Origin of the sequence: Salinimicrobium aquimaris (assembly GCF_035607535.1) — a bacterium.
In the GTDB taxonomy this organism is placed as follows: domain Bacteria; phylum Bacteroidota; class Bacteroidia; order Flavobacteriales; family Flavobacteriaceae; genus Salinimicrobium.
On record NZ_JAYDZX010000001.1, the window covers coordinates 403,700 to 461,370 of the forward strand.

Sequence of the window (57,671 nt, forward strand, 5' to 3'; positions counted from 1 at the left end):
TAAGAAAATCATAATTGGGGAAATCTACAATCCTCTCTACAATTATTGTAGAAAATTGCCACACAATTCTTAAATAATTCCTAACACGAAGAATCCTGGTCTGTTTAAAAAGCATAAAAAAACCCGGCGGGGCAGCCGGGTTTATCTTTAGTAGAATATGGTTACTTATAGAACCAGTAACCTCCTCGGTTGAAGACTTCCAACCAACCATAATTACGGTTATAATAATACCAGGTATCATTATTTCTGAGAAGATAAACTCCATATACAACATACATTTCTCCATTTACATAAGTTTCTTCCGGAGTAGTTGTGGTAGTATTTCCTCCAGATGTATAAGGATACATGTTATTAATACCTGTTTTGTCTCCCGTAGAAAGTGCAGAGCGTTGAACAGAGAAAGTACTTCCATCCTTTTTCACAATGGTAGGTTTACCGTTACTTGAAAAAGAATAGGGTCCGTACATCATTATAGAGCCAAAGTCTAAAGAACTTGTATATTCATCACCATCCATTCCCTGCTGAGTGTAGGTGTGGAAGTTATGTTCTCTTCCGCTTTGAATATTTCCATAATTAATGGTAATATAGTTCTCTCTATCTATTCTACTTTGCTCATGCCATAAACCTATAGCGTGACCTATCTCGTGGATGGTATTACCTGTTGAACATGATGAAGACAGGGTAATATTCTGTCTACCGCCTACCATTCCAACATAAGAAGAACATCCGGAACCGGTAACAAAGTAAATGTAATTGGATTCATTAGTTCGTTCTACGAAGTCCAGATTCGTATTGGCTTCCCAGTGTTTTATAGCATCATATACACGGGTTTTATTGTCAAGGGAACTTTCAATAGAATAATACACCGTGTTATTTGTCCATCTCCCGGAGGTACGGCCTACACTTTTATTAGCAGGTATTTCTTCATCTTTATCAAATACCACCTCTACTTCCTCATGGCTAACCATGTCCGGTGGCAAGAGGATATCTCCCTGATAAATATAGTCTCCATTTATCTGCTCAACAGGCAGTTGTTGACCTGCAAAATAAACTTCGGTAACTGAACCGGGATTAGGATAAGCTACTTCCGTAGCATCTTCAAGTGATACAGTCTCAACAGTAGGATCTGTTCCTTCAGTGACTTCCATATCTTCAGGCACATCCTTTGAACAAGAGGCCAATAAAGCTAAGGCCGGTAGTAAAATTTGAAATCTTAATCTTCTCATAAGTAGGTTTTTATGGGTTTTAATTTTAGTAGCCTTGGGGTCTACAGTATAAAATGTATTTTTAGTAGTTTCGATGGCGTTAAAATTTTTGAGTTGATATAGGTTTTAAAACTAAAAAAATTCTTAAAAAATTTTTCTGTTGTTACTCATGTAATAACTATGCCAAAGTTGTTTTCCAGTTGATAATCTTGATTGGGTTTGGGTAATGTACGGTGCTTTCTGGTTCGTTTATGTTATTTTTGAGATTAAACAATTCAGTTCTCGTTCTCTAAAATAGAAGACGACGTAAAAATATAAATTAATAATATTTTAATAGGATTTAATTAAACTTTAACATTCTGATTGTCAGAACCTGTAGGAAATTTCATCAGCAGGTATTACAAGACATATTTGACTGAAATTTTAAACGGACAAGTATCATGAAAAAATCAAAGAGAGAGAAAAAGATGTAGAAAAAGGAAGATAGATTCTGAAGGTGTTATACCAGGTAATTAGGAGATAAACGAATAAGATCTTTATCTTTCTCTCGCTAAATATCTTATCTACATTTGGGAGTAGAATGAAACAGCAATATTTTACTGAACAGACCAGATGGTAAAGAAAGAGACGTCATGGCTTTTGTAAAGATGATCATTAACTCCAGTCCAAAGATTACTTTTTTCGTGCAAGGCAAGTAGGACTATTTATTTTCTTTGAGTAAATAATCCTCGGGGCAAACCCCGAGACATTTGTTAGAATAAGTTCAGTTGTAAATCTTTTTTTAATCCTTCTCACTTCCTTGGTTTTTGACGTAGGCGGCGATTATTTTTTCATTGCTATGTCTTCCCACGGTATTGATGTAAAAGCCACTGCCCCCAAATGCACCTCCCCATAATGCTCGCTTGACTCCAGGTGCCTGAGCAAAGATTTCTCTTGCTGGTATACTTTTTACTTTTCGAGCAATTTTCCTAGGGCTGTAGGTTGGAACACTTTGCAAAAGGAAATGAAAAATGTTCTTTATCAGAACCTATTTCAAGAAAACTAATTTCATATCTATCTTCTATTGCCAAAAAGTTTGCTTTAAAATTATATCTACTTTGGGATTTAATACAAATCGACGATACTTTGTTGAGCAATCAAATGGTAAATGAATAACGAAACATAATGGCTTTTATAAAGATGCTTACTTGGGCTCACGCTCAAATATTACTATTTTTTGCATGCGAGGCAAGCCTTGGGTTATTTACCCCCTTAGAATAAAAAACCGCCTCATTTTTGTAAATGAGACGGCTTCTAGTTTTAAATTGTAGTTTTTAACTACACTTTAATTATTTAAAGCGGATTGAAACAATTCACAGTTCTTACCTTCACAAAAACTGGGTATTCATATGTAAACCCGTTAAATGCTTCTGGTGTAATTTCTTCGAAGATACCATTTGCATCACTTCCACATCTACTTTCCTCACATTCAGATTTGACACCATCAACACTTGGACTAACTAGTATTTCCCAAGCTGTAATATTATCTGTGTCAGTTATTACATCTACTGATTCTTCAGGAGTATCTAATGTAACAGAAATCTCATTGCTCATATTAATTGAAACACTTGCAGTACCAACCCTGAATTCGTCGGTTCCAACATCTGCAGGATAAACTAGGAAAAATTCTTCCGCGCTATTGACCTGAACCCAACCGTTGTTAGATCCCTCTATATAAGTTTGTTCACAGAAATCATCTTCAAGATCACCGCTTATGTCAAGAGAACAATCAACTACAGTAGGACAGTCTTCACCTCCACCAGTATCTTCACCACACTCAAATCGTACGTGCTCATATCTTGGAGTCATGTTCAATTGAGCATCAATATCAGCCTGACTGATTTCAAACTCCATGTAATCCATTTCATCTGCAGTGTAATCTAGGTCGTCATGATTCATTACGGTAACTGTCACATAATAAGTATCGTCACCCATGAGTTCTGGCAATGGCATACAAAGAACAGAAGCTGCCGGCCAATCCCCTGAATCATCTATAGAATTAGTGGCTCCATCAATAATCTGCAGTCCTTGTCCATATCCTTCTGTCCAAACATCTACGCTAAAGTAAGCAGGATAATCACGTCCGTCACCAGCACAGTAGTTAACAAATAAGCAGTAGTTGTTAGTAATTGTATATGTGTTAATATCAAAGAAAAGATATCCATATGCTTCTTCATTTCTAGGAACATAGCATAATACGTCAACTGTAATATAAGGTTTTGTTCCTGGATCCAAAGTAAAGTCATTTGGAAGAGGATTACCTACATTACTACCGTAAGCACCATCTAAGCGTGGAGCTACCCAAATTGGATTATCATCGGCGTCAAATACAACAAAGTACTCTAATGTATAGTCACCTGCTTCAAGTGCAAGAGCATCTGTATACTCGGTTTCCCAAACGTTCATAGCCGAATTCCACTTTAGGTTCACCGGAATAAAATTGACATTAGGAACATCAATTCCATCATCGTCTCCTATATAATCCCCGTTACTATCTGTAATGGCTACATGAACATAGGCAGGATCTGCAGTGCTACACTCCCCAGGTTCAGCTTGTTTGTTTTGGGAATTAAAGTCGTTCATAAGGGATCCGAAAGTAACTTGGATTAATTCCTGATCATCAGTTACTGCTCCAGATTCTTCTTTACTACAAGAAGTAAAAATAAGCGCCAGAACTGCAAGCCAGGCAATGGAAATTTTAAAATTTTTCATAATAAATTGATTTGATTAATAATTAATTAGAATGGTTAATAAAAATTATTTAAGACCTCTCATCCAGAATAGGATGAGAGGTTTAGATTTAATTATTCATTATCATAGTTGTAGCAAGTGTCTCCAGCATGAACTATGATGGCGTAAGGACCGGATGCGTCAATATCTTCTACTGTAAACGTTAGACTACCATTGCCCATATCAAAAGATCCTGGTGCCCGGTTTGCAGGCCACAGCATATCTTGCTCATCATTGTCACTAAACCAGAAATGAGTGTCACCGATAGTTACGTTTTCATCAGCAGGTTCAATTGTTATGGTTATATCGCCATCAACTACTTTAATTCTCACATCTCCGGCTCTCCAGCCTTTGCTTGTATCATTTTGACCGGCACCGGCATAGAAAGGAATTAACCATTCACCTGCCCCCACGATATAATCATCATCGATATCTACACCTTGTCCGTCAACAAGTAATCCCCAACCCCAGTTATTTCCGGGATAATTATCCATTAGAATATAATCACCAAACATATAGGCGGTATCACATCTTTCTTCCGGACAAGAATTATCATCTGCACATGTGACTACACAATCACCGTTAGTGTCTCCAGGTACATCACAAGGTTCTTCACAGCTATCGTCATCTGCACAAGTAACCTCGCAGTCTCCATTAGTATCACCTGGTACAGGGCCATTTGGACATGTTGGATCATCTGGACAGGTATTTGTATCTCTACAATCTACCACACAGTCATTATTCCAGTCACCGGGCTTGTTACTTGCACCAGGAACACAAGGATCATCAGAAGGTGGTTGGCAATTATATCTTATATGCTCATATCGAGGAGTCATCTGAAGTTGTGCATCAATATCAGCCTGACTAATAGTAAAGTCCACGATATAATCTTGTTCTGGATCCAATTCGTAAGCCCCATCATAATCTTCTAATGTTACTCTTATGTAATAAAGTTCATCTGCGGCTATTTCCGGTAGAGCAAAACATAATACGCTAGCTGAAGGCCAGGTTCCAGTGGTAACCGTATTTCCGCTGTTATTAAGGGCTACAGGAGTACCGTCAAAGTCATCTGACCACACCTCAACAGAAAATTCTGCAGGATAGTCACGTCCGGTCTCATCCCAGCAAAAATCGACGAAAATACAGTAGTTATTTTCTATTCTTACCTGATTTAGATCAAAGAACAAATAACCATAGGCCTCCTCAGATCTTGGAATATAACAGAGCACATCAACATTGATATAGGGTTTGGTACCGGCTGCTAGAGTTATGAGCTGAGGCAGTGGATTATCTACATTGGTAGCATATGCACCTCCTGTACGGGGGGCAACCCAAAGAACGTTACCTCCTTCGTCGTAAACAACAAAATGTTGTAATTGATAAGGTCCTGCTGGTAAGGCAAGAAGATCAGTGTACTCGGTTTCCCAGACATTCATGCTGGCGTTCCACTTAAGATCCACCTCCAAATAGTCATCTGCATCAGGATCTCCATCATCTACATAATTTGTACTGTTAGGATCTGCACCTTCTGTAATTCCAATAAGGACATAGGAAGGGGCAGCATCACTACACTCCCCAGGGTCTGCCTGCTTATTTTGGCTATTAAAATCATTCATTAATGAGCCGAAAGTAATTTGCACTAATTCCTGATCTCCTGCTACCGAGTCAGATTCTTCTTTACTACACGAAGTAAAGATTAAGGCCAGCATTGCAAGCCAGGCCATCGAAAATTTAAAGTGTTTCATAATTAATAGGTTTTTGATTAATAAAATTTAGAATGGTTAATAAATATATAATGGTTAATAAACTTCAGTTTATAGTCTGCGCCATGCGCAAGTCTTTGGGGGAGCTAAGAGAATTCCTGTTAAATGTAGGATTTATCTTAATCTATATCAATGGGGGAAAACCCTCCTTTTCCTCCTTTTCCTCATATTTCAATAAGGTTGTGATTCAAAGCATACACAATACTTTCGAGAATTGTCCCTGAATGGGTTCTCCTTATAATATTAGCTCTGTGTTTCTCAATTGTTTTTGCCGAGATACACAGAGCTTCAGAAATTTCTTTGGTTTTGTAACCTTTACACAACAAGGCAATAATTTCTTTTTCCCTTTTGGTAAAACACTGCTCTTCTTCATTACAATTGGCCGAGAAATATTTTTCCGTTTCAATAGAACTGGTACCTACTTCTTCTTTTAAAGGAAATTCATTACCTGTAAAGTTTATCATCATGATCATTTGACCACACAGGTTCATATCGAGTTTAGAAAAAGTGATCCTCGCCTCCCTTATCTTTTCATTCATTACGAGGTTAGTCTTAGTGACAGCCTTCATATGTTTTCCGCGAACAAATTTCCTGAGAGTTTCCCTGACCTTTAACCGGTTCTTTTCGACAACAAGATCTGTGAGATCCAGTTCCTGTTTTCCGGTTATAAAGAAATCCTTTTTAAACGCGTCGTTCATTGCTACAACCTTTTCGTCCTGCAACAAAATCACCGGATATTCCAGCAGATTAAATAATCCCATAAAGGAATCCTTCCAATAGTTGGTGATACACTTTTTCACCCTGGTCTTTTCTACCAGATCTTGTACAATAACATAATAACAACCTTTATCGTAAATGATCCCATCCACTATATCTGAAAAGTTATTATTCAGAAATTTTTTATTTTCCTGGTCCCCAAGAAGGAAAAGGAAAGATTTGTTTAAAAAATGTGTGGATTTGAAGCGGGACAGATTTTTAAGACTTTCAAGACCAAGAGAAGAATAATCGATAAGGATCACATCGGGTAAAATGGTAAGAGCTAAAGGGTAGCCGGCGTGAACACCATTAACATGAGTAGTAAGGAAGTCAAAATTAGCTTCTTTTTCGACATTTTCCGCCAGGTCCTGATTTTTGGTAATTAGTAGTAGTTGTTTCTTTTCCATATTCTTTCAGAACAAAATATTTTTCCTTACACCTAGCAGCGTATAAACTGCCTAACTTTCAGAAGTAAAGATATAGAAGCATCTTTAAAAGTAATCCTAAACTTGTGTGCTAATTATCTGACTTATAATTACTTAAAATTCGTTTTTTCCTACAAAAAGATGTCGGTTTAACTTAAAATTAATCTACAAGAAGCTCATCTTAAGAAATTTTTTGACAGAAAAAATTTGGCTTTTGCTATTTTCAGGAGGTCATACCTCTAAGGTTTGTTTCCTTTCTTAATAACTGCAGTTTCAGTACCTTTGCCCCCTTGCAAAAAATTTTATGGCAGTTACAGAAGAATTTATTGAAATACTGGGGGCCCGGGTCCATAATCTTAAGAATATTGACGTAAAAATACCGCGCGAAAAGCTTGTAGTCATTACGGGATTATCGGGTTCAGGTAAGTCCTCCTTGGCCTTCGATACTATCTATGCTGAAGGTCAACGTAGGTACATCGAGACCTTTTCCGCTTACGCCCGCCAGTTTCTTGGAGGGTTGGAAAGACCCGACGTCGATAAAATTGATGGTCTCTCTCCTGTCATTGCTATAGAACAGAAGACAACCAGTAAGAGCCCCAGAAGTACTGTAGGAACCATCACCGAGATCTATGATTTTTTAAGACTCCTGTTTGCCCGTGCTAGTGACGCTTACAGCTTCAACACTGGAGAAAAGATGGTAAGCTATAGCGATGAACAAATCCAGGAATTGATTCTAAAGAATTTCCAGGGTAAAAGGATAAATGTTCTTGCTCCGGTAATTAGGTCCCGAAAAGGGCATTATAGAGAGCTATTTGAGCAAATAGCCAAACAGGGCTTTCTAAAGGTGCGGGTTGATGGAGAGGTAAGGGATATCGTGAAAGGGATGAAGTTGGATCGATACAAGATCCACGAGATTGAAATAGTTGTAGACAGAATTAAAATTTCAGAGGGTGAAGAGTCCGGAAAGCGTCTTTCAGAAAGCATCAAAACGGCCATGCACCATGGAGATGATGTACTCATGATCATGGACCAGGATAGTGGGGAGATCAAATACTTCAGCCGGAATCTCATGTGCCCTACTTCAGGTATTTCCTATCCTAATCCTGAACCGAATAACTTTTCATTCAACTCTCCAAAGGGTGCATGTCCTGTATGTAATGGTATTGGTTCCCTGCATAAGGTCAATGAAAAGAAAATCATTCCTGATCCCTCAAAAAGTATAAAAAATGGCGCTCTTGCCCCACATGGTCCGCAAAAAAAGAACTGGATCTTTAGTCAGCTGCAGTTGATCGCAGAACGTTTTGACTTCAGTCTTACAGATCCTGTAACCAAAATTCCGCAGGAGGCTTTGAACATGATCCTGTATGGCGGCAAGGAAAAATTCAGTAAAGAATCGAAAACCCTGGGTATCACAAGAGAATATAAAATTGATTTTGAAGGGGTCGCTACCTTTATAGAGGAGACCTATGAAAAAAATGAATCTGCCTCTCTACGTCGGTGGGCCAAAGATTACATGGACAAAATTAAATGTCCGGAATGTGAAGGCAGCCGGTTGAAAAAAGAATCTCTCTATTTTAAAGTCAACGGAAAAAATATTGCCGAACTTGCTCAAAAAGATATTGTTGACCTTGCTGCCTGGTTTAAAGATCTGAATTCCCAGCTTTCAGAAAAACAACAGAAAATTGCAGCTGAGGTCATAAAGGAGATCTCTGTACGCCTGCAATTTCTTGTTGATGTAGGGCTGAATTACCTCTCGTTAAACAGAGGCTCAAAATCTCTTTCTGGAGGAGAAGCGCAACGAATCAGGCTGGCCACCCAGATAGGTTCTCAACTTGTAGGTGTGCTTTACATCCTGGATGAGCCCAGTATCGGACTACACCAACGTGATAATGAGAAATTGATCAACTCCCTGGTAGCCCTTAGAGACCTGGGGAATTCAGTAATTGTTGTAGAGCATGATAAGGATATGATCGAAAGGGCAGATCATGTCATTGATATTGGTCCCGAAGCCGGTAGACACGGAGGTGAGATCATAAGTGAAGGAAGTCCTGAAGAAATCCGGAAACACAATACCATTACTGCCAATTATCTCAACGGCAGTATGAAAATAGAGGTTCCAAAAAAGAGGCGGAAAGGGAATGGCAAAAAAATCGAACTCACAGGTGCAACGGGTAATAATCTAAAGAATGTTTCAGTCTCCTTCCCTTTGGGAAAAATGATTGCAGTGACTGGAGTTTCGGGAAGTGGGAAATCTACTTTAGTAAATGAGACCCTCTACCCCATTATGAATGCTCATTACTTTAACGGTGTCAAAAAACCCAAGCCCTACAAGAAAATAAAAGGCCTTGATCATATAGACAAGGTAATAGATATAAACCAAACTCCTATTGGTCGAACACCACGCTCTAATCCCGCTACCTACACAGGTGTTTTTTCTGAAATAAGAAATCTTTTTGCAAAAACTCCTGAAGCAATGATACGGGGTTATAAGCCAGGACGCTTCAGCTTTAATGTCAAAGGCGGAAGATGCGAAACATGTAAAGGTGGAGGTCTGCGCGTGATCGAGATGAATTTTCTTCCAGATGTTTATGTGGAATGTGAAACCTGCCAGGGCAAACGTTTTAATCGTGAAACCTTGGAGATAAGGTACAAAGGCAAATCAATAGCCGATGTGCTGGACATGACAATAAATGAATCGGTGATCTTCTTTGAGAACATACCAAAGATCTACAGAAAGCTTAAGACAATTCAGGATGTTGGATTAGGATATATTACTCTTGGACAGCAGAGTACTACCTTATCGGGAGGGGAAGCTCAACGGATTAAACTCGCAACAGAACTTTCTAAAAGGGATACGGGAAACACCTTTTACATTCTTGATGAACCTACAACGGGTCTACATTTTGAGGATATCCGTGTGCTCATGGAGGTTTTAAATAAGCTCGCGAACAAAGGAAATACAGTACTCATTATTGAGCACAACCTGGATGTGATCAAAATGGCCGATCATATCATTGATATTGGATACGAAGGAGGTAAGAACGGAGGTGAGGTAGTAGCTCAGGGGACACCAGAGGAAGTAGCGAAGGATCCTAAAAGTTACACCGCCCGTTTTCTTCAAAAAGAACTAAATTAGCCGCAATTTGAAATTTTATGAGAACAGAAACAAGAAATAAGAGCTGGAATGAAATAAAAACAAATGACTCCTGGGCCATTTTTAAGATCATGGGAGAATTTGTGAATGGATATGAAAAGTTAAGTCAGATTGGTCCTTGTGTATCAATTTTTGGTTCGGCCAGAACAAAACCCGATCATAAATTCTACAAGTTGACCGAGGAGGTTGCAAAGAAGATTGTAGAACATGGTTATGGGATCATTACCGGAGGAGGTCCCGGGGTAATGGAAGCCGGAAATAAAGGTGCCCACCTTGCCGGAGGTACATCTGTTGGTTTAAATATACATTTGCCTTTTGAACAACACGACAATCCTTATATAGATAGTGACAAGAACATAAACTTTGATTACTTTTTTGTTAGAAAAGTAATGTTCGTAAAATATTCACAGGGTTTTGTTGTAATGCCGGGAGGATTTGGAACTTTGGATGAACTCTTTGAAGCAATCACTCTTATACAAACCAACAAGATCGATAAATTCCCCATCATCCTGGTTGGAAGGGACTTTTGGAGTGGCTTGATAGATTGGGTGCGAACCACTCTACTCGACAGTTTTCAAAATATAAGTGCCGGTGATATCGATATTATTCAGGTCGTTGATACAGCAGACGAGGTGATTGAAATTTTGGACAAATTCTATGAGGAATATAATTTAAGTCCGAACTTCTAATATTCATTGCCGAAGAACACCTTAAAAAAACAGCCTTTTTGACAGGGCTGTTTTTTTATTTTTATTCGGCAGGTACTTTCTTACCGCTCCATCGGGAAGATTTGCCATCTGTCGGTACTAAAATATTACTAATAAGCTGAATTTTATCCAGTGAAATAATATCTTGCATGGCTAATTGGTAATCCCTATCTACTCTATTTAATTTGAACATAAGATTCTTAATCTTTTCAATCCTTGCATTCACCTGCTTACCGATCTTTGGACAACATAACGTCTATTTGAAAGCGGAGCTCAATGATTCCATAAAATCACTTTACATTCAGCAAACGCTGGAATACAGGAACATGAGCAATGATACGCTGCATGAGATATATTTGAGCGATTGGATGAATGCTTTTTCTGATAGTCGCACTCCTCTTGCCCGTCGATTTTACGAAGATTACGATCGCAGTTTCCATTTTGCGAGACAGGAAAAAAGAGGAGGAACTACTATGAACTCTATAATGGGAGATTCCTTTGATCTTCTGGAGTGGGAACGACCCAAAGGACAACCCGATTTGATAAAAATAATTCCGAAGCAGCCTGTAGCGCCTCGTGAGAAATATGTGATCAACCTAAATTACTCGGTCAAGATCCCCAGTGATGAATTTACCCGTTACGGATATCAAAATAACGGGAACTATGGGATGAGATACTGGTTCATTGTTCCAGGAGTTTATAATGATGGCTGGCAGGTATATAGCCATAAAAACCTTAATGATCTTTATCTTCCTAAACTTGCTCTGGACATTCAGCTAACCATTCCTTCAAAACTTGCAGCTATTTCGGCTCTTAAAATGGAAAAAATTGAACCTGAAGGAGGCAAGAAGACGGTTTTCCTGACCGGAGATGAACGATTGGACACTGAACTCTTTCTCACTACAGATGTTGTTTTCGACGACTTAAAAGTTGACAGTCTCCATGTGATAAGCAATATTACAGACAGCGGTGTAAATGCGGGTATGAAATCTTTCTTTGTGAGGAGGATTGTCAATTTCCTCAACAATAATTTGGGCTCCTATCCTCATCCATTTATCTTATCAACTCAACAGGATTATGCTTCAAATCCTGTGTATGGACTAAACCAGCTACCCAAATTTTTGAGACCTTTCCCCGATGGGTTTGGTTATGAGCTTAAACAACTAAAAACCCTTACCGAAAATTACCTTGAAAATACACTCCTGCTGAATCCAAGGGAGGATAAATGGATCTTTGATGCCATACAGATCTACCTGATGATGGAGTATATTGAGGAGCATTACCCCGACTTAAAATTACTGGGGAGTTTAAGTGAAGTCATAGGAGTGAGATGGTTCCATGCCTCCAATCTTTCCTTTAACGATCAATACCCACTCATGTATCTTTTTGTGGCACGTAAGCACCTGGATCAACCGCTCACTACTCCACAGGATTCTTTGATTAAATTCAATAAAAACATTGCCAATCCTTTTAAGGCGGGAGTAGGTATGAATTACTTGGACCATTTTCTCCAGGACAACACCATTTCCTATTCTATCAAAGAGTTTTATGAAAAATACCAGCTTAAACATGTTGATTCACAAGATTTTGAAAACCTGCTTAAATCCAATGCAGGAAAAGATATCAATTGGTTCTTTGATGAATATCTGGATACAAAGGATGAAATCGACTTCAAGATTCGTAGCCTCAACAGAGAGGGGGATTCGCTAAGAGTAACTCTTAGAAACAAAACAGGAACTACTGCACCAATACCGGTCTACGGTCTTCATGATGATGAAATTGTGTTCAAAAAGTGGGTCGAACATTCTCCAGACTACCGTACCGTCTATATTCCCGCCAAACGTGTTAAACAGGTGGCAATAAATCATGAGGGACTGGTTCCTGAGATCAACAGGAGGAATAATTACCGAACTGTAGGTGGTATTATGAACCGTCCTCTACAATTCAGGCTTTTTAAAGATGTCGAAGATCCAAGGTATCAACAGGTTTTCTTTATGCCCGAGTTCCAATATAATTTATATGACGGCCTGGCCCTCGGTGTAAAATTGTACAACAAGACTGTTCTGGATCGCAATTTCGAATATAACTTTTCCCCCTTTTATGCGACAAGGAGTAAAACCATTGTGGGAAATGCAGGGCTGTCCCATCAAATATTTTTTGACGATGGTCTATACTTGATCAAATATGGAATAGGTGGTAGCAGGTATCATTTTGGTTATGACCTCATGTATCAACGTCTCACCCCGTACCTTGCACTTTTCTTCCGGGATTCCTATATGAGAAACGGCAAAAAGGAAAGGATAATGGTACGAAATGTCAATGTATATCGTGACGAGAACGAATTCACAGATCTTGAAATACCAGATTACAGTATTTTTAATATTAACTACTCCTTTAATAATCCAGGGATGGTGACCCGGCTTTCGGGGGCAGTTGATTTCCAGCTCGCACAGCAATTCAGCAAGTCATCCCTAACTCTGGAATACAGTCAATTGCTGAAGAATGACCGGCAGATAAATCTACGCTTCTTTGGTGGCGCCTTTTTGTATAACGATATGCCCCAGTCTGACTACTTTAGTTTTGCCCTGGATCGTCCTACAGATTATCTCTTTGACTATAATTACTACGGAAGAAGTGAAACCAGCGGAGTTTTCAGTCAGCAGATCATTCTTGCTGAAGGTGGGTTCAAATCCATGCTGGAGCCGGAATTTGCCAACCAATGGATCACTACGGTTAACGGAAGCATTACCCTTTGGAAATGGATCTTTGCCTACAGCGATGTGGGACTGGTAAAGAACCGAAATGATGATGCCAAATTGTTATATGATTCCGGAATACGTCTAAGTCTGGTACAGAACTACTTCGAAATTTTCTTTCCGGTCCATTCCAGTGAAGGTTGGGAATTTGAAGGAGGGAATTATGATCAAAAAATCAGGTTCATAGCTACCTTGGACCTACAAACCCTCGCCGGACTCTTTACCCGAAGCTGGTTTTAAGCAATTTTCATTTTCTTAATGAAAATCGACCATTTGAAGATACTTTATATTATTCTCATTATTAAGTAATATTTCTTGATGAAAAACGATTTTTAGCTACTTCTGTTGAATTGTAATTAATCATTGTTTTCTGTACATTTGCTGTAATCTTAAACATGTATTATGCAGAGTGAAACCTCCTCAAAAAGTGCAATTTCTTTTGAAGATTTTAAGGCGCAGGTGCTGAGTGATTATAAGCTGGCGGTAACGAGCCGTGAGTGTAGTCTTTTAGGAAGACGGGAAGTACTCACAGGTAAGGCCAAATTCGGAATTTTTGGTGATGGAAAGGAAGTGCCACAATTGGCATGGGCAAAGGTTTTCGAAAATGGTGATTTCCGGTCGGGCTATTACAGGGATCAGACCTTTATGATGGCTATAGGTGCCATGAATATTCAGCAATTCTTTGCAGGCTTGTATGCCACTACAGATATTGAACAGGAACCCAGTTCTGCCGGCCGACAAATGGGTGGTCATTTTGCCACTCACAGTTTGAATGAGGACGGTACGTGGAAAAATCTCACTCAACAAAAGAACTCCAGTGCAGATATCTCTCCTACCGCGGGTCAAATGCCCCGACTCCTTGGTCTTGCGCAGGCGTCAAAAATCTACAGAAATGTAGAAGGCCTCGATTCCGAAAAATTTTCGAAGAATGGAAATGAAATTGCCTGGGGAACTATAGGTAATGCCAGTACCAGTGAAGGCCTTTTTTGGGAAACCATAAATGCTGCAGGGGTACTTCAGGTCCCCATGGTCATGAACGTTTGGGATGATGAGTATGGAATTTCTGTACATGCGAGACATCAAACCACCAAACAGAATATTTCTGAAGTTCTAAAAGGATTCCAAAGAGACAAGGGAGAAAATAACGGTTACGAAATCTTTACCGTAAATGGTTGGGATTATCCTGCATTAATAGAAACATACGAGAAAGCGAGTAAGCTAGCCAGGGAGGAGCATACTCCTGTTTTGATCCATGTTCAGCAACTCACCCAGCCCCAAGGTCATTCAACATCGGGCTCTCACGAGCGCTACAAGAGTGAAGACAGACTGCAATGGGAACGTGAATACGACTGTAATGTAAAGATGAGAGAGTGGATGATCGCCACAAACATCGCTACAGAGGAAGAGTTACAGGAAATAGAAAAAGACATTAAAAAACAGGTTAGGGATGGCAAGAAGGCCGCCTGGGAAGCCCACATGGCACCTGTTAAGAATAAAGTCCAGGATGTTTTACCGGTGCTCGAGAGAGCGGCAGAAAGTAGCCAGAACAAAAATTTCATTCTTCAGTTAAAGAATGAACTTCAGGGGAACAAAGAACCTCTTAAACGGGATATTCTCGTGGCAGCCCGTAAGACCTTGAGGTACATGAGAGGAGAGGACTCTTCAGCAAAAACAGAACTGATAGATTTCATCGACAAGTTTACTGAAGAAACCCGTCCCCAGTACAGTAGTCATTTATATAGTTCTTCAGAATACAAGGCATTAAACATTGAGCCGGTAGAGCCAACTTATGATGAATCTTCAGAAGATGTTGACGGGCGTCTCATTCTTAGGAATAACTTTGACAAGATCTTTGAAAAACATCCTGAATCACTCATTTTTGGAGAGGATACCGGAGAAATTGGTGACGTAAACCAGGGGCTTGAAGGACTTCAGGAAAAATACGGAGAACTGAGAATTGCCGATACAGGAATACGGGAGGCAACAATTCTGGGACAGGGAATTGGAATGGCCATGAGAGGTCTTCGGCCAATAGCAGAGATCCAGTATCTGGATTATCTACTGTATTCATTACAGATCATGAGTGATGATCTCGCAACCCTCCAGTACAGAACACGCGGAAAACAAAAAGCACCACTTATTATTAGAACCCGTGGACACAGGCTGGAAGGGATCTGGCATAGCGGCTCCCCAATGGGAGGAATCCTTCACTTGATCCGAGGAATTCACGTGCTGGTGCCACGTAACATGACAAAGGCAGCAGGATTCTACAATACCCTGCTGGAGAGTGATGAACCGGCACTGATCGTGGAATCTCTGAATGGTTACCGCCTGAAGGAGAAAATGCCGACTAACCTTGGAGAATTTAAAACTCCTATCGGGGTGGTTGAAACAGTTAAACAAGGTGAAGATATTACCCTTGTCTCCTATGGATCCACTTTACGATTGGTGGAACAGGCAGCTAAAGAGTTACAGGAAGTAGGAATTGATGCCGAAGTAATCGACGTGCAGTCTCTCCTGCCTTTCGATCTTAACAAGGACATAGCAAAGAGCGTTGGAAAGACCAACAGGTTGCTTGTTATTGATGAAGACGTTCCGGGAGGAGCCTCAGCCTATATTCTGCAAAAGATCCTGGAAGAACAGGATGCGTGGAAACAACTCGATAGTAAACCTCAAACTTTAACAGCAAAAGAGCATCGTCCGGCCTACGGAACAGACGGAGATTACTTTTCAAAACCATCTGTAGAAGATATTTTTGAGAAAGTATATGAGATCATGCATGAATCCAATCCTGCAGAATTTCCGGAGTTGAAATAGTACTGTAATTTTTATAATAAAAAGCCACAAGAGCATCTGCCCTTGTGGCTTTTTTTACATCCAGGAGAATTGAGATATTGTTATTCCTCTGTAACAATCGTCCTGGCAACCAAAGGGTACAAAGCCGCACAAGACCATGACCCCTTCTTCATTTGTTTCGAAATAAATTCTGTTTGCATCGGAATCTGCAATAAGGTATTGTGCCAGGCAACTCCTGTAAAGCTCATCCATAGTTACCGGTGCTGCCCCTTCGGAATGCTTCCCAAGATCCTTTTTAGATTCTTCTGCGTAAGAAAAGGTAGTTTTCTTCTTCCCATCTTCTTCTGAGATCACATAAGCTTCGTAATGTCGTGAGATTACTTTTCCTCTCTCTACAGTTATTTTGGTCTCACTGCCGATTCCGGTAAACGACTGCTCAAGAAAAATATAGAAATAGGAATTTTCGTTTTTAGTTTTCAGTTCATCCCATTCCTGTTTACTTTCCATAAAGTTGAACCCATGTTCTCCTTCAATGTTCACATTTTCACGAACAGTTTCAATACTGCAGGATATCAACAGCAAACAAAAAAGAAGAAAAATTAAGTGAGTGTAGTTTTTTTTCATAGCTCCATGTTTTCCTGAAATTTAAAGGAATTTCGAGATATTATTCATAGTTTTAACTCATTTATTTTCAGTTACTTGTAATTATTGTAAATCCTGAAGATTTTTTACATTTACGGAAGAAGACCAGTAAAAAAAGGCATTTTTGAGGGGTGAATGTTCAAAGAAATTACATCCAGGGCCTATTTGTACTTTCAATTTTGAAGAGCAGGTAGTTGATCAAAGGCTGCACCCGGGATTTATACACCATGGGAAAGTGCACATCCCCTCCGGCTGAGTGAAAAGTAAGGTTAATAAGTCCCCTTCTCCTGTACCACAATGGCTGACTCATAGAAACCGACTGCAACCTGAACATCTCCAGATACTCCTCCTTCTGTAGCCAAACACCGGAGTGTTTAATGAGAAAATCCCTGGAAATCCCCAATTTTAATTTTCTAAAGTAGAAGTAATTATATGTTGCAACCAAAAGAATATATACAAATGCAATGGCTGCAAACCAGGCGACTGTGATGAGTTGAGCATAAAAAAATAAAAGGCCTGAAATAATTACCAGAGGAATCATTCCTCTGGAGATCTTACGCCACAATAAGAATTTGCTTGGCAGAATGAAAAAATCCTCCTCTATACTGCTTTTGTAGAAATACTTTTTGACTTGGGACACAACATCTGGAGGTAAGCCAACTACTTTAATCTGATTCTTTTCCAGGTCATTTTCACTGCTGGCCAATGAAATTTTAACCTGATAAAGGTCCATTTTTTGCTGAATAGGATTTGTGAGTACCTGTAAAAGCTGAATTCTACTGGCACGAAGATTTACTCTTGTATTATTTCTAAGTCCCATTTCTACCTGCAAAGTATCCCTGAACTTTTTTAAATGCAGATCAAAATATTTAATGACCGTTTCCCCAACAGTAATAATCATTCCTACTAAAAGAAGAAAGATGATAAGCATGAATTTCCCCTGAGCCCAAAACATTTCTGGCTCCCCGAGTTGAGAGGATAGTTCCTCATTGAACATAAACTGCTCTCTAAGTGTAAAATAAAAAGCTATTATGATCCCAACTCCCCGTAAATAATTGGAGGTTAAACCCAGTTTAAAAAGGGTGAAGAGGCTAACCTTATGCTCCCATTCTGGAACAGCTTTAGAAGTAATATAGTCTTCAGATTCCACAACGCATTCTTCTTCCTCCTGTGGCTGTTTTCTTTCTTCTTCGGCATGTGCCATTAATTTTTCAGCAAGGGAATTCGCCTTCTCCTGACTAAGGGCTCTAATCTCCACTTCTTTTTCCTGACTTCCGGCAGTTTCCACAACTACGCTATAGACCCCAATAACCCTCTGTAGAATATTTCTTTTAAAGTTTACCTGCTGGATCTTCCTGAAAGGAAGGTTGATAGTATCAGTTGAAAAAACGCCTTTTTGGAGCACAAACTCCTCCTTCTTTTCATCGATGTGGAATTTGAAATTCAGAAAATAAAGAATGCTATAGGCGAGACTCAGTAAAAGGATAAGGATGAGCGCAGCACCCGCCAAAAAAAGGGTTCGGGGACTAAATTCTCCAATAGCAAAGTAGATCACCATAACCCAAAGGTTTCGGGCTATGTGGTAAAGAGAGGTAGCAAATATTAGGACGAGACCTACTACAGATTGCCGTTGAGGCTGTGCAAAACTGAAATCAGGCATGTTTATAGATTCGGGAAGAAATTTCCTCTTTTACAGAGGTAGCTGTTGCAGGATCAAGACCGGGAACGCTGATATCACTTCCAGATCCCCCCGCTGTAAATACTTTTACAGTGGCAATATTCAGCATTTTATCCAAAAAGGAACGTTCAACCGAAACATGCTGAATCCTGTTGAAAGGAACAACAGTAGTGCGTTCAAATAAAAAGCCTCTCTTGAAAATAATATCCTGCTCCCTTAAACCATAACCACTTCTCCTAATATACATGACATTGTTAAAAAATGTCCATGCAAGGATAACTGCCAGGAAAGCCACTCCCCACCAAAGCCACTTGTGGACCTGTGGAGGTGAAAAATAAAATGCCACTACAAGCCCAATTGTGAAGAACAGGAAAGAAGTAACTGTTCCCACCTGCAATTTCACCAGGTACTTCCTGGAGATCGGTTGCAGTTTTACCTCCTCAAGCTTTGGAAGGGATTCTACCTCCAGCTGAAAGTTAGAGAATCGCTCTGCTTCTAAGGAATCCATTTCTTATCGAAGTTTGGTTTTCTCTTTTCTAAAAAGGCATTACGCCCTTCTTTTGCTTCATCGGTCATATAGGCCAACCGGGTTGCTTCTCCGGCAAAGACTTGTTGCCCTACCATACCATCGTCTGTTAGGTTCATCGCGAATTTCAACATCTTGATAGAAGTTGGAGACTTTGCAAGGATCTCCTGCGCCCATTCGTAAGCTGTATTTTCCAATTCATCGTGCGGTACAACGGCATTGACCATCCCCATTTCAAAAGCTTCCTGAGCCGAATAATTCCTTCCTAAAAAGAAGATCTCCCGGGCTTTTTTTTGCCCCACCATTTTCGCGAGGTAAGCTGAACCGTACCCGCCATCGAAGCTGGTTACATCGGCATCGGTCTGCTTAAAGATAGCATGTTCTTTACTGGCCAATGTAAGGTCACAAACCACATGAAGACTGTGGCCGCCACCTACAGCCCAACCCGGAACAACGGCAATAACTGCTTTAGGCATGAACCTTATTAATCGCTGCACTTCCAGGATGTTTAACCGATGCATACCGTCCTCGCCTACATATCCCTGATGCCCCCGGGCTCTTTGATCTCCCCCGCTGCAAAAGCTGTAAACCCCGTCCTTAGGAGAAGGTCCTTCAGCAGAAAGAAGCACTACTCCAATAGATGTATCTTCCTGAGCATCGTAAAAAGCATCATACAGCTCACTGGTAGTTTTTGGCCTAAAGGCATTACGCACTTCAGGTCGGTTAAAAGCTATTCGCGCAACTCCATTGCTCTTTTTATAGGTAATATCTTCGTATTCTTTAGCCGTTTGCCAATTAATAGTAGTCATAGTAAGTTAATTTCAGTAAAAATATGGTTTTCCCACAAGAAAGGCCAATAAAAAAGTCCGTCGTTAGAGGACGGACTTTTCTAAAAATATGGCAAACATTTACTGCTGCATGTATTTCATCATTATAGGCTGCAGCTCCTGCCCCCACTGCTGACCTATTTCCATACCTTTTCTGGTAAGCTCTGGAGTAATGGCCCTCATCTTTTCCCCTACCGGAGTTTGATAAAAAGCAAGAATCTCATCAATTTCAGCTTCTGTGAATTCTTCAATATATACCTGAGCCAATTTGGTGTAAATATCTTCCAGGCTTGTCATCATTTCCTTTTTAAATGCCTCTCTATTTTCTTCGGGCATCATTTTGACGATAGGTTCCAGTATAATATCGAATTGTTGGCCCGAAGTCATTTTAATTAGTTCAACGGCTTTTTTCTGAACGTCATTTTTTACCTGAGCCTGAGACTGAAATCCCATAAACATCAGAAATACCACGCATAATACTTTTTTCATAAAGAAGGTTTTATTGTTAGCAGCAAAAATAATAGTTTAATTTAGTCTTCAAAGATTTAACCTGGCCATAGCTTAAAACGCATTTACAATAGAAAAAATCAAGAGCAGGCATCGCCTTTATTAAATTTGTACGGTTTTTGATTCTTAGCCACAAACACTAAATATGAAAAAACTCTTCCTTCTTTCTTTGATCCTTTTTGGTGTAAGCGGGTATGCTCAGGAATTTTCTGCCGATGCTGGGTACAGTGAAGTCTTTAAGCAACTGGAATTTTCGCCATTTGAGGAGATCACAATAGGTTTGAAGGAGGTAAGACCGAGTCTTGCTTTGCCTTTGCCCCAGCTTCCGGAAAGAGAATTTACTATTAGAGAAGTAGATTTTACCAGGAAAGAGGTTAAAAGACAGGTGAACCTTATTGCGATGATGGAAAGAAAACGCTACGAAAAGGAGAAGGGCTCAGTTGATCTCGATTCCCCAATGCCAGATGTGAGCACCGGGGAAAAGGCCCTCATTGAGATCACCAACGACATTAGGATGCGCGACCGCAGTTCAAACTTCGATATTTATACCGGACAAAAGAAAATTCCTGCTTATGAAGAAATGCAGACCCCGCTGTTCCGGCGCAATTATTCACCTTATTCCGGAAGAGGATATATTTCCCCTAACGTCTATTACAGCCCTTAATTGAGATAAATTCCGTTTTCCTTTATCTCGACCTTCCGTTGTTTGTAAAGGTTTCCTAATGCACGCTTAAAGCTCTTTTTGCTCATTTGCACCTCTTTTTGAACTTCTTGTGGAGAAGATTTATCTGTGAGCGGTAAAAAACCTCCTTTTATTTCAAGCAGCGTTAGAAGTTCCTGAGCATTAGGTTCAATACTACGATATCCGGGACGTTGCAATGTGATATCAATTTTCCCGTCGGGGCGGGTTTTCTTTACAAATCCTTTAAGTCTGTCACCTACGTGCAATTTTTGAAATACATCATCCTTGTACAGCAGTCCTTTATGGATCTCATTGACAATCACATTCCAGCCAAGTTCAGTTGGATTGGCAATGATCAAATCCACCTCTTCGTATGCTTCCACCGTTAACTGGGAGTTATCAAGGAAGGCATCTACTTTACTTGATCCAACCAACCTGTCTGTAAGTTCGTCGAGATAGCAGAAAATGAGATAGCGCTCTCCCTGGCGCATCTTTACTGCCTGTTCCTTAAAGGGCACAAAAAGATGTTTTTCAAGTCCCCAATCCATAAAAGCACCAATTTCACTCACCTCTACACATTTCAAAAAGCCAAATTCATCCAGCTTTACAAAAGGTCTCAAGGTTGTTGCCACCGGTCGCTCCTCGTGATCCAGATAAACGAAAACTTTTATTTCATCCCCAATTTCAAAAGTCGCTGGTTTGTATTTATTCGGTAACAATACCTCATTCCCGTCATCATCTTTAAGAAAAAGTCCGGGTTCTGTATCGCGATCGATCTTGAGGGTGTGATATTCTCCAATGGCAAGCATAAAATCAAATTTTTGGCAAAGTTACTTATAATAAATGGCTATTTCACGAAGCTGAAATATTCCAGCAACACCTCATCATTTACTTTTCGCGGAGTGAAGATCTCCAGAACCTTCGGCTTTTCTGAAGTGTCAAAAAAGCTGTTTAATTGTTGTTCTATTTCTTCGGAAGTTTTAGCTGAAGTATATTCAAAACCGTACAGGTCACAAACCGGTTTAGCATTGAGATCATGTACTGTCTCAAAATACTTGTCAAAAGTTTCAGTGTTCTTTTCCCCCGGGAGTATCCTGAAAATTCCGCCACCCTGGTTATTGAGTATAATGATCCTGAAATTATTCGGAATATTTTTGTTCCACAATGCATTGCTGTCGTAGAAAAAGCTGAGATCTCCTGTGACCATCAACACCGGCTCTTTTGAGATCATCGCAGCCCCTACCGAAGTCGAAATACTGCCGTCAATCCCGCTGGTCCCGCGGTTACAGTAGATCTTCAGGCTTTCTTTCCATCTAAAGAGCTGGGCATATCTTATAACAGAACTATTGCCGAGGTGAAGAATGTAATTTTCGGGCACTGCCGGACAAATAAGCTGCATAGCCTTAAGATCTGAATAAGGAATCCTTCCCATGTAATCCTCATGCTTCACTTTCCTCCTGCTCCTTACCTCCTGCCAGTACTCGGCATAATTACTTTCTGAAATCCCGGTAAGCGGCAAGAACTGACCGAAAAACGAATTGACCGAAGTTTCGAAATGCTTATTCAGACAAAAGAAGGTATTATATGCCTTTTTTGGATCCACATGCCAATGCTGTTTCGGTTGATAATTCCGAAGAAAGGCCTTGATCTTTTTGGAAACGATCATTCCTCCGAAGGTGAGGAGAATTTCCGGCTGCAGATTGTCAAAGAGCTGCTCCCGGTTCTCATCTTTTTCAATGGGACCTACAATGGTATCAATTCGAGTGAAGAAGTTTTCCTGGTGCACATTGGAGGTAGTTTCAGTAAAAACAATGACAGAAGGATCATTAGCCAAACGATCTAAAAACTCCTGCTCCACTGCATTTGGCGGAGAAACCCCAATGATCACCATTTTTCTCGCAGCCTTGTTCCAAAGATCGGCATAAGCTTTCAACTGCTTTTTTGAGTAGGTTCTTTCAATGATCTCCGGAAGTATCTGGATAGGATTCACCTCCACATCCTCAACAGTTCCATAGAGCGGCTCGTAGAACGGCACGTTTATATGCACCGGCCCCTTCTCCTCTACCGCTTTGTTTAGGGCCAGATTGATCTCCCGCTCGTTATGCTTCTGAGATTCAAACTGCTTCTGCTGAAGTTTTTTATCAGTGGCCTCATTCTCCAAAACCAATTCAGAATGCAGATTAGCCGAGTACAAAATATGGTTCTCAAAAATGTTCTTTTGACGAATAGTTTGTCCGTCGCCAATATCTATGCGCTCGATTGGCCTATCAGCAGAGATCACAACGAGCGGAATGTCGCTGTAAAAAGCCTCCGCCACTGCCGGATAATAGTTGAGCAATGCCGATCCGGAAGTGCAGACCACCGCTACCGGTTTCTGCAGTTGCTGCGCCATACCAATAGCCACAAAAGCAGCACAGCGTTCGTCGACTACGCTGTAGGTTTTAATATTTGGATGATGTACGAATCCGTTGGTCAATGGCGCATTTCTGGAGCCGGGAGAGATCACCACATGATGAATTCCCTTGGCTTCACATAGTGCGACTATAGATCTTGCGACCGGTATATTTGGGTGTTTCAAATTTCAAAGGTTTTTCCTCCGCAACAAGACCTCACAGGTTTTGGAAACCTGTGAGGTCTAATCTTAAACGGAAAATATATTTTTATCCAAATTTAAGAATTTACTTAAACAGCACTCTTTTCATCGTCTCCGCCTTATTCACCGTCTCCTGCCACTCATCTTCGGCCACGGAATCTTTGGTGATCCCTCCGCCAACAAACAGCACCGCCTTTTCTTCTTCAATCTTCATACAGCGGAGATTTACGTAAAGATCGGTTTCTATTTTTACCGCTCTATAAGCGAGGTTTTCTACATTTCTTCTTGTTCGACTTCGCTGTACATTTTTCTGAACATTAATTTCTCCAAGAAATCCCGTGTAGAATTCCCTCTTATAATTTTCTTCTGAAAGAATGAATTCTTTTGCTTTTTCCTTCGGAAGTCCGCATACCGCCGGAGTTGGATGAAGGGCAGATACTATATTTTTAATACTAAAATTTGGAATTTCGTTCCTGGAATTTGAAATTTTCCCTATAATGTCCGTCCTCAGGTGCAAAAGATTTCCTGCCCTGGCGGTATGAGGATCTGATATTACCAGATCTTCCACACTCGAAGATTTTAGGCTCTCCACAATGGAGTCAGTCACAAATTGCTGCTCCTGCTGCTCCTTTTCGCCCCAGTTTACGTCGATGGTTCCAGAATATTTCTGCGTACCGGCCAGGGCCATGGTTTTAAAGCGACTGCCTTCAATTTTCAGCAGCGTTTCCGGCGTTGCGCCAAGCCAGCAGCCGACCTTCGGGTGAAACCAGCAATAGACAAAAGCTGCGGAATAAGTTTTAAGCAATTCATTGAACAGCTTCAGCGGATTAGGATCATCCAGTTTCACCATTTCCTTCCGGGAGAGCACCACCTTCTCCATTTCTCCGGCTTTTAAAGCCTCAACTGCTTTCTTCACCAGCTCAACATGAACCGACCTTTTTTCTTCCGGATTTTGCCTTTTTTGAAAGGTAACGGGAGTCGGAAATCCTTCAGAAACTACCTGCTCAAAAATGAAATTTTCCGAAGCATTTTCAGGAAAAAGAATAGCTTTTATTTCTGAGGTGTCAAAAGGGGCAAAAACAAACCCGCTTTCGCTGAAGTCTTCAGTATAAATTAACTGGTCGTCCTGTTGTAAAAAAGCTGTTACTTCTCCTGAACTTCTCCCTATGACAGGCTTACGATAAGCCACAAAAGGCAGGTTTTGCAAATACTGAGCCTCCAGTTTTTGAAAAAAATCGGCTTCAGGCATTGGTTTTCTTTTTCGGAAGTGTAATGGTCGTAAGCTTCACTACAGAAATCAGGTTTTCAGCTTCATCGGTGATCCTGATGTTCCAGAGTTGTGTGGTGCGGCCTTTATGAAGATATGTAGCTTTTGCATAAACAAAACCTTCAGAAATACTTTTTAAATGATTGGCAGAGATCTCGATCCCGCGGACGAAAAACTCATCTGTGTTCAAAAAGACATAACTGGCAAGACTGCCCACGCTTTCGGCCAGCGCAACGGTAGCACCGCCGTGTAATACTCCGTCTGGTTGATGAACTTTAGAGGTCACAGGCATTTTGGCCACCAGGTAATCCTCCCCCACTTCAGTAAATTCAATATCAAGAGTTTCCATGAGCGTGTTCTTCGATACTTTCTTCGACAGCTCAAGAATTTCCTCTTTGGTCATAGCAAATAGATTGGTTTCTTTGTAAAAGTACAAAACCACCCGATAATATGGATGAAAAGCAGGTTTCTTATCGCACCACAAATACCTATAGCACATTAAATGCTTTCACTGACAAAACTGAAAACGTCTGGGTGGTTTTCCACGGAATTGGTTACCTAAGTCGCTATTTTCTAAAATACTTTCGCCACCTTACCCAGGAGAAGAATTATATAATCGCGCCACAGGCGCCTTCAAAATACTATCTCAACGAAAAATATGAGCACGTTGGCGCCTCCTGGGCAACCCGTGAAAATACTGAACTGGAGATACAGAACGTGCTGGCATACCTGGATGAACTATACGAACAGGAAGGTCTCAAAAATGCCAAAAACCTAATCCTTTTCGGCTACTCCCAGGGCGTCTCCATCGTCACCCGCTGGATCGCCCGGCGCCAGATCAATTGCTCCAAGCTCATCCTGAATTCCGGTCGCTTACCCAAAGAACTTAAGCCGGAAGATTTTATCTTTTTAAAAGAAACACAGATCTCCTTCGTCTATGGAACTGAAGATCCCTTTGTCAACAAAGAATTTCTGGAGTCGGAGGAAAAAAGGATCAGGGAATTATTTCCGAAGAATTTGAATTTTATTCCTTTTGATGGAGGGCATGAGGTGAATAAGGATGTGATTGGTAGACTTGTGGAGGAATAGTGTTTTGCTGACCGCTCCGGCTGTTAGAAACAAAAGGCAAAAGGCAAAAGGCAAGAACCAAGAGCCAGGAATCAAGAGACAAGAGACAAGAATCAAGAGCCAAGAGCCAAGATTAAAGACTTTCTAAGTGCCGTCATCCTGAACCGGTTTCAGGATCTATTCATTACAAAAGAAAATTTCCTCTGCCTCACTTCCCCGGTTATTTATAAATTCCCTGCTCTCTTCGGGATCGAATTCTTCAATTATTTCCCCTTTACAATTATACAGGTCTATTTCATTTACAGCATTGCAAAGTGGATCTGTCACCTGTTTATAAAAAACTGTCTCTCCCTCGTAAGTTGTTTTTAGAATAGAAACTCTACAGGAGTATTCTCCGCACCCCAGCTCTGCTATTAAATTTTGAAACCACTCAAGTTCTACAGGATTTTCTCCCGTACATGCATTTTGCAATATTAATGCTGAGCTGTCTATTACTTCATCATCACTACCACTGCAGGAGACCAAAATTGTATATAGAAACAACGTAAAGGTTATTTTTTTCATGTCGGCTTTTACTAAGATGACTCAAAATCCATAAAAGGTTGCGTATTGCATCAAATAAGGTGACAATTTATTCAAAACATAGAGTACTTCTTCCTTAGTCAGTCATAAAAGAGACACTAGCTCTTCTCCATTTTAAAAAGGTGCTGCTCTAAATTATCCTAAAACAAAAAAGCGCTGCCAAATTTGACAGCGCTTTTATATTCTCTCCAAAATCCTCCCTCACTAAGGGGAGGTTAGAAACCTGCCTGCCGGCAGGCAGGGGTTTATTTTACTTCTTCGAAGTCAACGTCTTCTACATCGTCACCTTGCTTGGCGTCACCTCCGGCTTGTCCTCCGGTTGAACCCTGAGCTCCCGCTCCAGGTCCACCTTCAGGGCCACCAGGTTGTCCGCCGGCTTCGGCTTGTGCTTTGTACATTTCTTCAGAAGCGACTTTCCATGCCTCATTGATTTTATCCAATGCCGGCTGAATAGTTTCTACTTCTTTAGTTTCATAAGCTTTCTTCAGCTCTTCCAAAGCATCTTCGATTGGCTTCTTCTTATCATCAGAAAGTTTATCTCCAAATTCTTTCAGCTGCTTTTCAGTCTGGAAGATCATAGCATCAGCTTCATTCAGCTTATCTACTTTTTCTTTGGCTTTTTTATCGCTTTCAGCATTCGCTTCAGCTTCCTGCTTCATCTTTTGGATCTCTTCTTCGGTAAGACCGGAAGAGGCCTCGATTCTAATATCCTGAGATTTACCGGTAGCTTTATCTGTAGCGCTTACTTTGATAATACCGTTAGCATCAATGTCAAAGGTCACTTCAATTTGAGGTGTTCCTCTTGGTGCCGGTGGAATTCCGTCAAGGTGGAATCTACCAATAGTTTTGTTATCGGCAGCCATTGGGCGCTCACCCTGTAACACGTGGATCTCAACAGATGGCTGATTGTCGGCCGCAGTAGAGAATACCTGTGATTTCTTAGTTGGGATAGTTGTGTTAGACTCGATAAGTTTAGTCATTACACCTCCCATAGTTTCAATACCAAGAGACAGCGGAGTTACATCTAGAAGCAATACGTCTTTCACATCTCCTGTCAATACACCACCCTGGATCGCAGCACCAATGGCCACAACCTCATCAGGGTTTACACCTTTAGATGGTTTCTTACCAAAGAACTTCTCAACTTCTTCCTGGATCTTAGGAATACGGGTTGATCCACCAACAAGAATTACCTCGTCGATATCACTTTTTGAAAGACCTGCATCGCTAAGTGCTTTTTGAACCGGATCCATAGAACGCTTCACAAGGTTATCGGCAAGTTGCTCGAATTTAGATCTTGTAAGAGTTTCTACAAGGTGCTTAGGTCCGCTAGCCGTAGCAGTTACGTATGGCAGGTTAATTTCAGTTTGAGAAGAAGAGGAAAGCTCAATTTTAGCTTTTTCTGCAGCTTCTTTCAAACGCTGAAGTGCCATAGGATCTTTTCTCAAGTCGATATCCTCAGCTTTCTGGAAAGTATCGGCAAGATAGTCGATGATCACCTCATCAAAATCATCACCTCCAAGGTGAGTATCACCATTTGTAGAAAGTACTTCAAATACTCCGTCTCCTAATTCAAGGATAGAGATATCGAAGGTACCACCACCAAGGTCATAAACAGCAATCTTTTGATCCTGAGATTTTTTGTCAAGTCCGTAAGCCAGTGCAGCTGCAGTTGGCTCGTTAATAATACGTCTTACTTTAAGACCAGCAATCTCCCCGGCTTCTTTTGTAGCCTGACGCTGAGAGTCATTAAAGTAAGCCGGTACGGTAATTACGGCTTCATTAACATCCTGTCCAAGATAATCTTCGGCAGTTTTCTTCATTTTCTGAAGCACCATCGCAGAAAGTTCCTGCGGAGTATACTTACGTCCGTCGATCTCCACACGCGGAGTATCATTATCACCTTTTACTACTTTATAAGGAACCCTTCCGGCTTCTTTAGAAACTTCGGAATATTTGTTACCCATGAACCTCTTGATAGAGGAAATAGTTTTTTGCGGGTTGGTCACAGCCTGGCGCTTTGCAGGATCCCCTACTTTTATTTCGCCTCCTTCTACAAAAGCAATTACAGAAGGAGTAGTTCTTTTTCCTTCGGCGTTAGGTATTACCGTTGGCTCGTTACCTTCCATTACGGCAACACAGGAGTTGGTAGTACCTAAGTCGATTCCAATTATTTTACTCATAATTCTATAGGTTGTTATTTATTATTTCTGATTTTTTTTTGAACAACCACTTAAAGTCAATCATTATGCCAGCAGAAATTATATGACAGGATGTCATTTTTGACACCTGAAGGTCGGCAAATGCTACAAATTTTGGCAAGGATTTTTATTCTGAAAATGCTGAATGGATTATTACCTTTGCGCGCTAAAGATTGAGAATGGAGAGTATCAGCGTTTTTGACATGCTTAAAATAGGAGTTGGTCCTTCCAGCTCACATACCCTGGGTCCATGGCGGGCTGCCGAAAGATGGGTCGGGGAATTAAAGCAATCGGGGAAATTTGACCAGGTCGAAAAGGTAACCGTAAATCTTTACGGGTCTCTTTCCCTTACCGGAAAAGGCCACGCTACAGATCTGGCTTCGGTGCTGGGTCTATTGGGTTATGATCCTGTCACTGTTCCCGTAGAAAATATTGATCCTGAAATCAATAACATCCGGACTTTTCACCGCCTTAACCTGAATGGCGAACGCAGTATTGACTTCGACCTCGAAAACGATATCGTCTTTAATAGGAAATTCCTGCCGTTCCATCCCAACGGAATGAAATTCACCGCCCTCCTTTCCTCAGGAAAAACCACCTCCTCCACTTTCTACTCCATCGGCGGCGGATTCGTAGTAAAGGAAGAACGCAAAAACGCCAAGAAGCAGCTAAAGAAGTTCAAAGAATTTCCGTTCCCTATTGTAAAGGGAACAGATCTGGCAGCATTTTGTAAGCAGGAGAACAAGAAGATCTCTGAAATAGTTTACGAAAATGAAAAATCCCTTCGTACCGAAGAAGAAATAGACGCCGGATTAAAGGCTGTGTGGGACGTGATGCTGGAATCCATGTATTTGGGCTGCCACACCGAAGGAACTCTTCCCGGCGGATTGAACGTGCGCCGCCGTGCTCCCGATTCTCATAAGAAACTTATAGGGGATTCAAAATATGACACTAAGGAAGAATGGATTGAAGCCATAAGAAATACCGAAGTGAAATTCCGTTCTATCCTGAAGTGGGTTAGTTGCTTTGCCCTGGGGGTAAATGAAGTTAATGCCTCTTTAGGCCGCGTAGTAACAGCACCTACAAATGGAAGTGCCGGAGTAATTCCAGCGGTATTGATGTACTATCTCACCATTGAAAATCACGATGCCGGATTCGAAAAGATCAAGCAGTTCCTTTTAGTGGCCGGAGAAATTGGCAGTTTATTCAAGAAAGGAGCAACTATATCTGCCGCAATGGGAGGTTGCCAGGCAGAAATTGGTGTTTCTTCCTCTATGGCCGCCGGAGCTTTAACCGAAGTTATGGGAGGTACTCCCGAACAAGTCATGATGGCCAGCGAGATTGCCATGGAACACCACCTTGGCCTCACCTGCGACCCCATCGCCGGACTCGTTCAGATTCCCTGTATCGAAAGAAATTCCATGGGTGCCATCAAAGCCATTAACGCCGCTGAAATGGCATTGGATGCAGATCTTATCCACGCCAAAGTTCCACTTGACAAGGTCATCGAAACTATGTGGGAAACAGCAAAAGACATGAATTCGAAGTATAAAGAAACTTCGGAAGGCGGATTGGCGGTGAGAGTGAGTTTGAGTGACTGCTAGGACCACCCCGCCCTCCGGGCACCCCTCCTTGAAAAAAGGAGGGGAACACCTTGAAGTCACAGGTGACTTCCTGCCTTCGGCAGGAGCTGTGACCCAAAAATCCATTCTTCTGGATATTACCTGCAAAAGCTAATATAGGTCTTACATCTCCTTCTGTCAAAGGTTGAAGGAATGCAAAGCAGAATTCAAATTTGAAACCTCTTTCCTCTCGAAGAGAGTGAACGCGCAGCGGAATTATAAACTTGAACTCCCTCCACTTGTGGAGGGTTTCGCGCAGCGAATGTCTCGAATAGCTCCCCTCCTTTTTTCAAGGAGGGGTGGCAGGCGATAGCCTGACGGGGTGGTCAGGCGCTACACCCGCGAAGCGGAACTAAATTATCCCTAACCTAATATTCCAGTTTCGACAACAGCACGATCTGCCCCAAATGATAAGCATCATGTTGGATTATCCCCTGAATCAAATAATAATACCGCTGATCATTCCCCGGATAAGTTTTTTCGAGGTCTTCATCTTTTAAGTTATCAAAGAATTCCAGCCACTCCTGTTGTGATTGCTCCAGTTCTTGCAGGGTCTTTTTCCAGGCTTCCTCAGATGTATCTAAAGTTTCACGAATAAAATTATCTTCAGGCACCGAAATAATATTTCCGTTCAGGCGCTTCAGGATCATACGTCGCCACTCGATGATATGAACGACAATTTGCCAGATCGAATTCCGGCCTTCAGCAATTTTTTTACGCGCTTTTTCCGCAGAAATCCCTTTAAGCGTTTGCTTCAGGTTTTCATCAATCCATGGGTCCCCATCATAGAGCTGGGAAAACTCTTGTTTTAACCTCTGTGTTTCCATGCTATTTAAGTTTCTTCTCATCACATCCCTCTCTCCTTCTGGTGTCTATGAGGTAAATGATCTTCCATTCTCCTTTTTGCTTCAGAAGTTGAAAGTTGTTTACGCCACAGTGGCTAAAAGCGTCATTAAGAAAAAATGAGTAAGGCGTCCAGGCATTAGCCATGTCTCCGTCTATTTTGATCACGTAATCATGCAGCACTTCTTTAAAAGAAGTCTCCAGCGGGATAGAAACTATACCTTTTAAGACTTTCGCCAATTCCTCATGGACCAGCTTGGTATCACCTTCCTTAGTTTTAGCTATGGTCTGCACCACAGGCTCTTTATGAAATACAGATTTCATAATAAGGGAATCCCTGGCGTGGAAGCCCTCAAAAAAGGTATTTACAACCTTCTTTATTTTTTCTTCCTCAGAAGAATTCTGTGCACTTGCAAAGATTCCAAAAAGGAGAAAAACAGCACTTGTGATAAGTGTTTTCATATCATCATGGTTTTGCAGGTAATTTAGTACTTTTACCTGAATTTAATTTTTACCCTATGTCAGTCGCTAAGAAAGAATACAAGCGTATTACCACAAAATCTCTTGTTGAAATGAAATCAAATGGAGAAAAGATCTCCATGCTTACTTCCTATGATTTTTCAATGGCCAAAATCGTGGATGGGGCCGGCATAGATGTGATCCTGGTAGGTGATTCGGCAAGTAATGTAATGGCAGGACATGAAACCACGCTTCCAATTACCCTTGACCAGATGATCTACCACGCTGCAAGTGTGGTTCGGGCTGTAGATCGGGCGCTTGTGGTGGTCGATCTTCCCTTCGGAAGTTATCAAAGTGATCCCAAAGAAGCTTTGCGTTCTGCGATAAGGATCATGAAAGAAAGCGGCGGACACGCAGTAAAGCTGGAAGGCGGAAAAGAAATAAAGGATTCAGTTAAACGAATTCTTAATGCCGGAATTCCGGTGATGGGACACCTTGGCTTGACTCCGCAGTCGATTTACAAATTTGGAACATACACAGTAAGAGCTAAAGAAGAAGCCGAAGCGGAAAAACTGAAGAACGATGCTTTAATGCTTGAAAAAGCGGGATGTTTTGCTTTGGTTCTTGAAAAAGTTCCGGCAAAACTGGCAAAAGAAGTAGCTGAAAGTCTAACAATCCCTGTCATTGGAATTGGTGCAGGAAACGGCGTTGACGGACAGGTTTTAGTAGTTCACGATATGATTGGGATGACCCATGAATTTAATCCGCGGTTCTTGAGAAGATACCTGGATCTTTATTCAGAAATGACAAAGGCTTTCGAGCAGTACAGGGATGATGTGAAGAGCAGGAATTTCCCCTCGGATGAGGAACAATATTAGAAGTTGAATTTTAGAAATTAGAAGTACGAAGTTATCTTGGATGAAGATAAGGTATTCAAAAAGTAGAGTTTTTTTAAATGGAACTTTGGGAGCGACATGTGCCATTTTTGGAGCCTTAAAAGCTTTTGAAGGAACAGCAGATTTTGTCCATTACGTCCAGCTGATTTTAGGCGTATTACTGGTTTTTAGTTTCTTTGTTGAAGTCAAATTTGGATATCTAACTATTGTAGATGGAAAACTTAGTAAATATGCGTTTAGTTGGACAACCCTGGACCTCGATAAGGTTACCAGTATAAAATCTCAGCCGGGCCGGATCAAATTAGCTACTCCCGAAAAGAATCTCAGCATCAACACCTCGGTGATCGATAAAGAATCGATAAGAGATCTCTACCGGGAATTAGGTTCCCTGCAGCTCGATCGCCGGGAGAACCCTTTTACCGGTTGGTCCAATACAGTAACTATTAAACAATGATAGTAAGATATACGAGAAGGCATCTTTTAGCAGATTTTATAGTTGGTTCATTGTACCTGCTTACCGGAATCTTAGGGATGATCTTCAACTCTGATATCTTTAAATATCTTTTTACAGCTTTAGGAATTCTCTACCTGGGGTCAGGCTTTTATAAATGGAGATTTCAGTATTTAAGAATAGAAGGTAAAATTCTTACTTGTTTTGTGCCTGGAGGAAAAAAAAAGCTTGATCTCAGCCAGGTTTCTCGAATCAAAAGTTTTACAGACGAAATCACCTTTTTGACACCTCATAAAGAGCTAACAGTCAGCACGAAGCTAATCAACAAAGAAGACTTTCCTGCATTTAAAGAGTTTTTGGCTTCATTAGATATGGAACCGGATAAAAATTCTTTTTCTGTGACTGCTGAAAAACCTACAATATGACTGTCAAGTACCGAAAAACGTTAATTTGGAAGGAGTTGATCCTGGGTTCGCTTTTTTTCATTTCAGGTATCTACTTCGCCCTTAGTGGGCCCTATAATTTTCTCCGCTATGGCTTTATAGTTGTTGGCCTGCTCCACTTGATTACCGGAATATATCAATTGAAAGTGCCTTATTTGAAGTTCAATAACGGTAGCCTTATAAGAGGCGGATTGATATCAAAATCTATTTCTCTATCTGAAGTAGAAAGGATCAGGAAGTTCGCCGGGGACTATACATTATATGCATCAGACAAGAAGCTAAAGATCAATTCAGAATTAGTGTGTAAGACTCAAAGAAAAGAACTTAATGAATTCCTGAGTTCACTGGATATTACCTTTGAAGAGACTCCTTCCCAAAAGTATAAATACAGCTAAAATTACCTTTTTTGACAGATAAGATAATTTCCACTCCGCATAACCTGCAAATCCTATACGAGGACAATCACCTGATCATCGTGAACAAACGTCCCGGAGACATTGTACAGGGCGATAAAACGGGAGATGTACCGCTAAGTGAGGTGGTGAAGGAATACATCAAGATCAAGTACGAAAAACCGGGAAACGTTTACCTCGGAGTGGTCCACCGTCTTGATCGTCCAACCAGCGGCATTGTACTTTTCGCTAAAACCTCAAAAGCACTACCCCGCCTCAATAAGCTTTTCAAAGAAAAAGGCGCCAAAAAAACTTATTGGGCAATAGTGAAAAGTGCACCGCCAAAACAGCAGGATACGCTCGTGCATTTCATGAAACGCAATCCAAAGCAGAACAAATCTTACGCCCACGTTAAGGAAATACCGGATTCCAAAAAAGCCATTTTAGAGTACCGTCTTTTAAAGCAACTTAATAATTATTTCCTCCTGGAAATCGATCTGCAAACCGGAAGACATCACCAAATTAGAAGTCAGCTGTCAGCCATCGGCTGCCCGATCAAAGGAGATCTCAAGTACGGTTTCGACCGGAGCAATAAAGACGGCAGTATTCACCTGCATGCGAGAAAGCTGGTTTTTGAGCATCCGGTAAAGAAAGAAAAACTGGAGATCATTGCGCCCCTACCAATAGATCCAATATGGAAAGCTTGTCAATGAACAATATCTCTTTACGGTTTTCCGTAATAACCTTATTACCAAAAACAGTTATATTTCAGCCTTGAAAAGTTCAATCAAAAATGGCTCGATTTTTACCCCCCTTTGTCCTCCTCCTTTTTAGTTTAAGTTCGATTTCACAGACCAGGACCTATACAGATAAAAATTACCACGAGACTATCAATCTTTTAGAAGCTGTATATTACGTGGAAAGGGAAACAGAGGCGGCCAATCCAGATGCAGGATACGAGAGATTTTATTATTTATCGGGAGAAAAACGGCTGGAACAATACTACAGCAGTTTTGAAGAAAGAACTCTTGAAGGTACTAAAAAAGTGTGGAGGCAGGATGGCAGCCTTATCCGGGAAAGCAACTACCTGAAAGGAAAACTTCATGGGCCCTGGATCTCCTACTGGGAAGACGGTAAGATGAAGAGAAAGGAGGTCTATAAAAAAGGTAAATTAAAAGAAAAAAATCTCTGGGATATGAACAGCAATCCGGTAGAATGGTATCCCCGAATGCAAAGACCCCAGTTTCCGGGTGGGGAAAAAGCAAGAATTAAATACATTGTAGCTAACACCACAAAACCTGAAGGCGTAGCCGGGGGACGTGTAGTAGTAGGTTTTGTAATTGAAACAGATGGATCTGTTACCGATGTCGAAATAGAAGAAAGCACCTCACCCGCTCTTAATCTCGCCGCTTATAACACCGTCAAAAATATGCCTTCCTGGCAGCCGGGTAAAATTGATGGTGATCCGGTAAGGGTAAAGCTTTCAATACCCCTGGTCTTCCGTGATTAAATAAAATAGATTCATCAAGCTTATGAAAAGCATCTTTACCCTTCTGCTTATTTTTTCTTGCAGCATTTTCTATGCACAGGAAAAGATTTATCTGGACGGCAGTTATAACGAAACAACAGACCCATTAAACGCAGTTTTTTACAAGGTCGAAAAAGAAGTCAGCTTTGGAGAAATAGATCTTCATAGAAAAACCTATAGAATGAATGACAGTATCATGGCTGAACAATTTTATTCTATTAAGGATGGAAAAGAAATAAAGTGGGGAAAACACAAATTCTGGTATACCACAGGAGAGCCCTGGTATGAGATTGAGTATAGAAACAATGAGCGACACGGGGAATTAATTGCCTGGTGGAAAAACGGATCCAAAAGAAGGCATGATTTCTACAAAAAAGACAAATTAAAATCGGGAACTGTATGGAACGAACAAGGGCAGGAGCTGGAACATTTCCCTTACTGGATCCCTGCCTCATTTCCCGGAGGAAAAGAAGCTATGCAGGCGTATCTTAAGGAAAACCTGCCTATTCCCGAAAAACAAAAAGTTGGTACCACAGTAAAAGTTGCACTTCTTTTCAACATTAATGAGGAGGGAACCATTAACGAGATCACGATCATTGATGGTGCTCCCCGGTGGTACAATGCTGTAGCCGTTCAGGTTTTGAGCAACATGCCGCGATGGAATCCTGCAAGATATTTTGGAGAACCCCGCCCTTCGAGCTATAGTCTGCCTATCAGCTTTATAAAATAACCTTTATTTCGGCTTTCGTAAGAGAAGTTGTAATTTACAGGAAAAAGAAATGGCCGAGGAAATAAAGAACGAAGCGACAGTTAATATTCCGGAATTACTAGCTTCTCAAAAAGAATTTTTTGAGGCCGGTAATACCTTGGATGTTTCTGAAAGAATTGCCAGGCTTAAGAAGCTCAAAAATGTCATTGAATCAAAGGAGCAGGAAATCTCTGCTGCACTTTTTGCTGATTTTCGGAAGCCGGAATTCGAAACCTACGCCACCGAGACAGCACTGATCCTTAGCGAACTCAAGTATACGATCAAAAAATTAAGGAAGTGGGCGAAGCCAAAAAAGGTAAAAAGCACGCTTCTTAATTTTCCTTCCAAAGATTTTATTTATCCTCAGCCCTACGGAAACGTTCTAATCCTGGCGCCCTGGAATTATCCTTTTCAGCTGAGTGTTTCTCCGGCTATCGGCGCTTTGGCAGCGGGAAACACAGTGATGATCAAACCCAGTGAGTATGCTCCGGCAACTTCCAGCCTTACAAAAGAGATCTTTGCTGAAGTTTTTCCTGAAGAACATGCTGCAGTGTTGTTAGGAGGCGTGGAAGTTTCACAGGAACTCCTGGAGCAAAAATGGGATTACGTCTTCTTCACCGGAAGTGTGCCGGTAGGACGGATCGTAGCCAAAGCAATAGCTCCTAATCTCACGCCCTCTACTTTAGAACTTGGTGGGAAGAATCCTTGTATCATCCACAGATCGGCAAAAATAGATCTCGCAGCCAAAAGAATTGTTTGGGGAAAATTCATCAACGCCGGACAAACCTGCATCTCCCCCGATTATGTCCTGATCGACAAAAAGAAAAAGACTGAATTTACGGAGGCTGTAAAAAGTGAAATTAAGGCAGCTTTTGGAGAAGAAATAAAGAAGTCACCAGATTACGCCAGGATCATCAATAGGAAGAACTTTGAAAGGCTTCAGGCTATGCTGGAAGGACAAACAATCATCACAGGTGGTGAGACTTCCCCGGGCGATAATTACATCGCTCCTACGCTTATCAATGAGCCTTCCTTTGACTCTGAAGTAATGCAGGATGAGATCTTTGGCCCCATCCTGCCTGTCCTCTCCTATTCAGAGGAACCTGAAATCGAGAAGATCATCAGCCGTTATCCAGATCCATTAGCCCTGTATGTCTTTGCGGAAGACAAGGAATTTTCAGAAAAAACTCTTCAAAGGTACCGTTTTGGAGGAGGTGCTTCCAATGATGTGGTGGTTCATATAGCCAATAAAAATCTGCCGTTTGGCGGAGTTGGCAGCAGCGGCTATGGCGGCTACCACGGCAAATTCTCCTTTGAAACTTTCACGCACAAGAAGAGCATCAGCAAACGAGCCACCTGGCTGGATATCCCGCTGCGATATGCTCCCTATAAAGGAAAACTTCCACTTATAAAAAAGGTGATGAAGAGACTCTAATTTTTCTTTAGCTTCAGGGAATAGAGGTCTTTCCTGCGATCTTTCATGTTTCTCACACTTCCGAAGTTATGCAGCTCTTTGAGGAGATCCAGATCCACATCCACTAACAAAGTACTTTCTGTATTAGGAGTAGCTTCAGCTTTAATTCCGTTTACAGGAAATGAAAAGTCAGATGGCGTGAATACTGCGCTCTGGGCATACTGTATATCCATGTTATTTACCTTAGGCAAATTCCCCACCGAGCCCGCAATCGCCACATAGCACTCATTCTCAATCGCCCGACTCATGGCGCACAGACGAACCCTGGAATATCCATTCTGGGTATCGGTCATAAAGGGTACGAACATGATATTCATCCCCTGCTCTGCAAGCAGCCTCCCCAATTCAGGAAATTCGACGTCATAACAAATAAGAACTCCAATTTTTCCGCAGTCGGTATCAAATGTCTTCACCTGGCTTCCGCCTTTCATCCCCCAGGCAGAACCTTCGGCCGGAGTGATGTGAAGTTTTTCATAACGCTCATAGCTGCCGTCACGACGACACAAGTAGCCCACATTATACATGTGTTCTCCAATGATCTGCGGCATGCTACCGGTAATAATATTGATGTTATAGGTAATGGCAAAATCTACAAAGGTCTCCAGCAGTTTATCTGTATATGAAGCCAGAGAACGTATAGCTTCGGCTTCGTTCAGGTGATTATACTCGGCCATTAACGGCGCGTTGAACAGCTCCGGAAACAAAATGAAATCACTCTGGTAGTCACTCACCGCATCTACAAAGAATTCAATTTGGGATACCAGGGCATCAAAATCCTTGAACAACCGCATTTGCCATTGAACAAGGCCCAAACGCACCACCGTTTTGGGAGTATGAATAAGTTTATCTGGTTTGGTGTAGTAAATATTATTCCACTCCATGAGAGTTGCGAACTCCTTGCTCTCATGATCTCCGGGCAAGTAACCTTTTATGACCTTCTTTACGTGAAAATCATTGGAAAGCTGAAAAGAAAGCACTGGATCATGTATCTCCTTGACCTTTACTTTTTCGATGTATTGTTTGGGAGTTAGCTCTTCGGCAAATTCGGCATAGTTGGGAATGCGGCCTCCAAAAATGATGGATTTTAAGTTTAACTGTTCACACAGTTCCTTTCTTGCTTCATAAAGTCGGCGACCAAGACGCATCCCGCGGAATTCCGGGTGTATAAACACATCGATCCCGTAAAGCACATCACCGTTCTTTGTGTGAGTTGAAAAATTTTCCCCGCCCGTGATCTGTTCATAGGTGTGGTTATCGTCGAACTTGTTGTAGTCAACTATGATTGAAAGTGCACAGCCGGCAATTTTTTCATTAATAATGATACAAAACTGGCCATCGGGAAACTTTTTTATTAGGTTCTTGATCTCTTTCTCGCTCCAATACTCATTCGGCATGGCATCATAGCTCTCGATCATGGAGATCTTAAGTTCCTTATAATCCTTGACGCTCAGGTTTCTTAGTTCTATTTTTGCAGATTCTATCACTTGCTATTTTTATTTACAAAGATATTCCTTTCTCCGCTGCTTTTTAAAAACAATGCATTTTGAGGGAAAACTTTTGGTTTCCAATAAATTACAATTTTTGACGCTTTTGATCCAATTTTATTTCAGCACAGTTGATCTACAGCGCTAACTATATTTGGCGGATCTTATTCGTTACACTTATTTGACTTAATTCCACTAAAGAGAAGTGATATTCCGATATTCAAGCGACCTGAACAATGACGCCTTCTTTATTTTTAGTAATCATTTGTACTCCAGAAATTCAATCCGGAACTTTTCTCCCGGAAGTCTTTGAGCAAGCGTATTGATCCCGGCCTCACTTAATTGAAGAACCCTGGGATAGCCACCCGTAGTTTGCCCGTCTCTCATCAAAGCAATAAGAGTGCCCGATGGGGTTAGCTGCACAGTTCCCGGCAGAACCGGCCCGGTAATAATGGGTTCCAGAGTGTTCTCAATTTTCTCCTGAAACTGAATTCCCATACGGTTGCTTTCCCTTGCTGCTGAAAAATGCCATTTTTGAAGGGCATCTTTTTCTGAAGCTTTTAATAGCTGAAATTCCGGCCCCGGAAATGTCTCTATTACTCCTGAAGTAAGGTAATCATCAGCTTTTACAGCTGAAAAAGAAGAAACTGAAGATAAATCCCCTTCTAAAAATGCCAGTTTCATACCCTTTTCTAAACGGCTGAATTCTGTTATTCCCGGAGACCAGCTTCTGCTCCCCATCACCTGTTCGGTCTGGAATCCTCCTTTGATGGCCAAATAAGCCCTGTAGCCGGTATTTCTTTTTCCAAATGATAATACCTGTCCTGCTGCAACTTTATAGAGCTTGTAATTATCTAAAGGCTTTTCATTGAGCTTTGGAGAGAGACCTGCTCCTGTGATTGCAATTTGAGCGGGAGCAAAAAATCGCATTTTTGGCCCCTGTAGGGTGATCTCCAGCACGGCAGCGTCGGGATGGTTCCCTAACAAAAGATTGGCCATGCCGGCAGCTTGCCGGTCCATAGCACCACCCGCTGGTACTCCAAATTCCCTGAAGCCAAACCTCCCTCGGTCCTGAACGCTGCTAAATAAACCTGCCTGTAAGATTTCTACTTCAGCCATTGTACTCCTCGCTTTTTATCCGGTACAGTCCTTTTTTGACCTCACTACTCATCCTCCTGTGCTCTTCCAGACTCACAGGATAAAATCTTATCCTGTCACCAGCATGAATTTCACATGGAGGATCCAATGCGGGATCAAAAAGCGGAACAGGAGAATTGCCAATAATATTCCATCCACCCGGACTTTCCTGCGGATAAATTCCTGTCTGTTTTTCGCCTATTCCAACTGCCCCTTTTTCAATCTTTGAACGGGGATGTTTTCGACGTGAAAAATGCAGAGTTTTTGGAAGGCCGCCGAGGTATAGAAATCCGGGTAAAAATCCGGTAAAATACACCAGGTAATCCTTAGAAGAATGCAGTTCGATTATTTGCTTTTTTGACAGGTTTTTGGACCCAGCCATCTCAGCCAGATCCAAAGCAAAAACATCATCGTAGCACACCGGAATATGAAATAACCGACTTACGATTCTAAAGCTTCTATTCGCCTTAGAAAGGTCGTCTTTAAGGTTTAAAACACTACCATAGACATCTTCTATTGACACATTGTAAGTGATTAACAATGAGTTGTATGTGTTGCTTATTTCAACCTTCTCTTTAAGTGTATTTTCCTGAAAAAACTTTTTCACCCCGAGCACTTTTTTAAGTGTATCAGGAGATATTTCGGGTTCAAATTCGAGCAGGATAGCTCTCTCCCCCAGCCTTTTTATCTTCGGATATTCATCCATCAGGCTTTGTAGATTTCGACATTTCTGGAAGGTAATTCCCGATGCAAATATTGCAAGATTTCCACCGAATTAGGAGTGTCACCGTGGAGGCAAAAAGTGGTGGCTAAAGTATCGAAATTTTGCCCTTTTTGAGGGGTGATTTTTCCGATGGAAATCATCGAGAAAAGGTGGTCCAAAACCTGCTCTTTTTTTGTGATCACTGCACCACTTTCTTTTCGGCTTACCAGCGTACCATCGGCATTGTAGTTCCTATCGGCAAAAGCTTCATATCTCACCTTTAGTTTTCCTTTTGCCAATTCACTTATGACTGATCCTTCCGCAGCATAAAGCACAAGATCATCACCAAACTCGAGAATCGCGTCGATAATAGTTTGAGCAACTTCAGCATTTGAATGGGCATCGTTATATAAAGCGCCGTGGGGTTTGACGTGAGTAAGAACAGCACCTTCAGCTTCGGTGATCTGTTTCAACCCCATGATCTGAGCTACAAGAGAGCGTTTCAGTTCCTTTTGCTCCATGTCAATTGAGACCCTTCCGAAGTTCTCCTTATCGGGATAAGAAGGATGGGCACCTATTTCAACTCCGTGCTCCATAGCAAGATCAACGGTATGCTGCATGGTCTCCAAAGTGCCTGCATGACCGCCACAGGCAATATTACAGGCCGAAATTAGAGCCATGAGCTCTTTTTCGTGCTCCCCTCCTTCCCCCAAATCACAATTAATGTGTATCTTTTTCATAGCTATAGACTTTCAAGTACAGTATAAATGGAGCGGGCACCAAGGAAAATAGTGATAGCTATTATCAAAACGCCCAGGATATTGCCCCGAAGTTTATTCTTTGCACTCCCCATCAGTATCCGCCGGTTTACGACCCAAAGCAGGAAAACCGCAATAACGGGTAGTAGTATTCCGTTGGCTACCTGCGCAAATTTGATGATCTCCACCGGCTGTAATCCAAGAGAAGAAAATATCACTCCCAGAAGAAGGATGATGGCCCAAACCATTTTGAACTTTACTGAAGTTAGGCTTTTTTTCCAACCCATACAACCTGTAACCACGTATGCCGCAGCCAGGGGTGCAGTGATGGAAGAAGAAATTCCCGCAGCAAACAATCCTATTGCTATGAACCAGGTGGCATAAGTCCCAAATATCGGTTCGAGCCCGGCAGCCAGATCGGCTGCGGAATTTACATCAACCACTCCCGAAGCAGCTGCTGTTATGACAATAGCGAGAGAAACAATTCCGCCGAGACTAATGCTCCAAAAAAGCTCTTTTTGAGCAGTCTTTAAGGAACTTCTGTCTTTCCACTTCTCACTCACCAGGGAAGCATGCAGAAAAAGGTTGTAAGGCACCACAGTAGTCCCTATCAAAGCCATTACGGTAAGGATCCCGGCGCCACCATTCCGAGGAATGAAAAGGCCCTGAAGCAGCTTGGAGAGGTCCGGCTTTGTAATAACCGCGGTGACAAGAAAGGAAATGCTCATGATCGCAACAAGCACAATAAAAACCCTTTCCAGAACTTTGTAATTGCCTAGTGCCAGTAAAGCGAAGGCGATCAAGCCAATGACCACACTCCAGATATTTACCTGAAAAAACCCTGACCCAATTTCCTGCACAGGAAGAACTGCCGAAATGCCCAGAACAGCACCCGAAATGTTTCCGGCTTCGTAGGCGGCGTTACCAATAACAATAGCCGCAAAAATAAGCAGAATGGAGAGGCTTCTAAAAAGCGGATTTTGGATCTCCTCTCTTATGACCTCGCTAAGTCCTTTTTGAGTGACGATCCCAACTCTCGCCGCCATTTCCTGCAAAATGATACAGGCAATGATGGAAAGCAGTAAAGCCCAAAGCAGGGAAAACCCGAAGTCAACTCCGGCGACAGTGCAAACAGTAACTGTTCCGGGACCAATAAAAGCGGCCGAAACCAGCACTCCCGGACCCAGATTTTTAACCCATTTTATCAAAGCTCCCTGTTACTTTCCTGAATGGCATACAATGCAAAAGTCCCAAGCCAGTGACCACCTTCATAGCTATCTCCAACCAGGTTTGGAAAGGAGTAATTGACATGTTCATTAGCCAAAGACCGCAGATGCCCGTAATCTTCGGGATATTGATTGGCAAGCCCGTAGAGAACCCAGCCCCTGCTGAAGTTCAGGCCGTCCAGGTGCACCAGTTTTCCATCGGTCCTGTCGGTCACTTCTGCGACCTCCATTGCAAAATCCTTCTTTCGTAGCTGTGGGAGAAAATCTTTCATCCACAGGTTGAAAGTTTTTTTCGGAAGCACGCGGCGCATTATGTCGACCTCCGAAAGACAGGGCGAAAGAAAATCAAATCCTCCCGGTTCCCATTCAATAGGACAGGCATCATCATTCAAATAGTAGTCCTTCGCTCTTTTTTCAATGAGCATTCGCAACTCTTCCCTCTCTGCAGTAACGGCATAATCATGCGCCAATGCCAGAGCAAAAGCTGTATTGGTGTGCTCCCCCACCCGAATCGGGTAATTCAGCTTTGGCAAAAATTCCTTGAACTTCTTAACCATAAGTTCAGTAAGCGGCTGAAGGTTTTGACTGAGCTCCTTTGCCAAAGGATCTTCCCAGGTTTGTAATTCTTCTGCCAGTTTCAGAACCCACGCCCAACCATAAGTACGTTCAAAGCTACTTTCCTGTGCCCGACTGAAATATTTTACTTCTTCCTGAATGTTTTCGGCTGTTAAGGAAGCCTGCAGTTTCTCACGGATTTCTTCAGCCTTTTTCATCTCCGGAAATTTCTTCAAAAGGCTCACCATTGTCCAATGTGCATGGACAGAAGAGTGCCAGTCAAAACAACCATAAAAAGCGGGATGCAATTCCCGTGGTTCTCCAATATCTTCAGCCCCAGCCAAAGTCTGGTTCAGTTTATTGGGATATTCGACATTGACACAGTTAAGTGGCAACTTGACCAGTTTGTTCGCCTCTTCAACCGTGAGGGCAATGGATTTTGATGGTTCCAGCATAGCTACAGCTTCATCTACAAGGGTGGAATCCTGGCCGACAGCTTCTCCCTCAAGAGATTCATCATTTCCTTTACAACCTACGATCGCAAGTGCAGCGATCATCAAAATTATTTTCTTCATAACGTAATTTATCCAAGCCAGCCTTCTCTGTCAAGGCTGCGGTATTGTATAGCTTCACTAATGTGAGCTCCATTGATATTATCAGAATTTTCAAGGTCAGCGATCGTGCGGGAGACTTTCAGGATTCGGTCATAAGCCCTGGCCGAAAGGTTAAGCCTTTCCATAGCCACTTTTAGCAGGTTCATGGAATTGGAATCCAGCGCGCAGTACTCCCTGATCTGTTTTACGCTCATTTGAGCATTATAGTGCACCTTATCATTACTTGCAAATCTCTCTGTCTGCCTTTGTCTTGCAGCCATTACTCTTTGTCTTATCTCGCGACTACTCTCCCCCCGCCTCTCATCACTCAGTTTTTCAAACGGAACGGGTGTAACTTCAATATGTATGTCTATTCTGTCTAATAAAGGCCCGCTAATTTTACTCATGTAGCGCTGCATCTCTGCAGGAGAAGAAGTTGCCGGAGATCCCGGATCATTAAAAAATCCGCTGGGACTCGGGTTCATACTTGCCACGAGCATAAAACTTGAAGGATAGGTGACTGTAAACTTAGCTCTGGAAATTGTCACTTCCCTGTCCTCTAGAGGTTGTCGCATCACTTCAAGCACACTTCTTTTGAATTCGGGTAGTTCGTCAAGAAAAAGAACTCCGTTATGAGATAGCGAAATTTCTCCCGGTTGAGGATATGCCCCGCCTCCCACGAGAGCAACGTCGCTAATTGTGTGGTGCGGACTTCTAAAGGGCCTGTGCGCCATCAAACCCACATTCTCCTTCACCCTTCCTACCACGCTGTGGATCTTGGTCGTTTCCAGCGCCTCATGCAAGGTCATGGGCGGCAAAATACTTGGCAGGCGCTTAGCCAGCATAGTTTTTCCTGCTCCCGGGGGACCAATCAAAATAATATTGTGGCCTCCCGCAGCTGCTATTTCCATACAGCGTTTAATGGATTCCTGCCCCTTTACATCGGCAAAGTCATGTTCGGGATTTTCCAGCTCCTGGAAGAATTCCTTTCGGGTGTCGATGATCGTTCTCTCTAAAGGTTCCCCCTTATCAAAAAACCGGATAATCTCCTCAATATTGTCAATTCCGTAGACTTCGAGTCCGCTTACGATAGCGGCTTCCTTGACGTTCTGCTTGGGAAGTATAAATCCTTTAAAACCTTCTTCCTTTGCTTTGATTGCTATAGGCAAAGCGCCCCGAATAGGCTGCAGACTCCCGTCAAGGGAAAGCTCTCCCATGATGACATACTCCTGAATATTAGTAGCTTTGATCTGCCCGGAAGCCATAAGTATCCCCATGGCAAAAGTGAGATCATAGGCCGAACCTTCCTTGCGGAGATCGGCAGGAGCCATGTTTACGGTGATCTTTTTTCCGGGGAGATTGTAGCCAACATTTTTTAGGGCTGCAGCTATTCTGAAACTGCTTTCCTTTACAGCAATATCGGGAAGACCTACAAGATGATATCCAATGCCTGTGTCCACGTTCACCTCCACAGTTATTGTGGTGGCTTCCACGCCAAAAACAGCACTTCCGTAAACCTTTACAAGCATTAAAGAAATATTTTTTTAAATGTAGTAAAAATTTAGAGTAAAGATTTTAAAGGAGCTTTTTAAACAATTAATTATGATAGTAAAAACAGGAAAACCTCATAAAACGTCATTTTTGATTTTATTAGGACTAGTTTGTAACCTGATGTATATTCTGAATACGAAATCCATAAACCACAACAATGAGAAAATGTAATCTTAGTGACGTAAAAAAGATATTATCCTGAATAATAGAGCCACAAGAAAAAATAAGTATGGGGGTATTTTATAATCAAAGAACAAAAGGTAATCGACCTCAAATTCTTATCTATAGACTACTAATAGTATCAGAAAAGTAACAATGATAGCAAAAAGAGCAAAATAAACAGCATGATGCCAGTTTCTCTTAAACTCAAAGGATTTGATATATCTCTTAATCCCTTGCTTTATTTCTTCCTTGAACATATTTCCAAAATAACCTACAATTGGTAGAACCAGTAATTCTAGATACTTCATTTGAATGAAAGTTGTTAGTTAGGTAGTTTTCTCTACATCTACTGTTGTTTGAATTAACTGTAGTAAAGATAACGCTTACACCTATTAACTGCAGAGGATGCATCTAAATTTTATTAACAGGAGATCTCTAGAAATAACACCTAATCTACTTAAAGTCAGTAAATTAAAAATAACTTTGCTCTTAATTATGTTAATAAAGGCATGCTCTAGGAGAGGTGAAAAATGAACAATTTTAGGATAATTTGTTAGAAAACAAAACCATACAGGCAATTCTGCGGGATGAAAGATGTTGATTCTTAATAAAAACACCAACCGAAAATGTCATTTTAAGAAGTTATTAAATAACAACGGCTGCCAAAACCGGCAGCCGTTGAGAAATTGGAAGGAACTGTCTATTTTCCGATGATGTGTTTTCTGTAATAGTCCAGAATTCCATCTATAGGACGCTGGACAAAATTACCGGGCTCTAAACGGTAAGGTTGCAAAGCATCTTTTACAATGTCCTGCGAAAAATAGGCAATTGATCCAACAAAATGTATAGGCACATTCTGGGCTTCTTTGAAGCAAAGTACCCTGTGTTCAATGAAGTTTTGCATTCCTTCAGCGATTAGCTGGTAGAAATAACCATTTCTCTCATTTTTGAAGATAAATTCAGCAAAATGGGCGAGATAGGTATTTGGATTCTCCTTTTTGTAGATGTTTTCCTTAATACTGTCTGAAGAAAGGTCATACTCCTTTTCAAACCTTTCAGCCAGGACTTTCGGCATTTTCTTGTAGTAGTAGTCCCTGATGAGTCTTTTTCCGAAGTAATTTCCACTGGCTTCATCCATTAAGATGTACCCCAGGGAATCTACAGCGGTCCTCATAGTTTTACCGTCATAGTAACAGCTGTTCGAACCTGTTCCGAGGATACAAACAATTCCCGGTTTATCGGTAACAGCGTACACGGCTGCCACCATATCCTCCTGAACTCTCACTTCATTCGCTCCAGAGAAAAAATCGGTAAGGATTGTTTTTAGTAAGGCGGTAGGTTTTGGGGTACCACAGCCGGCACCATAGAAATGTACTCTTTCAACCTTTTCCTGCACCTGCTTTAAATCCAGGTTCTCCTCTAATCTCGCCTGAAGTGTTTCCGTTTTAAATACCGCCGGATTAAGTCCTTTGGTACGCGTTTTCATTATTTGCTCTCCTTTTGAATCCAATAAGATCCAATCACATTTCGTGGAGCCTCCGTCTGCTATTAAAATCATAGTAAGAAAGTAGCAAAAAGCCCTGAAACCTCAGGGCTTTTTCATTAAATTATTTAAGTGAAGCTACGTGAGCAGACAGGTCTACTAATTTAGCTGAATATCCATACTCATTGTCATACCATGCAACAAGTTTGAAGAAGTTGTCGTTCAAGGCAATTCCCGCTCCCGCATCAAAGTTACACACATATGCATTAGAAACGAAATCCTGGGAAACGACCTGCTCTTCGGTATAGGAAAGCACTCCTTTATAAGCTCCTTCTGAAGCTTTTTTAAATGCTGCTTTGATCTCCTCATAAGAAGCAGCTTTTTCTGTTCTAACAGTAAGGTCAACAACAGAAACATCGGCAGTTGGAACCCTAAATGCCATTCCTGTTAGCTTTCCATCTAGCTTTGGAATAACTTTACCAACTGCTTTTGCAGCACCGGTAGAAGAAGGTATGATATTGATCAAGGCACTTCTACCACCTCTCCAGTCTTTCTTTGAAGGACCATCTACTGTCATTTGTGTAGCAGTGGTCGCGTGAATAGTAGTCATAAGACCTTCAACAAGCCCAAATTCATCATCAACGATCTTTGCAAGAGGTGCAAGACAGTTAGTGGTACACGATGCGTTGGAAACGATCTTATCATCTGCTGTGATTTCATGGTGGTTCACACCCATCACGAACATTGGTGCATCTTTGGAAGGTGCAGAAATAACAACTTTTTTGGCACCTGCAGTAAGGTGTTTTGCAGCAGTATCTTTTGTTGTAAAGATACCGGTACAATCCATGACGATCTCGGCACCAACTTCATCCCATTTAAGATCCTCAGGATTTCTTTCGGCAGTAATGCGCACAGTTTTTCCGTTTACAACCAGGTTTCCTCCTTCAATTTCCACAGATCCTTTGAACTGTCCATGAACTGAATCATATTTTAAAAGATATGCTAAATGGTCTACATCAAGCAGGTCGTTGATTGCCACAACTTCTACATCTTCTCTTTCACTGGCAATTCTGAAGGCAATCCTTCCAATTCGACCAAATCCGTTTATTCCTATTTTAGTACTCATAATATTGAAATTAAATTTAATTATATGGTGGTGATATTCAACACCCGTCTCAATTCTTTATCTAATGGTTTACTACCTTCAATCGCAACTGAAAAGTCCACTGAGGTAACAAGCTTGTTCGTAATTCCTACCATGACTCCGCTTTCCCCGCGCATTATGGCCTCTACAGCCCCTACACCTAACTTACTCGCAAGTACCCTGTCATAGCAACTTGGTGCTCCTCCTCTTTGGATGTGTCCCAGTACAGATACCCGTATGTCGTAATCTGTTAAGTTCTCTCCTATGAACTCGGCAAGTTCAAAAATGTTCTTTCCGCTTTTTTCACCTTCAGCAACTACAATAATACTCGAGGTTTTTCCGGACTGGCGGCTTTTCCTTAGGGATTCCATCATTCTGTCTATTCCCATGTCTTCTTCGGGAATAAGGATCTCTTCGGCCCCGGCTCCAATTCCGGCGTTTAAAGCAATATCGCCCGCGTCACGGCCCATAACTTCAATAAGAAAAAGGCGATCGTGGGAGCTGGCTGTATCCCTTATCTTATCGATTGCGTCGACAACTGTATTTAGTGCGGTATCGTAGCCTATCGTATAATCGGTTCCATTGATGTCGTTATCTATAGTTCCAGGGATCCCTACCACAGGAATTCCATGTTCCTGCTGAAGATAAATGGCTCCAGTAAATGTACCATCCCCGCCAATGACTACAAGAGCATCAACTGCGGCCTTCTTTAAATTCTCATAGGCTTTTGCACGTCCTTCTTTAGTGCGGAATTCCTTGGAGCGGGCAGATTTTAAGAAAGTCCCGCCTTTATTAATGATGTTCCTTACAGAGCGGGCTGTGAGCAATTCGAACTCGCCCTCAATGAGGCCTTGATAACCTCTGTAGATCCCAATACATTCGATGTTATAGTATGCGCAACTTCGGGTGACAGCACGAATCGCTGCGTTCATTCCGGGAGCATCTCCCCCCGATGTTAGCACCCCAATTTTCCTAACTTTCTCTATCATGTATGTAAAGCTATTTCAATTCTATAAGATAACCTAATCTGCAAGAATTCTCAAACGTTTTCGGTTGATAAAAAACAAAAAAGCCCCTTTTTAGGAGCTTTTTATAAATTTTTTGGTGATTTTTTTAATTATCTGCTAATATAACATATTCCCAGGCTGCAAAATGATATTGGTCATTTTCCTGAATTTTAAAATCACTTTTTCCAATATATGGGGCTAAATCTTCATCGAGCTCCAGCTGGAAATCTACAGGTTTATCTGATAAGTTGGCCACGTAAATGATCCTCTCACCATCCTTGGTTCTTTCGAAAGCCAGTACCTGCTTATCGGCTGAAGTTTTCAAGCGATTGTAATCTGCCGCTTCCTTAGCTCCATGCAAGGCGGGAGTTGAAGTTTTTAACTGTCCCAGTTTCTCAAGCAACGGCCACATAGTGCCTTTGGTTTTTGGAATGCTGTCTTTTTCAAAGAACTTGAGCCTTTTGTCCATATCATACTCCTGCCCGCTGTAGATCAAAGGCATTCCGGGAATGCTGTAGGTCAAAGCGACCATAGCTTCGGCTGCTTCTCCCATTCTTTCGCGAACTGTTCCATTCCAGGAATTTTCATCATGGTTGGTGACAAAGTTCATGAGGTAATCATCTTCCTGGTAAGTGGTATCGATCTTTTTCATATACTCGTCCCAGGCTTCAACAGTAGCTTTTCCTTGGGCGATCTGGTTCTTGATATGATGTCCTTCCCAGTTGTATCCCATATCAAAGGCATTATAGAAGAGATCCTTGTCTTCAGATTCGGCCAACATGAAAACAGGTTTTATCTCCTGAAGTCTTGGAACAGCCTGCTCCCAGAACTCGGTAGGCACCTCTCCGGCCACATCGGCTCTAAATCCGTCGATATCATGCTCTTCGATCCAGTATTCCATTTCAGCAGTCATAGCTTCCCAAAGCTCCTTGTTATCATAGTTAAGATCGGCAACATCTGTCCACCCCCATGACTCTCCTGTGGCAGGATTAAGAGGATCTACAGGTTCTCCCTTTTCGTTCTGGGTGTAGAATTCGGGATGTTCCTCCAGCCATGCGTGATCCCAGCCGGTATGGTTGGCAACCCAATCCAGGATGACATACATTCCATTGGCGTGAGCAGCTTCTACCAGTTCGTCAAGATCTTTCTTGTTACCAAATTCGGGATTAACTTCAGTATAATCTGCAATGGCATAATAGCTACCCAGATATTTCTTTCTTTCTTCGGGATCTTCAATGTCCTCAACACTAAGATCACCTGTAGCTTTTCTCTTCACCTCAGAAATAGGATAAACGGGCATAAGCCAAATCACCTTTACTCCCAGATCCTTTAACTGCGGAATGTCTTTTGTAAAAGCGTCAAAAGTGCCTTCGGGAGAATACTGCCTTATGTTCGCCTCATAAATAACCGCCGACTCCATGGCCTCGTTTGTCACCGGCGCTATGAGCTGTTCCTCCTGAACTTCGGCTACCGGTTGCTCCGGTTCATTTTTACAGGATGCCAGGGTAAGCAATCCCATTAATAAAATCGATATTTTTTTCATCTGGATTTAATTTTAGTTAATAATGCTAATAATTGTATTGTCTTCTTTTAAAGTTAGAGGAATGAAGACCTTCCTTTCATTTTGGACGTAATCAAATGACACTTTTTGGTCATTCACCCTTACCTCTTTTGGCCTTACTTCATAATTATGAATGAAAAGATCCATTTCTTTAAATTCTGAATTTCTACTGTCTTTTCCCGGCTTTTTCGCGATCTCCAGGAAAAGCCTGTTCTTTTGGTTCCTGCCGTGGAATCTTAGGATCTCGTAGTCACCTTGAGAGTAAGCCTCAGGTGTTTTGCCATCATCGTGGTACAGAATGTCCTGTGTAGCACCTGCCTCGGTGTCAAAAAAGTAATGTAGCTCCACATCTTCTGCGGAAAAATTCTGAGTGGTCTGAAGTGGTTTTGCCATGGGTATAAAAGAACCACCTCTCACAAAAGTCGGAATGTATTCTTCTTTCAGCTGAATTGTAGTTGTACTACCACCTGTATATTTCTCCCCGGTATAAAAGTCAAACCAATTGGAACCTTTCGGAAAATACACCTCTTGTTGAGTTATATTCTCCCGAAGCACAGGTGAAACAAGGATATTTTCTCCCCAAAAGTAGGTGCCGGCGATAGAATACAACCTGAAATTATCCGGTTCCTCAAAAAATAGCGGTCGCATTAAAGGAAGACCTTCAGTAGTATTTTTGAAGGCCAGGGTATAGTTGTACGGCAAAAGTTTGTACCTCAGCTCTATTGCCTTTTTGGAAAGTTCTTTTGTCGTGGGTTCTCTAAAAACCGGTTCTGAAGGAACTTCTTCCTGCGCATGTGGGCGATACACGGGTTGAAAAACTCCGTATTGGAGCCATCTTACATATAATTCATCATTCAAGTTATCTCCTGCAAATCCCCCAAGATCTGAATGCATATAAGCCAGACCCTGCAGCCCCATTTGAAGAGAGATTTCAGGTTGTGGTTTGAGTCCGCCCCAGCTTCGGTTCACATCGCCAGACCAAGGCATCAATCCGAACCGCTGAGAGCCTGCCGCCCCTGCCCGCATGAGGATGAACGGCCGTTGCTCAGGAAAGGCTCGTTCATAGCCTTCATGGATTAGCTTTGCCCAGTAATGTCCGTAAATATTATGTACCTCGTTGGCAGTACCTGTGGCGTGTAGGAGATTTTCAGGATGCATTTCGGGCTCTCCCAGGTCACCCCACCAGCCACCTACTCCCATTTCTGTAAGTTCCTCGTAAATGTTCCAGAACCATGCTTTTGCTTTTGGGTCAAAAATGTCAATTAAGGCGGTGTTTCCGAAGTAGAAATCGTAGGTGTATGGATTACCCAGGGAATCTTTTCCCAATACACCCTGCTCTACCGCCTCTTCCCACCGGTTGGAGGTGGTAAGGATGAACGGCTCTGTCACCAGAATTGTCTTTACTCCGTCTTGAGCCAGGTCTTTGATCATTTCTTCAGGCTTCGGAAAGGAATCTGTCACAAAAGCCAGATTACCCATAGTGCCTTTGATCTCATGGCCAAACCAGAACAGATCGATGATCACAGCATCCACCGGAATATTCTCCTCTCTAAACTTCTCTACAGTTTCTTCGACTTCCTGCCGCGAGTGATATCCAAACCGACTGGAAAAATTCCCAAGGGCCCAGCGTGGTGGTAAAGGTTGTCTGCCTGTCAATAAAGTGTAATTACCCACTATATCTTCCCACGTGTCGCCTACAACCAGCTGATAGGTCTTTCTTCCTCCTATAGTTTCGTAGGTAAGCGTATTGCTGAAATCACTGTCAAGATCCAGGTAACCAATGGGCGCGTTGTCGAAATGGAGTAAATATTTTTCTGAAGACAGAACTATTGGCAAAGTAAAATTGAGAAGTTCGCTTTTAGTTTCGTAACCGTAATGTGCACGATTGTAAAGCTGAAGCCTGTTGCCACGCCTATTCATTCCAAGAGCACGGGCGCCACCACCCATAAGCACTTCATATTCTGTAAGATTAAAATCTATCTTTTCGTGCTGCTCTTCTTTAGTGTAGCCTGATTTTTCTGAAATGACCTTTTCTTCGATGTAAAAATAGGTCACCTGAAATGGCATTTTTGAAACCTCTATATCCAGGCCTTCAGAATCAATTCTAATCGTATTTTCATCTTCAGAAACAGTAAAAGGTACCACCTGCGGCTCAAGCACTACGGCATGAGAATGATCTATGTACTCTTCGCCTTGCGGAATAAAGGAAGTCTCCACAATTTCGGGAGTGAAATACTTAAATAGATATTTCCCGTCATTTGTATGAACCTCTACCCCTGCTTTCGTTCTCTCCATTGTCACGAAATCCCTCTCCCGATTTTGTGCCAGTGCAGATAAAGACAGGAAAATAAAGGCATTTAAAAATGCCATTTTTGAGAGGTATTTCGGCAATGCCTTCATGCGATCTAATTCAACTCAATTACCATTGAAGTTTTTCCGGAAATCTCCAGAGTGTCGCTCAGCGTGAGCTGCTCTTCTGAAATTATATCTCTTCCCGCAGTCGCACCTCCCAAACCTTCCGAGAATCTCTCAAGGTTAAGCGTCTGGGCCTCAGGATTATTGTTGATCACTACCATCACCCGCTCTGAGTCATTATAGCGAAAATATACATACACATTATTTTCAGGTATGTACTGCAGTAACTTTCCGTAGTGAAGAACTTCGCTGTTCTTGCGGTAATTCAGCAGCTTTTTGGTGAAAGAATGGTAATCATTCTGCATTTCAGTTCTACCGGCTTCAGTAAAAGCGTTCTGCTCATCACCGGCCCAGCCTCCGGGAAAATCCCTGCGAATATCGGCATCGCCTTTTGCAGGTTTGTCGCCGCGCATTCCTATCTCGTCTCCGTAATATAGCTGCGGGATGCCACGGGTAGTAAGTACCAGCGTAAGAGCCAGTTTATATTTCTCCACATCCCCGTCGTACTGTTCATTGATGCGATTTGTATCGTGGTTTCCCGCAAAGACAAGAAGATTGTAAATATCAGCATACAAAAAGTCATTGGCAAAATTCTCATAAGCACGCACCATTCCCTGGTCCCAGTGCTGTTCATCTTCATTGAACATCACCATTAGGGCATCGTGCAGCGTAAAATCCATTACTGAAGGCAGATGAGTGTTGTAGCTTTGGATAGCACCAATAGGGGAATCCTTTTGCCAGTAAGAGATCTGTGCCTGGTCATGCATCCACACTTCACCAACAATATTGAAGTAAGGATACTCATCCATTATAGCTTTCGTCCACCTGGAAATTCCATCTTTATCATTATAGGAATAGGTGTCGACTCTAAACCCGTCAAGACCTGAGTATTCAATCCACCAAATGGCATTCTGGATAAGGTAATTGAGCACCAGTGGATTGCTTTGATTTAGATCGGGCATGGTGGAAACAAACCAGCCATCCTCATTCAATCTTGTATCAATTCCCGATCTGTGAGGATCAAATTGGGTGGTCATTCGATAATTAGAATTCTTATATCCCGGAAACTGGTGAACCCAGTCGTAGGTTGGCAGATCCTTGATCATCCAGTGCTCTGAGCCCCAGTGATTGGTGACATAATCCATGATAAGTTTCATGTCCCGCTTCTCCATCTCGGTAGCCAGGCGCTTGTAATCTTCATTGGTTCCATAACGCGGATCTATCCTGTAAACATCGCTTTGTGCGTACGTATGATAGGAATAAGCCTTGTCATCATCCTCAAGTAAGGGAGTGCTCCAAAGAGCTGTCACCCCTAAGTCCTCAAGGTAATCCAGGTTCTGAATAATACCCTCGATATCGCCCCCGTGCCTGCCTCCCGGCTTACTTCGGTCTGCTTTTTCCTGAAGTTCGGGATGAGAATCATTTGAAGGATCGGCGTTGGCAAAACGATCGGGCATGATCAGATAAATAGCATCTGAAGCATCAAAGCCCTCCCGCATTGCAGAACCCGGCTCACGTTTCTTGAGCTCGTAGCTATAAGAGAAGCCTTTTTTCCCCTTTTTAGAAAACCTGATGTCGTAGTTGCCCGGCTCGAGATCTTCAGTTTGCACCGTTACAAATACATAGTTGGGATTTTCAGTCTTACGAACATTGCTAATGATCATTTCTTTGGGGGCAGAAATATCATATTCAGCAAGATTTTTTCCGTAGAACATCAACTGCACTTCAGAATAGTTCATGTCGCTCCACCAGAATGGCGGCTCCACTTTTTCAATTTGGGCATTTATGGAAAAACTACCCAGGAACAATAAGAGGAAAAAAAACTTCTTCATTTTTATGGTTTTAAACAGTTACCGGCACGCTTGGTTCCACCTTTACTGTGTTACCTTTTACCAGGATCTCCAAAGGCTCATTTCCTTCAAGGGAGAAACTTGTTTTGCCGGGTGCAACATTTATTTTCAATATCTGGTCTCTAAAATTGAGTTTGAAGGAATAGCTATCCCAACCTTCGGGGATCTGTGGATTAAAAGAAAGCTTTCCATCTGTTACTCGCATTCCTCCAAAACCTTCCACTATACTCATCCAGGTCCCGGCCATACTGGTGATATGGCAGCCTTCCTTGACTTCATTGTTATAATCATCAAGATCAAGCCTTGAGGTTCGCAAGTAGAACCTGTACGCCTGCTCCATTCTTCCCAGAGCTGCAGCCTGTATGCTATGAACACAGGGCGAAAGTGAGGATTCATGGACCGTCAATGGTTCGTAGAAATCGAAATGCTTCTCAAGGTCTTCTTTGGAGAAATGATCTTCAAAGAAATAAAAACCCTGTAGCACATCGGCCTGCTTTATATAACAGGAGCGTAAAATTCGATCCCAGCTCCACTTTTGGTTGATAGGACGTTGAGATTTGGGCAGTTCGGAAACAGGAATGATCTCCTTATCCAGAAAACTGTCCTGCTGTAGGAACACCTGGTATTCTTCGGAATAAGGGAAGTACATCTTTTCTGAAACTTCTTTCCATCCAGCCATTTCTTCCTCTGACAGACCTGTCTTTTGTAGAACCCGCCCGTGATCTGAAGGATATTCCTTAGCCACTTTTTCAAGGGAGGACAGGCAATAGTCGATACACCATTTTGCTATATAATTAGTGTACCAGTTATTGTTGACGTTATTTTCATATTCATTGGGCCCGGTGACTCCAAGAATAACGTATTTGTCCTTTTTAGTACTGTAGTTTGTACGTTGCTGCCAAAATCTTGCAATAGCGATCATTACTTCCAGGCCTTTTTCCGGGATATAACTAAAGTCGCCGGTAAAATCAACATATCTTTTGATAGCTACAACCATGGCTCCGTTGCGGTGGATCTCCTCGAAAGTGATCTCCCACTCATTGTGGCTTTCCTCTCCATTCATGGTCACCATAGGATAAAGAGCAGCACCATTGGAAAAACCAAGTTTTTCGGCATTTTCGATAGCCTTGTCCAGGTGATTATATCTATAGGTAAGGAGGTTTCGCGCTACATGCTGGTCTTTGGTCGCCATATAAAAAGGAATACAATAGGCTTCAGTATCCCAGTAAGTGCTACCACCGTATTTTTCACCTGTAAATCCTTTGGGCCCAATATTTAGTCGGGCATCTTCTCCCAGGTAAGTCTGATTTAGCTGAAAAATATTGAACCTGATCCCCTGCTGGGCCTTCACGTCTCCCTGGATAGTAATGTCGGCCATTTCCCAGACTGCAGCCCAGGCCTCTTTTTGCTCCTGAAGCAGCACATCAAAACCTGCTGAAACAGCATTGTTTAAAACGTCCTTAGCTGCACTAATAAGATCTGGGCGCTTGTGATTCATATCTGTCACATATCCGCCGAATTTATGCAGGCTTATCTTTTCTCCTTTTTTAACATCAGAAGCATACCTGAAGATGATCTTTTCATCAAAAGTAACTTCAGTACATTCTGTTTTCACCTTACTCCCGTTTTTGAACAGGGCAGACTGCATGAAGGAGGTAGCATGAAATTCAGTTTTAAGGGTTTTGGCTGTAATAAAACCCTGCTCATCTGCAGTTTTAACTTCGAGAGTTTTCCAGAACTTCTCTTCCCAGTTGGCATCTTCGTTGGTTATACCACTATCCAGATAAGGCTCAAAAATGACAGTGGCGTCGCTGTTTACTACCTCAACCTGGTAATTAATTACCCCAAGTTCATTTCTTTTAAGAGAAAGGAATCGCACAACTTTTACTGCTACTTCAAGATCATTGGGCATAACTGCAGTAAAACTGCGCTCGTACCATCCCTCCTTCATATTTAGTTCCCTACGAAAATCCCTGACCTCTTTACAACTAGCCAGATCCAGTACTTCTCCATTAATAAAGACATTGATTCCAATCCAGTTGGGAGCATTAAGAACTTTAGCAAAATATTCGGGGTATCCATTTTTCCACCATCCCACTTTGGTCTTATCGGGATAATAAACTCCTGCTATGTAGCTCCCCTGGAAAGTGTCTCCGGAATAATATTCTTCAAAATTGGCCCGCTGGCCCATTGCTCCATTCCCAAGGCTAAAAAGACTTTCACTAGCCTCTACTCTTCCTGCCTCAAATCCTTCTTCCAGAATTGACCAGTTGCTTGGTATT

General features: G+C 41.8%; 47 protein-coding genes and 1 pseudogene (1 of these 48 cut by a window edge). 15 read left to right on the forward strand and 33 right to left on the reverse strand.

Annotated elements, in window-relative coordinates; all coding sequences use genetic code 11:
* Window positions 1–161: 161 nt before the first annotated feature.
* From VR862_RS01855 to VR862_RS01875, 5 genes and pseudogenes are all read right to left on the reverse strand, one after another.
* The gene (locus VR862_RS01855) at window positions 162–1,226 is read right to left on the reverse strand and encodes a M12 family metallopeptidase (protein WP_324719240.1); all 1,065 of its coding nucleotides are present in this window, start codon (window positions 1,224–1,226) and stop codon (window positions 162–164) included.
* 760 nt (window positions 1,227–1,986) lie between these two features.
* Window positions 1,987–2,402, reverse strand: a pseudogene (gene tnpA, locus VR862_RS01860) (IS200/IS605 family transposase).
* A gap of 135 nt (window positions 2,403–2,537) precedes the next feature.
* The gene (locus VR862_RS01865) at window positions 2,538–3,956 is read right to left on the reverse strand and encodes a hypothetical protein (RefSeq protein WP_324719241.1); all 1,419 of its coding nucleotides are present in this window, start codon (window positions 3,954–3,956) and stop codon (window positions 2,538–2,540) included.
* Window positions 3,957–4,048: 92 nt separating this feature from the next.
* A complete protein-coding gene (locus VR862_RS01870) occupies window positions 4,049–5,719 on the reverse strand; it encodes a hypothetical protein (RefSeq protein ID WP_324719242.1) in 1,671 nt (556 codons plus the stop codon).
* Between the two features lie 182 nt (window positions 5,720–5,901).
* Complete coding sequence (locus VR862_RS01875; RefSeq protein WP_324719243.1) at window positions 5,902–6,900, reverse strand: response regulator transcription factor; 999 nt, start codon at window positions 6,898–6,900, stop codon at window positions 5,902–5,904.
* Between the two features lie 322 nt (window positions 6,901–7,222).
* Here VR862_RS01875 and uvrA point away from each other — a divergent pair, with 322 nt between their 5' ends.
* The 4 genes from uvrA (at window position 7,223) to VR862_RS01895 (ending at window position 16,352) form a co-directional block, all read left to right on the forward strand.
* Window positions 7,223–10,054 (forward strand): excinuclease ABC subunit UvrA, encoded by a 2,832-nt coding sequence (gene uvrA, locus VR862_RS01880; RefSeq protein ID WP_324719244.1) that lies wholly within the window; start codon window positions 7,223–7,225, stop codon window positions 10,052–10,054.
* Window positions 10,055–10,071: 17 nt separating this feature from the next.
* Window positions 10,072–10,761, forward strand: coding sequence for an LOG family protein (locus tag VR862_RS01885; RefSeq protein WP_324719245.1), 690 nt, complete (start codon window positions 10,072–10,074; stop codon window positions 10,759–10,761).
* Between the two features lie 278 nt (window positions 10,762–11,039).
* A complete protein-coding gene (locus tag VR862_RS01890) occupies window positions 11,040–13,775 on the forward strand; it encodes a gluzincin family metallopeptidase (protein WP_324719246.1) in 2,736 nt (911 codons plus the stop codon).
* Window positions 13,776–13,937: 162 nt separating this feature from the next.
* Window positions 13,938–16,352, forward strand: coding sequence for an alpha-ketoacid dehydrogenase subunit alpha/beta (locus VR862_RS01895; protein WP_324719247.1), 2,415 nt, complete (start codon window positions 13,938–13,940; stop codon window positions 16,350–16,352).
* A 54-nt stretch (window positions 16,353–16,406) separates the two neighbouring features.
* Here VR862_RS01895 and VR862_RS01900 read toward each other — a convergent pair whose 3' ends face one another.
* The 5 genes from VR862_RS01900 to VR862_RS01920 all read right to left on the reverse strand — a co-directional run bounded on the left by VR862_RS01900 (window position 16,407) and on the right by VR862_RS01920 (window position 20,493).
* Window positions 16,407–16,955 (reverse strand): hypothetical protein, encoded by a 549-nt coding sequence (locus tag VR862_RS01900; RefSeq protein ID WP_324719248.1) that lies wholly within the window; start codon window positions 16,953–16,955, stop codon window positions 16,407–16,409.
* Between the two features lie 166 nt (window positions 16,956–17,121).
* Window positions 17,122–18,633, reverse strand: coding sequence for a PH domain-containing protein (locus tag VR862_RS01905; RefSeq protein ID WP_324719249.1), 1,512 nt, complete (start codon window positions 18,631–18,633; stop codon window positions 17,122–17,124).
* A complete protein-coding gene (locus tag VR862_RS01910; protein ID WP_324719250.1) occupies window positions 18,626–19,159 on the reverse strand; it encodes a PH domain-containing protein in 534 nt (177 codons plus the stop codon). The genes VR862_RS01905 and VR862_RS01910 overlap by 8 nt, the downstream gene beginning before the upstream one ends.
* On the reverse strand, window positions 19,147–19,986 hold the full coding sequence (locus VR862_RS01915; protein ID WP_324719251.1) for a 1,4-dihydroxy-2-naphthoyl-CoA synthase: 840 nt from the start codon (window positions 19,984–19,986) through the stop codon (window positions 19,147–19,149). The genes VR862_RS01910 and VR862_RS01915 overlap by 13 nt, the downstream gene beginning before the upstream one ends.
* Before the next feature lie 99 nt (window positions 19,987–20,085).
* Complete coding sequence (locus VR862_RS01920; protein ID WP_324719252.1) at window positions 20,086–20,493, reverse strand: DUF2059 domain-containing protein; 408 nt, start codon at window positions 20,491–20,493, stop codon at window positions 20,086–20,088.
* A gap of 163 nt (window positions 20,494–20,656) precedes the next feature.
* Between VR862_RS01920 and VR862_RS01925 the strand changes: the two genes are divergently transcribed.
* On the forward strand, window positions 20,657–21,175 hold the full coding sequence (locus VR862_RS01925; RefSeq protein WP_324719253.1) for a hypothetical protein: 519 nt from the start codon (window positions 20,657–20,659) through the stop codon (window positions 21,173–21,175).
* On the opposite strand, the gene VR862_RS01930 is transcribed toward VR862_RS01925, so the two are convergent.
* From VR862_RS01930 to VR862_RS01945, 4 genes are all read right to left on the reverse strand, one after another.
* Complete coding sequence (locus VR862_RS01930) at window positions 21,172–22,002, reverse strand: CvfB family protein (RefSeq protein ID WP_324719254.1); 831 nt, start codon at window positions 22,000–22,002, stop codon at window positions 21,172–21,174. The genes VR862_RS01925 and VR862_RS01930 overlap by 4 nt on opposite strands.
* Before the next feature lie 38 nt (window positions 22,003–22,040).
* Window positions 22,041–23,771 carry a 2-succinyl-5-enolpyruvyl-6-hydroxy-3-cyclohexene-1-carboxylic-acid synthase gene (gene menD, locus VR862_RS01935; protein ID WP_324719255.1) on the reverse strand — a complete coding sequence of 577 codons (1,731 nt, stop codon included), beginning with the start codon at window positions 23,769–23,771 and terminating at the stop codon, window positions 22,041–22,043.
* Between the two features lie 100 nt (window positions 23,772–23,871).
* Window positions 23,872–25,035, reverse strand: coding sequence for a chorismate-binding protein (locus tag VR862_RS01940; RefSeq protein ID WP_324719256.1), 1,164 nt, complete (start codon window positions 25,033–25,035; stop codon window positions 23,872–23,874).
* On the reverse strand, window positions 25,028–25,456 hold the full coding sequence (locus VR862_RS01945) for a PaaI family thioesterase (RefSeq protein WP_324719257.1): 429 nt from the start codon (window positions 25,454–25,456) through the stop codon (window positions 25,028–25,030). Before VR862_RS01945 ends, VR862_RS01940 begins: the two co-directional genes overlap by 8 nt.
* Window positions 25,457–25,503: 47 nt before the next feature.
* Between VR862_RS01945 and VR862_RS01950 the strand changes: the two genes are divergently transcribed.
* A complete protein-coding gene (locus VR862_RS01950; RefSeq protein WP_324719258.1) occupies window positions 25,504–26,142 on the forward strand; it encodes an alpha/beta hydrolase in 639 nt (212 codons plus the stop codon).
* Between the two features lie 156 nt (window positions 26,143–26,298).
* On the opposite strand, the gene VR862_RS01955 is transcribed toward VR862_RS01950, so the two are convergent.
* Window positions 26,299–26,685, reverse strand: coding sequence for a hypothetical protein (locus VR862_RS01955; RefSeq protein WP_324719259.1), 387 nt, complete (start codon window positions 26,683–26,685; stop codon window positions 26,299–26,301).
* Window positions 26,686–26,948: 263 nt separating this feature from the next.
* Window positions 26,949–28,886, reverse strand: a complete 1,938-nt coding sequence (dnaK, locus tag VR862_RS01960) for a molecular chaperone DnaK (RefSeq protein ID WP_324719260.1) — start codon at window positions 28,884–28,886, stop codon at window positions 26,949–26,951.
* Between the two features lie 197 nt (window positions 28,887–29,083).
* On the opposite strand from dnaK, the gene VR862_RS01965 reads away from it, so the two are divergent.
* Window positions 29,084–30,508: an L-serine ammonia-lyase gene (locus tag VR862_RS01965; protein WP_324719261.1), complete on the forward strand. Its 1,425-nt coding sequence runs from the start codon at window positions 29,084–29,086 to the stop codon at window positions 30,506–30,508.
* Window positions 30,509–30,894: 386 nt separating this feature from the next.
* Here the strand turns inward: VR862_RS01965 and VR862_RS01970 are convergent, their stop codons facing one another.
* Both VR862_RS01970 and VR862_RS01975 read right to left on the reverse strand, forming a co-directional pair.
* Window positions 30,895–31,353 (reverse strand): DinB family protein, encoded by a 459-nt coding sequence (locus tag VR862_RS01970; protein WP_324719262.1) that lies wholly within the window; start codon window positions 31,351–31,353, stop codon window positions 30,895–30,897.
* 1 nt (window position 31,354) lies between these two features.
* Entirely contained in the window at window positions 31,355–31,831 is a 477-nt protein-coding gene (locus VR862_RS01975) for a nuclear transport factor 2 family protein (RefSeq protein ID WP_324719263.1), read from the reverse strand.
* A 56-nt stretch (window positions 31,832–31,887) separates the two neighbouring features.
* On the opposite strand from VR862_RS01975, the gene panB reads away from it, so the two are divergent.
* The 8 genes from panB to VR862_RS02015 all read left to right on the forward strand — a co-directional run bounded on the left by panB (window position 31,888) and on the right by VR862_RS02015 (window position 37,721).
* Window positions 31,888–32,706 (forward strand): 3-methyl-2-oxobutanoate hydroxymethyltransferase, encoded by an 819-nt coding sequence (gene panB, locus VR862_RS01980; RefSeq protein WP_324719264.1) that lies wholly within the window; start codon window positions 31,888–31,890, stop codon window positions 32,704–32,706.
* Between the two features lie 40 nt (window positions 32,707–32,746).
* On the forward strand, window positions 32,747–33,178 hold the full coding sequence (locus VR862_RS01985; protein ID WP_324719265.1) for a hypothetical protein: 432 nt from the start codon (window positions 32,747–32,749) through the stop codon (window positions 33,176–33,178).
* Window positions 33,175–33,600, forward strand: a complete 426-nt coding sequence (locus VR862_RS01990; RefSeq protein WP_324719266.1) for a hypothetical protein — start codon at window positions 33,175–33,177, stop codon at window positions 33,598–33,600. Before VR862_RS01985 ends, VR862_RS01990 begins: the two co-directional genes overlap by 4 nt.
* Window positions 33,597–34,013 carry a hypothetical protein gene (locus VR862_RS01995; protein ID WP_324719267.1) on the forward strand — a complete coding sequence of 139 codons (417 nt, stop codon included), beginning with the start codon at window positions 33,597–33,599 and terminating at the stop codon, window positions 34,011–34,013. Before VR862_RS01990 ends, VR862_RS01995 begins: the two co-directional genes overlap by 4 nt.
* 11 nt (window positions 34,014–34,024) lie before the next feature.
* Window positions 34,025–34,723 carry an RluA family pseudouridine synthase gene (locus VR862_RS02000; protein ID WP_324719268.1) on the forward strand — a complete coding sequence of 233 codons (699 nt, stop codon included), beginning with the start codon at window positions 34,025–34,027 and terminating at the stop codon, window positions 34,721–34,723.
* An 80-nt stretch (window positions 34,724–34,803) separates the two neighbouring features.
* On the forward strand, window positions 34,804–35,520 hold the full coding sequence (locus tag VR862_RS02005; RefSeq protein ID WP_324719269.1) for a TonB family protein: 717 nt from the start codon (window positions 34,804–34,806) through the stop codon (window positions 35,518–35,520).
* Between the two features lie 22 nt (window positions 35,521–35,542).
* Window positions 35,543–36,268 carry an energy transducer TonB gene (locus VR862_RS02010; RefSeq protein WP_324719270.1) on the forward strand — a complete coding sequence of 242 codons (726 nt, stop codon included), beginning with the start codon at window positions 35,543–35,545 and terminating at the stop codon, window positions 36,266–36,268.
* A gap of 49 nt (window positions 36,269–36,317) precedes the next feature.
* Window positions 36,318–37,721 carry an aldehyde dehydrogenase gene (locus VR862_RS02015; protein WP_324719271.1) on the forward strand — a complete coding sequence of 468 codons (1,404 nt, stop codon included), beginning with the start codon at window positions 36,318–36,320 and terminating at the stop codon, window positions 37,719–37,721.
* Here VR862_RS02015 and VR862_RS02020 read toward each other — a convergent pair.
* The 15 genes from VR862_RS02020 to mdxK form a co-directional block, all read right to left on the reverse strand.
* A complete protein-coding gene (locus tag VR862_RS02020) occupies window positions 37,718–39,244 on the reverse strand; it encodes a bifunctional GNAT family N-acetyltransferase/carbon-nitrogen hydrolase family protein (RefSeq protein WP_324719272.1) in 1,527 nt (508 codons plus the stop codon). The two genes, VR862_RS02015 and VR862_RS02020, sit on opposite strands and share 4 nt — an antisense overlap.
* Before the next feature lie 261 nt (window positions 39,245–39,505).
* Window positions 39,506–40,363 carry a 5-oxoprolinase subunit C family protein gene (locus VR862_RS02025; protein ID WP_324719273.1) on the reverse strand — a complete coding sequence of 286 codons (858 nt, stop codon included), beginning with the start codon at window positions 40,361–40,363 and terminating at the stop codon, window positions 39,506–39,508.
* A complete protein-coding gene (gene pxpB, locus VR862_RS02030; protein WP_324719274.1) occupies window positions 40,356–41,087 on the reverse strand; it encodes a 5-oxoprolinase subunit PxpB in 732 nt (243 codons plus the stop codon). The genes VR862_RS02025 and pxpB overlap by 8 nt, the downstream gene beginning before the upstream one ends.
* Window positions 41,087–41,824, reverse strand: a complete 738-nt coding sequence (pxpA, locus tag VR862_RS02035; protein ID WP_324719275.1) for a 5-oxoprolinase subunit PxpA — start codon at window positions 41,822–41,824, stop codon at window positions 41,087–41,089. Before pxpA ends, pxpB begins: the two co-directional genes overlap by 1 nt.
* A gap of 2 nt (window positions 41,825–41,826) precedes the next feature.
* Window positions 41,827–43,050: an Nramp family divalent metal transporter gene (locus tag VR862_RS02040; protein ID WP_324719276.1), complete on the reverse strand. Its 1,224-nt coding sequence runs from the start codon at window positions 43,048–43,050 to the stop codon at window positions 41,827–41,829.
* Window positions 43,047–44,198, reverse strand: coding sequence for a DUF2891 domain-containing protein (locus VR862_RS02045; RefSeq protein WP_324719277.1), 1,152 nt, complete (start codon window positions 44,196–44,198; stop codon window positions 43,047–43,049). The genes VR862_RS02040 and VR862_RS02045 overlap by 4 nt, the downstream gene beginning before the upstream one ends.
* 8 nt (window positions 44,199–44,206) lie before the next feature.
* Window positions 44,207–45,745, reverse strand: coding sequence for a YifB family Mg chelatase-like AAA ATPase (locus VR862_RS02050; protein WP_324719278.1), 1,539 nt, complete (start codon window positions 45,743–45,745; stop codon window positions 44,207–44,209).
* 300 nt (window positions 45,746–46,045) lie between these two features.
* Window positions 46,046–46,237: a hypothetical protein gene (locus VR862_RS02055; protein ID WP_324719279.1), complete on the reverse strand. Its 192-nt coding sequence runs from the start codon at window positions 46,235–46,237 to the stop codon at window positions 46,046–46,048.
* Window positions 46,238–46,629: 392 nt separating this feature from the next.
* On the reverse strand, window positions 46,630–47,487 hold the full coding sequence (locus VR862_RS02060; RefSeq protein WP_324719280.1) for an N-acetylglucosamine kinase: 858 nt from the start codon (window positions 47,485–47,487) through the stop codon (window positions 46,630–46,632).
* A gap of 49 nt (window positions 47,488–47,536) precedes the next feature.
* On the reverse strand, window positions 47,537–48,538 hold the full coding sequence (gene gap / locus VR862_RS02065) for a type I glyceraldehyde-3-phosphate dehydrogenase (protein WP_324719281.1): 1,002 nt from the start codon (window positions 48,536–48,538) through the stop codon (window positions 47,537–47,539).
* Between the two features lie 20 nt (window positions 48,539–48,558).
* Entirely contained in the window at window positions 48,559–49,545 is a 987-nt protein-coding gene (pfkA, locus tag VR862_RS02070) for a 6-phosphofructokinase (RefSeq protein WP_324719282.1), read from the reverse strand.
* Window positions 49,546–49,669: 124 nt separating this feature from the next.
* A complete protein-coding gene (locus VR862_RS02075; RefSeq protein WP_324719283.1) occupies window positions 49,670–51,106 on the reverse strand; it encodes an alpha-amylase family glycosyl hydrolase in 1,437 nt (478 codons plus the stop codon).
* 12 nt (window positions 51,107–51,118) lie between these two features.
* Complete coding sequence (locus tag VR862_RS02080; RefSeq protein WP_324719284.1) at window positions 51,119–53,494, reverse strand: glycoside hydrolase family 31 protein; 2,376 nt, start codon at window positions 53,492–53,494, stop codon at window positions 51,119–51,121.
* Window positions 53,495–53,529: 35 nt separating this feature from the next.
* Window positions 53,530–55,371, reverse strand: coding sequence for a glycoside hydrolase family 13 protein (locus VR862_RS02085; RefSeq protein WP_324719285.1), 1,842 nt, complete (start codon window positions 55,369–55,371; stop codon window positions 53,530–53,532).
* 10 nt (window positions 55,372–55,381) lie between these two features.
* A protein-coding gene (gene mdxK, locus VR862_RS02090) for a maltose phosphorylase MdxK (protein ID WP_324719286.1) crosses the window boundary here: on the reverse strand, window positions 55,382–57,671 show its 3' portion. 17 nt of this gene lie beyond the right edge of the window; the window shows 2,290 of its 2,307 coding nt (coding positions 18–2,307); its start codon lies off the right edge, out of view — the gene reads right to left on this strand; its stop codon occupies window positions 55,382–55,384.

Excerpts from the sequence above, each read along its gene's own strand:
- VR862_RS01925 (WP_324719253.1), top strand. The coding sequence starts at position 20,657 with ATGAAAAAACTCTTCCTTCTTTCTTTGATCCTTTTTGGTGTAAGCGGG.
- VR862_RS02025 (WP_324719273.1), bottom strand. The coding sequence starts at position 40,363 with ATGGCTGAAGTAGAAATCTTACAGGCAGGTTTATTTAGCAGCGTTCAG.
- VR862_RS02060 (WP_324719280.1), bottom strand. The coding sequence starts at position 47,487 with ATGATTTTAATAGCAGACGGAGGCTCCACGAAATGTGATTGGATCTTA.
- VR862_RS01920 (WP_324719252.1), bottom strand. The coding sequence starts at position 20,493 with ATGAAAAAAGTATTATGCGTGGTATTTCTGATGTTTATGGGATTTCAG.
- VR862_RS02055 (WP_324719279.1), bottom strand. The coding sequence starts at position 46,237 with ATGAAGTATCTAGAATTACTGGTTCTACCAATTGTAGGTTATTTTGGA.
- VR862_RS02075 (WP_324719283.1), bottom strand. The coding sequence starts at position 51,106 with ATGAAAAAAATATCGATTTTATTAATGGGATTGCTTACCCTGGCATCC.
- VR862_RS01995 (WP_324719267.1), top strand. The coding sequence starts at position 33,597 with ATGACTGTCAAGTACCGAAAAACGTTAATTTGGAAGGAGTTGATCCTG.
- VR862_RS01950 (WP_324719258.1), top strand. The coding sequence starts at position 25,504 with ATGGATGAAAAGCAGGTTTCTTATCGCACCACAAATACCTATAGCACA.
- VR862_RS01945 (WP_324719257.1), bottom strand. The coding sequence starts at position 25,456 with ATGACCAAAGAGGAAATTCTTGAGCTGTCGAAGAAAGTATCGAAGAAC.
- pxpB (WP_324719274.1), bottom strand. The coding sequence starts at position 41,087 with ATGGATGAATATCCGAAGATAAAAAGGCTGGGGGAGAGAGCTATCCTG.
- VR862_RS01855 (WP_324719240.1), bottom strand. The coding sequence starts at position 1,226 with ATGAGAAGATTAAGATTTCAAATTTTACTACCGGCCTTAGCTTTATTG.
- panB (WP_324719264.1), top strand. The coding sequence starts at position 31,888 with ATGTCAGTCGCTAAGAAAGAATACAAGCGTATTACCACAAAATCTCTT.
- VR862_RS01940 (WP_324719256.1), bottom strand. The coding sequence starts at position 25,035 with ATGCCTGAAGCCGATTTTTTTCAAAAACTGGAGGCTCAGTATTTGCAA.
- VR862_RS01900 (WP_324719248.1), bottom strand. The coding sequence starts at position 16,955 with ATGAAAAAAAACTACACTCACTTAATTTTTCTTCTTTTTTGTTTGCTG.
- dnaK (WP_324719260.1), bottom strand. The coding sequence starts at position 28,886 with ATGAGTAAAATAATTGGAATCGACTTAGGTACTACCAACTCCTGTGTT.
- uvrA (WP_324719244.1), top strand. The coding sequence starts at position 7,223 with ATGGCAGTTACAGAAGAATTTATTGAAATACTGGGGGCCCGGGTCCAT.
- VR862_RS01970 (WP_324719262.1), bottom strand. The coding sequence starts at position 31,353 with ATGGAAACACAGAGGTTAAAACAAGAGTTTTCCCAGCTCTATGATGGG.
- VR862_RS02005 (WP_324719269.1), top strand. The coding sequence starts at position 34,804 with ATGGCTCGATTTTTACCCCCCTTTGTCCTCCTCCTTTTTAGTTTAAGT.
- pxpA (WP_324719275.1), bottom strand. The coding sequence starts at position 41,824 with ATGAAAAAGATACACATTAATTGTGATTTGGGGGAAGGAGGGGAGCAC.
- VR862_RS01985 (WP_324719265.1), top strand. The coding sequence starts at position 32,747 with ATGAAGATAAGGTATTCAAAAAGTAGAGTTTTTTTAAATGGAACTTTG.
- VR862_RS02085 (WP_324719285.1), bottom strand. The coding sequence starts at position 55,371 with ATGAAGAAGTTTTTTTTCCTCTTATTGTTCCTGGGTAGTTTTTCCATA.
- VR862_RS01905 (WP_324719249.1), bottom strand. The coding sequence starts at position 18,633 with ATGCCTGATTTCAGTTTTGCACAGCCTCAACGGCAATCTGTAGTAGGT.
- VR862_RS01955 (WP_324719259.1), bottom strand. The coding sequence starts at position 26,685 with ATGAAAAAAATAACCTTTACGTTGTTTCTATATACAATTTTGGTCTCC.
- VR862_RS02045 (WP_324719277.1), bottom strand. The coding sequence starts at position 44,198 with ATGAAGAAAATAATTTTGATGATCGCTGCACTTGCGATCGTAGGTTGT.
- VR862_RS02015 (WP_324719271.1), top strand. The coding sequence starts at position 36,318 with ATGGCCGAGGAAATAAAGAACGAAGCGACAGTTAATATTCCGGAATTA.
- VR862_RS01915 (WP_324719251.1), bottom strand. The coding sequence starts at position 19,986 with ATGACTACTATTAATTGGCAAACGGCTAAAGAATACGAAGATATTACC.
- VR862_RS01990 (WP_324719266.1), top strand. The coding sequence starts at position 33,175 with ATGATAGTAAGATATACGAGAAGGCATCTTTTAGCAGATTTTATAGTT.
- VR862_RS01975 (WP_324719263.1), bottom strand. The coding sequence starts at position 31,831 with ATGAAAACACTTATCACAAGTGCTGTTTTTCTCCTTTTTGGAATCTTT.
- VR862_RS01910 (WP_324719250.1), bottom strand. The coding sequence starts at position 19,159 with ATGGATTCCTTAGAAGCAGAGCGATTCTCTAACTTTCAGCTGGAGGTA.
- VR862_RS01870 (WP_324719242.1), bottom strand. The coding sequence starts at position 5,719 with ATGAAACACTTTAAATTTTCGATGGCCTGGCTTGCAATGCTGGCCTTA.
- gap (WP_324719281.1), bottom strand. The coding sequence starts at position 48,538 with ATGAGTACTAAAATAGGAATAAACGGATTTGGTCGAATTGGAAGGATT.
- VR862_RS01930 (WP_324719254.1), bottom strand. The coding sequence starts at position 22,002 with ATGCTTGCCATTGGAGAATATCACACCCTCAAGATCGATCGCGATACA.
- VR862_RS01865 (WP_324719241.1), bottom strand. The coding sequence starts at position 3,956 with ATGAAAAATTTTAAAATTTCCATTGCCTGGCTTGCAGTTCTGGCGCTT.
- VR862_RS01885 (WP_324719245.1), top strand. The coding sequence starts at position 10,072 with ATGAGAACAGAAACAAGAAATAAGAGCTGGAATGAAATAAAAACAAAT.
- VR862_RS01965 (WP_324719261.1), top strand. The coding sequence starts at position 29,084 with ATGGAGAGTATCAGCGTTTTTGACATGCTTAAAATAGGAGTTGGTCCT.
- VR862_RS01895 (WP_324719247.1), top strand. The coding sequence starts at position 13,938 with ATGCAGAGTGAAACCTCCTCAAAAAGTGCAATTTCTTTTGAAGATTTT.
- VR862_RS02010 (WP_324719270.1), top strand. The coding sequence starts at position 35,543 with ATGAAAAGCATCTTTACCCTTCTGCTTATTTTTTCTTGCAGCATTTTC.
- pfkA (WP_324719282.1), bottom strand. The coding sequence starts at position 49,545 with ATGATAGAGAAAGTTAGGAAAATTGGGGTGCTAACATCGGGGGGAGAT.
- VR862_RS02050 (WP_324719278.1), bottom strand. The coding sequence starts at position 45,745 with ATGCTTGTAAAGGTTTACGGAAGTGCTGTTTTTGGCGTGGAAGCCACC.
- VR862_RS02080 (WP_324719284.1), bottom strand. The coding sequence starts at position 53,494 with ATGGCATTTTTAAATGCCTTTATTTTCCTGTCTTTATCTGCACTGGCA.
- VR862_RS01875 (WP_324719243.1), bottom strand. The coding sequence starts at position 6,900 with ATGGAAAAGAAACAACTACTACTAATTACCAAAAATCAGGACCTGGCG.